Source organism: Actinomyces israelii DSM 43320, assembly GCF_000711965.1.
GTDB lineage: Bacteria > Actinomycetota > Actinomycetes > Actinomycetales > Actinomycetaceae > Actinomyces > Actinomyces israelii.
This window is the reverse complement of the sequence record NZ_JONS01000028.1, coordinates 1-49,147: the sequence shown is the minus strand read 5'-3', so window position 1 is coordinate 49,147 and position 49,147 is coordinate 1. Positions and strand designations below refer to the sequence as shown.

At 73.3% G+C, this 49,147-nt stretch carries 33 protein-coding genes and 1 pseudogene; 18 read left to right on the top strand and 16 right to left on the bottom strand.

Translation table 11 applies throughout. The features are described from left to right. Nucleotides 1-662: 662 nt before the first annotated feature. The 4 genes from O145_RS16565 to O145_RS10430 all read right to left on the bottom strand — a co-directional run bounded on the left by O145_RS16565 (nucleotide 663) and on the right by O145_RS10430 (nucleotide 6,742). A complete protein-coding gene (locus O145_RS16565; protein ID WP_156966714.1) occupies nucleotides 663-3,359 on the bottom strand; it encodes a hypothetical protein in 2,697 nt (898 codons plus the stop codon). A gap of 523 nt (nucleotides 3,360-3,882) precedes the next feature. Further along, nucleotides 3,883-4,839: an HhH-GPD family protein gene (locus O145_RS10440; protein ID WP_229118497.1), complete on the bottom strand. Its 957-nt coding sequence runs from the start codon at nucleotides 4,837-4,839 to the stop codon at nucleotides 3,883-3,885. Between the two features lie 23 nt (nucleotides 4,840-4,862). Further along, nucleotides 4,863-5,477, bottom strand: coding sequence for an amino-acid N-acetyltransferase (locus O145_RS10435; protein WP_043562760.1), 615 nt, complete (start codon nucleotides 5,475-5,477; stop codon nucleotides 4,863-4,865). Between the two features lie 77 nt (nucleotides 5,478-5,554). Then, on the bottom strand, nucleotides 5,555-6,742 hold the full coding sequence (locus tag O145_RS10430; RefSeq protein ID WP_084682538.1) for a sugar-binding transcriptional regulator: 1,188 nt from the start codon (nucleotides 6,740-6,742) through the stop codon (nucleotides 5,555-5,557). 120 nt (nucleotides 6,743-6,862) lie between these two features. On the opposite strand from O145_RS10430, the gene O145_RS10425 reads away from it, so the two are divergent. The 5 genes from O145_RS10425 to O145_RS10405 all read left to right on the top strand — a co-directional run bounded on the left by O145_RS10425 (nucleotide 6,863) and on the right by O145_RS10405 (nucleotide 13,384). Continuing rightward, on the top strand, nucleotides 6,863-8,602 hold the full coding sequence (locus O145_RS10425) for a glycerol-3-phosphate dehydrogenase/oxidase (RefSeq protein WP_043562750.1): 1,740 nt from the start codon (nucleotides 6,863-6,865) through the stop codon (nucleotides 8,600-8,602). A 58-nt stretch (nucleotides 8,603-8,660) separates the two neighbouring features. Beyond that, the gene (locus tag O145_RS10420; RefSeq protein ID WP_043562749.1) at nucleotides 8,661-9,401 is read left to right on the top strand and encodes an MIP/aquaporin family protein; all 741 of its coding nucleotides are present in this window, start codon (nucleotides 8,661-8,663) and stop codon (nucleotides 9,399-9,401) included. 72 nt (nucleotides 9,402-9,473) lie between these two features. Then, a complete protein-coding gene (gene glpK, locus O145_RS10415) occupies nucleotides 9,474-11,039 on the top strand; it encodes a glycerol kinase GlpK (protein ID WP_043562747.1) in 1,566 nt (521 codons plus the stop codon). Nucleotides 11,040-11,141: 102 nt separating this feature from the next. Then, entirely contained in the window at nucleotides 11,142-12,005 is an 864-nt protein-coding gene (locus O145_RS10410) for a YveK family protein (protein WP_043562745.1), read from the top strand. Continuing rightward, nucleotides 12,002-13,384, top strand: coding sequence for a hypothetical protein (locus O145_RS10405; RefSeq protein ID WP_043562743.1), 1,383 nt, complete (start codon nucleotides 12,002-12,004; stop codon nucleotides 13,382-13,384). The genes O145_RS10410 and O145_RS10405 overlap by 4 nt, the downstream gene beginning before the upstream one ends. A gap of 75 nt (nucleotides 13,385-13,459) precedes the next feature. Here the strand turns inward: O145_RS10405 and O145_RS10400 are convergent, their stop codons facing one another. Together O145_RS10400 and O145_RS10395 are read right to left on the bottom strand one after the other, a co-directional pair. After that, complete coding sequence (locus O145_RS10400) at nucleotides 13,460-14,425, bottom strand: glycosyltransferase family 2 protein (protein ID WP_043562741.1); 966 nt, start codon at nucleotides 14,423-14,425, stop codon at nucleotides 13,460-13,462. Continuing rightward, on the bottom strand, nucleotides 14,422-15,354 hold the full coding sequence (locus tag O145_RS10395) for a glycosyltransferase family 2 protein (protein ID WP_411265958.1): 933 nt from the start codon (nucleotides 15,352-15,354) through the stop codon (nucleotides 14,422-14,424). The genes O145_RS10400 and O145_RS10395 overlap by 4 nt, the downstream gene beginning before the upstream one ends. A gap of 197 nt (nucleotides 15,355-15,551) precedes the next feature. On the opposite strand from O145_RS10395, the gene O145_RS10390 reads away from it, so the two are divergent. After that, on the top strand, nucleotides 15,552-16,556 hold the full coding sequence (locus O145_RS10390; RefSeq protein WP_043562737.1) for a glycosyltransferase family 2 protein: 1,005 nt from the start codon (nucleotides 15,552-15,554) through the stop codon (nucleotides 16,554-16,556). A gap of 80 nt (nucleotides 16,557-16,636) precedes the next feature. Here the strand turns inward: O145_RS10390 and O145_RS10385 are convergent, their stop codons facing one another. Both O145_RS10385 and O145_RS10380 read right to left on the bottom strand, forming a co-directional pair. Further along, nucleotides 16,637-19,123: an ICP22 family protein gene (locus O145_RS10385; RefSeq protein WP_229118496.1), complete on the bottom strand. Its 2,487-nt coding sequence runs from the start codon at nucleotides 19,121-19,123 to the stop codon at nucleotides 16,637-16,639. 213 nt (nucleotides 19,124-19,336) lie between these two features. Continuing rightward, a complete protein-coding gene (locus O145_RS10380; RefSeq protein WP_052374983.1) occupies nucleotides 19,337-19,978 on the bottom strand; it encodes a hypothetical protein in 642 nt (213 codons plus the stop codon). Between the two features lie 107 nt (nucleotides 19,979-20,085). Between O145_RS10380 and O145_RS10375 the strand changes: the two genes are divergently transcribed. Beyond that, nucleotides 20,086-21,252 (top strand): DUF1972 domain-containing protein, encoded by a 1,167-nt coding sequence (locus O145_RS10375; protein WP_043562733.1) that lies wholly within the window; start codon nucleotides 20,086-20,088, stop codon nucleotides 21,250-21,252. Further along, a complete protein-coding gene (locus O145_RS10370) occupies nucleotides 21,249-22,406 on the top strand; it encodes a glycosyltransferase family 4 protein (RefSeq protein WP_043562731.1) in 1,158 nt (385 codons plus the stop codon). The genes O145_RS10375 and O145_RS10370 overlap by 4 nt, the downstream gene beginning before the upstream one ends. A gap of 51 nt (nucleotides 22,407-22,457) precedes the next feature. Here O145_RS10370 and O145_RS10365 read toward each other — a convergent pair whose 3' ends face one another. Together O145_RS10365 and O145_RS10360 are read right to left on the bottom strand one after the other, a co-directional pair. Beyond that, nucleotides 22,458-23,204 (bottom strand): CDP-alcohol phosphatidyltransferase family protein, encoded by a 747-nt coding sequence (locus O145_RS10365; protein WP_043562729.1) that lies wholly within the window; start codon nucleotides 23,202-23,204, stop codon nucleotides 22,458-22,460. Further along, nucleotides 23,204-24,664 (bottom strand): oligosaccharide flippase family protein, encoded by a 1,461-nt coding sequence (locus O145_RS10360; protein ID WP_043562728.1) that lies wholly within the window; start codon nucleotides 24,662-24,664, stop codon nucleotides 23,204-23,206. The genes O145_RS10365 and O145_RS10360 overlap by 1 nt, the downstream gene beginning before the upstream one ends. Before the next feature lie 210 nt (nucleotides 24,665-24,874). Here O145_RS10360 and O145_RS10355 point away from each other — a divergent pair, with 210 nt between their 5' ends. The 7 genes from O145_RS10355 (at nucleotide 24,875) to O145_RS19595 (ending at nucleotide 39,324) form a co-directional block, all read left to right on the top strand. Continuing rightward, nucleotides 24,875-26,341 (top strand): exopolysaccharide biosynthesis polyprenyl glycosylphosphotransferase, encoded by a 1,467-nt coding sequence (locus O145_RS10355; protein WP_043562726.1) that lies wholly within the window; start codon nucleotides 24,875-24,877, stop codon nucleotides 26,339-26,341. After that, the gene (locus O145_RS10350; RefSeq protein WP_043562724.1) at nucleotides 26,341-26,784 is read left to right on the top strand and encodes an FAD synthase family protein; all 444 of its coding nucleotides are present in this window, start codon (nucleotides 26,341-26,343) and stop codon (nucleotides 26,782-26,784) included. Before O145_RS10355 ends, O145_RS10350 begins: the two co-directional genes overlap by 1 nt. Nucleotides 26,785-26,844: 60 nt before the next feature. Continuing rightward, a complete protein-coding gene (locus O145_RS10345; RefSeq protein ID WP_084682540.1) occupies nucleotides 26,845-32,739 on the top strand; it encodes an Ig-like domain-containing protein in 5,895 nt (1,964 codons plus the stop codon). 61 nt (nucleotides 32,740-32,800) lie between these two features. Beyond that, nucleotides 32,801-33,766 carry an AAA family ATPase gene (locus O145_RS10340; protein WP_043562718.1) on the top strand — a complete coding sequence of 322 codons (966 nt, stop codon included), beginning with the start codon at nucleotides 32,801-32,803 and terminating at the stop codon, nucleotides 33,764-33,766. 64 nt (nucleotides 33,767-33,830) lie between these two features. Beyond that, complete coding sequence (locus O145_RS10335; protein ID WP_043562715.1) at nucleotides 33,831-35,138, top strand: DUF58 domain-containing protein; 1,308 nt, start codon at nucleotides 33,831-33,833, stop codon at nucleotides 35,136-35,138. After that, nucleotides 35,135-37,462 carry a transglutaminase-like domain-containing protein gene (locus O145_RS10330; RefSeq protein ID WP_043562713.1) on the top strand — a complete coding sequence of 776 codons (2,328 nt, stop codon included), beginning with the start codon at nucleotides 35,135-35,137 and terminating at the stop codon, nucleotides 37,460-37,462. Before O145_RS10335 ends, O145_RS10330 begins: the two co-directional genes overlap by 4 nt. A gap of 5 nt (nucleotides 37,463-37,467) precedes the next feature. After that, nucleotides 37,468-39,324 carry an RDD family protein gene (locus tag O145_RS19595; protein ID WP_267489929.1) on the top strand — a complete coding sequence of 619 codons (1,857 nt, stop codon included), beginning with the start codon at nucleotides 37,468-37,470 and terminating at the stop codon, nucleotides 39,322-39,324. A gap of 34 nt (nucleotides 39,325-39,358) precedes the next feature. Here the strand turns inward: O145_RS19595 and O145_RS10320 are convergent, their stop codons facing one another. The 3 genes from O145_RS10320 to O145_RS10310 all read right to left on the bottom strand — a co-directional run bounded on the left by O145_RS10320 (nucleotide 39,359) and on the right by O145_RS10310 (nucleotide 43,359). Next, nucleotides 39,359-40,801, bottom strand: a complete 1,443-nt coding sequence (locus O145_RS10320; RefSeq protein ID WP_043562709.1) for a serine/threonine-protein kinase — start codon at nucleotides 40,799-40,801, stop codon at nucleotides 39,359-39,361. After that, nucleotides 40,798-42,429, bottom strand: coding sequence for an FHA domain-containing protein (locus tag O145_RS10315; RefSeq protein WP_229118494.1), 1,632 nt, complete (start codon nucleotides 42,427-42,429; stop codon nucleotides 40,798-40,800). The genes O145_RS10320 and O145_RS10315 overlap by 4 nt, the downstream gene beginning before the upstream one ends. A gap of 210 nt (nucleotides 42,430-42,639) precedes the next feature. Continuing rightward, nucleotides 42,640-43,359: an FHA domain-containing protein gene (locus tag O145_RS10310; protein ID WP_043562704.1), complete on the bottom strand. Its 720-nt coding sequence runs from the start codon at nucleotides 43,357-43,359 to the stop codon at nucleotides 42,640-42,642. Between the two features lie 76 nt (nucleotides 43,360-43,435). Between O145_RS10310 and O145_RS10305 the strand changes: the two genes are divergently transcribed. Continuing rightward, the gene (locus O145_RS10305; protein ID WP_043562702.1) at nucleotides 43,436-44,071 is read left to right on the top strand and encodes a hypothetical protein; all 636 of its coding nucleotides are present in this window, start codon (nucleotides 43,436-43,438) and stop codon (nucleotides 44,069-44,071) included. A gap of 12 nt (nucleotides 44,072-44,083) precedes the next feature. On the opposite strand, the gene O145_RS10300 is transcribed toward O145_RS10305, so the two are convergent. Genes O145_RS10300 through O145_RS18650 form a run of 3 tightly spaced genes read right to left on the bottom strand, consistent with a single transcriptional unit; the run spans nucleotide 44,084 to nucleotide 46,281 of the window. Then, nucleotides 44,084-44,353: a metal-sensitive transcriptional regulator gene (locus O145_RS10300; RefSeq protein ID WP_043562699.1), complete on the bottom strand. Its 270-nt coding sequence runs from the start codon at nucleotides 44,351-44,353 to the stop codon at nucleotides 44,084-44,086. 2 nt (nucleotides 44,354-44,355) lie between these two features. Further along, nucleotides 44,356-46,101: an FAD-dependent oxidoreductase gene (locus O145_RS10295; protein WP_084682536.1), complete on the bottom strand. Its 1,746-nt coding sequence runs from the start codon at nucleotides 46,099-46,101 to the stop codon at nucleotides 44,356-44,358. 3 nt (nucleotides 46,102-46,104) lie between these two features. Continuing rightward, entirely contained in the window at nucleotides 46,105-46,281 is a 177-nt protein-coding gene (locus O145_RS18650) for a hypothetical protein (RefSeq protein ID WP_169740344.1), read from the bottom strand. Nucleotides 46,282-46,510: 229 nt separating this feature from the next. On the opposite strand from O145_RS18650, the gene O145_RS10290 reads away from it, so the two are divergent. Together O145_RS10290 and O145_RS10285 are read left to right on the top strand one after the other, a co-directional pair. Continuing rightward, nucleotides 46,511-48,202, top strand: coding sequence for an L-lactate permease (locus O145_RS10290; protein WP_043562698.1), 1,692 nt, complete (start codon nucleotides 46,511-46,513; stop codon nucleotides 48,200-48,202). Between the two features lie 163 nt (nucleotides 48,203-48,365). Then, nucleotides 48,366-49,147 (top strand): annotated as a pseudogene (locus O145_RS10285) (HNH endonuclease); the annotation flags it as partial.

Below are 49,147 nucleotides of genomic sequence, written 5' to 3'. Positions count from 1 at the left end.
CGGGCCGCGCCGGTGCGCACCGAGGCGAACGAGGCCGCGGCGCCGACCAGGGCCGCCTCACCCAGGGCGCCGCCGTCGCCGGCCTCCACAACCACCCCGGCGACCTCCTGCCCGCACCCATCGGCCAGGCGCGCGGCACGAGCCAGCTCATCGAAGACCACATCCAGATCCACAGGCACACACCCCCGCACCCAGTCGGCCGCACCCAGTCGGCCACGGGGCCTATCGCAGAGACAACAGAAAGAACACAATGTAGCCCAGCCCACACCGCCCCGAAACACCACAGAACCGAACACACCCACCCGCCAGACCCCACCCCACCCACAACGAACCGGCACGAACATGACGGCCGGTAGCCCGTGAGCCGGTGGGACGGGCCGCCCCGCGGGGCGCAGCCCTCCGGTGGCATGACCCCCCACCCGCCCCGCGCGGCACCCGGGCCACGGTCTCCTGGCCCGCGCCGACCATGGCGCGCCTGATCTCACCGCCATCTGGCACGTGCGCCTGCGAGCGCGTCCAAGGCGCCGTCGAGGTGGTCTGGGCGCGGGTGGGACGGCGGCGGAACCACGCAGGCCCGGGGCAGCACTGTCGGCACTGGCGGCCACAACCATGGGGACGCGCTCAAGGCCCGCCAGCAGGAGGCAGGGGACCCCTTCCCCGGCTCAGACGGGGGCGCGCATGAGGGTGCGGACGCGCTCAAGGCCCGCCTCGGCGGCGAGCTCGCGGCGCAGCTCGGGGCGGGTGGAGTACAGCTCCATCACCTGCCGGAGCTGGGTGCAGCCAGCGGTGAGGGAGTCCATGGGCAGGCGCACCAGGCCCGCACCGGGGTCGCAGAGAAGACCGACGAGCATCTGGCCCCTGGAAGCGCCAACCACACGGGGGTGACCATCCCACGGGAGCACCACCTCGCGGCCAGTGCCCGGCGCGAAGCGAGCGCCCCGCGGGTCCAGGAGGATCTCCGGCCCCCCGTGGGGTCGCCGGGTGCCCGACCAGACCATACAGGCGACGACGACGCACACGACCGCTGCGGCCATGGACGGAACGCGCAACCGCTCCTCGTGAGGGATGGCGGCCGCAGCGACCGAGAAGCTGAAAAGCCCGGTCAAGAGAAGCGCCGCCGCACCCATGCGCGTGGCGAGCGGAGAGGCCCACAGCGATGGCAGTGCGACGCCGCTGTCGCTGAGGACCCACTGCTCATCCGCGTGCTCCAAAGGGGACCGGAAGACATACAGCGCGGCGGCCCGCAGCAGCATGAGGATGAAGGTGACGGCGAGCAGGAAGATCATTGTCGTCCTCAACTCGGCGGCGAGAACGGCAATGAGAGCCGCCAGAATCCCGAGCGCCCCGACAAGGGTGCGACGCGGCGCGGCCATCCTTCGGCGATCCGCCCTCGCGCAATCAAGAGCGCCGGGCGGGATCGGAGGCTCCATGACAACGGCGGGCGAGACTTCCGCGCTCCCGCCATCATCGCCCGGCGCACATGCCTTGTTCGACGCGGCGGGTCTGTGGGCGCACGCGCTCGGAAGTGGTAGCGACTCCTCTTCCTCGATCTGCCAGACGGGAACGCTCATGAGGGTGCGGACGCGCTCAAGGCCCGCCTCGGCGGCGAGCTCGTCGCGCAGCTCGGGGTGGGTGGAGTAGAACTCGACCACACGCTGGAGCTGGACGTAGGTCAGGGGGACGGTGCCCATGCGCACGGAGACCGGCGCAGTGCTGGAATCGGGGGTGATGACGAGCGCGGAGCCGAATCTAACGGCGCCGACGACGCGGGGGCCGTCCGTCCACAGGAAGGAGGCCTCGTGGCGGGTACCCGGAGCGACGCGGAGACCTGTAGGGTCGAGGATGATCTCGGCCCCGAGTCGCGGTCGCGGGGTTCTCCGCCATGTCACGACGGCGACAACGATGCAGGCCGTCGCGGCGCAGAGAGAAGGAATGGGGAGATCCTCGGGAACGTCTCTGTCGAAAAGAACCGACCAGGCAGAGAAGAGCCCGAGGGCGGCAAGGAGCAGGGCACCCAGGTGCTTGGCTGCCGGGAAGATCCAGAATCGCGGCAGCGCAATCCCCTCAGAGCACCTGCCCCATCGCCGGGATGCTAGCGCTATGGAAATCCGCATCCCCAGAAGAAGTAGCGCATGGAGCAGGAGAATGAGAATAACTCCGGACCCCAGGAATGCGAGTACAGAGATGTTGTCCCCGGCCGCGTAGTGCACAAGGACCACGAAGACGATGACGGCGTAGAACAGGGAGCGCAGCGGGGCGCCGTTCCGTCTGCCATCCGCCTTCTCGCAGTCGATGGCACCGGACGGCGGCTGAGGCCTGGTTGGGGCGAGCACGCGGTTCTTGCGAGCGGGCCGGCTCCTCGGCACGGGTGAGGAAGTCGGAGCGGCGCCGCCGGTGTCGGCAACCGCATCGCTCACTGCGGCCGCAGCGTCATCGACATCGTTGGTGTCGTCGATCGGCGTGAACGCCTCGTACAGCGCGGCGGGCTCCTGGCTCGGCACGGCCGGTGCGGGAGGAAGGTCCTCCTCGACCCGCCAGACGGGCGTGTACATGAGGGTGCGGACGCGCTCAAGGCCCGCCTCAGCGGCCAGCTCGTCACGCAGCTCGGGGTGGGTGGAGTAGAACTCGACCACGCGCTGGAGCTGGACGTAGCCCAGCGGAATGGGAAATATGGGGAAATACGCTGGAGGTCCTGCGTCCAGGGTGATGACCGCACAGACCTGCGTACCATGACGTGCACGTCCCGCAACAACAGGCTCCAGCTCCCAGGGAATGAACGCACGATAGCGGCCATCGGGCCACAGCCACATTCCCAGAGGTTCAAGAATGACCTCGGGCTTCTGAGGCGGATTCACAGGCATGGTCGCCCAGGTGATAGCAGCGCCGCAGAGCACGGCTAAAACAAGTGGCAGCACCCTGGATGTGCCAGAATGAGTAACACCTGAAGGTACTGGCATCCGTAGCACGACCACGGCACCAGCAACTACCATCGCGGGAGGCATCTGCTCCCACAGAAGAAATCCCCAGCACGGCCCGAACTCAACGGAATCGGTGCCCAGACGCCAGCGGCCGGGCGACTCACGGACCTGGCCGCGCAGCACGAACCTTCCCGCACCGTACAGAATAAGGGCGCATCCGCAAAAAAGAAGTATGACGGTGTACGGCCTGACCGAGCGGAACACGGCGTTGAGAGTAAAAAGGACATCCAGAGTCCCGAGCGTCGAACCCGCCCACGCCTCGATTCCCCGATCGCGGTCGGCGCGGTCGCAGGAATACACTTTCTCTGTCGGCGCCTGGCGCCAGCTGCCGCCCGCACCGCCCCCGGCACGCGAACGCCCGATGTCAGCGGAAGGGGACATGGCCACAGGCTATGCGGGCAGCAGCCACCTGTCCACGGCGAAGGCTTGGAAACAGACGCGTGGCCGAGCAGGCGCGGATCCGCGTCAGCCGTGCCAGCTATCAGAAGTACTTCTCGCGCGCCGGCGTCGGCAAGCTACCCACGAAGCCGTCACCACCGCGGAGGGATACGTCCACCAGTACCAGCCGCACAGGCAGGTTACCTCGCGAGGGGTTCTCTTCCCGGACAGTCCGGCAGTCGGCCCCACAGGGCAGCGCCACTCGGCCGACGCCCGCCGGACTCCTCGGACTGATCTCGACGCGGAACCGAACCGGTTTCGAGCCGGAATACGACCCTTGACGAAGAGGGACCGCGGGGGCAGTGCGGGGCCGGGCATCCGGGTATCTGGTCGTTCGGGCCTCCGCCCAGGGCGCTCCGGCGAACGTGAACGCACCCTTCCAGCGTGAGCGTACTTTCCGCTGGCATTGGGCGCCCAGCCCGCCCGCAGCCCCGATGGGTCCTCAGTCCCTTCCGCGCGACCGGCCTCAGGGCAGGCGGAAGGTCGCCCCGTCGTCGTCGGTGGCGATGAGACCGTCGGCCAGCAGGGAGGCCAGCGCTCGGGCCGGCTGCCCGCCATCCGCCGCCCGGCCCGCGCGGGCCCCGGCCCCGGCCCCACTCGCGGCCCGCAGCAGCGCCCCGGCCCCCAGGGCCGTGCCCGCGTCGGCCTCGCGCAGCCGGGCCATGATCAGGCCCCGCGCCTGGCGGTCCGTCCCGTGCCAGGCCTGCCTGCGGCGCCGGCCGGCGTGCTCGTCCGCCGGCCTGCCCGCCGCCAGCCACGCGCACCTCTCGCGCCACGGGCAGCGCCCGCAGCTCGGCTCGCGGGCGGTGCACACCAGCGCCCCCAGCTCCATGACCGCCACCGACCAGGCGGCCGCCTCGGCGTCGTCCTCGGGCAGAAGCGCCTCGGCCCGCTCACGCTCGGAGCGCACCGGCGCGGGAGGCGGCAGGGCCCGGCCGCCGGCCGCGCGGGCGAGTACGCGCCGCACATTGGTGTCCAGCGTCAGCGCCCGGCGCCCGTAGGCGAAGGCCATGACTGCCCCGGCCGTGTAGTCGCCGATCCCCGGCAGCGCCCGCAGCGCCTCAAGGTCGCAGGGCAGGCGGCCGCCGTGGCGATCGACGACGGCGCGGGCGCACTCCATGAGTCGCAGCGCCCGCCGGGGGTAGCCCAGGCGGCCCCACACCCGCAGGACGTCCCCGGTCTCGGCCGTCGCCAGGGCGGCCGGGTCCGGCCAGCGGCTCATCCACTGCCGCCACGCGGGCACGACCCGGGCCACCGGCGTCTGCTGGCTCATGACCTCCGAGACCAGCACGCCGTAGGGGGTGGTCCCCGGCTCGCGCCACGGCAGGCGCCGGGCGTGCTCGCGGTACCAGTCGACGACCGCCCGTGCGGGCAGTGCCGCCGTCGCCCCGGCCGGGCCGCCGGCAGCGCCTGCAGCACTCACAGCCCTCCCAGCCCTCCCAGCCCTCACAACTCGATGATCATGCGCGTGTTGCCCAGCGTGTTGGGCTTGACCCGCGCCAGGTCGAGGAACTCGGCGACCCCGTCGTCGTGGCTGCGCACCATCTCGGCGAAGGTGTCCATGCCCACCGGGGTGCCCCAGATGGGGTGGAAGCCGTGCGCCGTGAAGAAATCGACCTCGAAGGTCAGGCAGAAGACGCGCCGCAGCCCCAGACCGCGGGCGCGATCGAGCAGCTCGTTCAGGATGGCGCCGCCGACCCCTCGGTGCATGCGGTCCTTGCGCACGGCGAGCGTGCGCACCTCGGCGATGTCGTCCCACATGACGTGCAGGGCCCCGCAGCCGATAATGCCGCCGCTCCTCTCCGGGGAGCCGTCGAGCGACCCCGTGCCCTCGGCGACGGTGAACTCCTGGATGTCCTCGAAGTAGGTGATGAGGTCCTTGGGGATGAGGATGCGGCGATCGGAGTAGGGCCGGACGAGCTCGGCGATGGCGCGGGCGTCCGCGGGGCGGGCGGGGCGCAGGACCATGCGCCAGGGCAGCGCGGACGCCGCGGGCCCGGCCGGCGCGGTGCGCCCGGCCGCCCCGGAGCGCCCGAGCGGGCCGAGGGGCTCGGAGCGCATGGGATACACGCTCCCGGGGGCGGGGTGCTCCGCCGCACGACCGCGCACGGCGCCGTTGAGGGGGCTCGGGCTCGCGCTCATGAGGTCTCCTTCCGCTGATGCAGTGCCAGCACCGCACGGGCAGTGGCATCGTCGACGACGAGGTCGGTGGCCACGCGTGCGCGCAGGGCCGCGACGCAGGCGCGGGCCTTGCCGGTGCCGGCCACGACGCACAGTCTGCGCGGGATGCGCGCCAGTCGGACAGGGGTGGGACCGGTGGCACGGGCATTGAGTTCGATGTCACCCCAGGTGCCGTCGCCCCGCAGCAGGACGGTGCACACGTCCCCGACGACGCCCTCGCGCCGGGCGACGGCCAGGTCGGCGCGGGTGAGGTGGCCGCCCGCGTAGACCTGGCTGGGCAGGGCGCCGGAGCCGGACTCCAGGGTGCCCACGCCGAAGACGGCCAGGCGCGCGGCGGCGACCACGGCCAGGATGCGCTTGATCGAGCGCTCCGACCACATGGCGCGACGGGTCGCGGCCTGGTCGAAGAAGGCGGGCACCGGGAACCCGATCGTGCGCGCCCCCAGGGCGGCGCCCATCCGCGACAGCATCTGGCCGGCCGACGGCCCCTCCTGCATGGGGTCCGAGGCCCCGTTGAGCTGGACGATGGTCAGCCCGGGGATCCGCCTGGCCGGCAGCGCCGCCGCCACCTCGCTCATGGTTCTGCCCCAGGCGGAGCCGACGACGAGCCCGGCGCCGTCCCCGCTCCCGCCCGGGCCGCCGTCGTCCTGCCCGCCGGCGGCCCGCGCGGGCCCTGCGTCGCCGCCATGGGCGCCGGGGGCCTGCGCGAGCTCGCCGACGATATCGACGAAGCGGGAGGCGGCGACGGCGGCGACCTGCTGAAGGCGGTGGATCTCGGTGGTGCCCTCGCGCACGGGGACGATGCGCGCGCGCACGCCGAGCTCGGCCTCGAAGCGCGCCTCCAGGCCGCCGGCCCCGCCGGGCCGGACCAGCTCGATGCGCACGACGCCCTCCCGGCGCGCCCGGGCGAGCAGGCGCGAGACCGTCGAGCGAGAGCAGTGCAGGTGGCGGGCGATGACCTCCATGGTCTCGGCCTGGACGTAGTACATGGAGGCGGCCTCGAAGACCCGCTGCTCCTCGGTGCCGGCGCGCGCTCGCTGAGACTCGCGGGGCTCGGCAGTCCCGGAAGCCCCGGAAGCTCCGGAAGCCCCGTCGGCCCCGGCGCCGCCCGACGTCGGGGCCTGGTCCGGCCGCGCTGCGCCCATCGTCCTCATCCCCCTCTGCCCGGATGTGCACATTCGTGCACATGGCTTGCCCATCGTCTCATAGGGCGGCGATCCTGGATGCAGGACGCTACAGAGACGAAAGAGACGAAGGAGCCCCTCATGAACGCCCGGACCGCCCCGGAGGCCAATGACCTGACGCGCCTGACGCGTGAGCAGCGCACCGCCGCCCTGGAGGAGATGAGCGGCCCCGAGGGACTCGACGTCCTCGTCGTCGGCGGCGGCATCACCGGCGCCGGCATCGCCCTGGACGCGGCCTCCCGCGGCCTGCGCACCGGCGTGGTGGAGATGGGCGACTGGGCCTCGGGCACCTCCACCTGGTCCTCCAAGCTCGTCCACGGCGGTCTGCGCTACCTCTACCAGCTCGACTTCGCCCTGGTCCGCGAGGCCCTTTCGGAGCGCGGCCGCCTGCTCCAGACCACCGCCCCGCACCTGGTCAAGGCCCAGCCCTTCCTGTGGCCGCTCAAGCACCACTACGAGCGCTCCTACTCCGCGGTGGGCGTCGGCATGTACGACGCCCTGGCGCTGGCCGGCGCCCGCGGACACCGCACCGTCCCCATCCAGAAGCACCTGGGGCGCAAGGGCACGCGGGCGCTGGCCCCGGCGCTGGACCCCTCCGGGCTCGTCGGCGCCATCCGCTTCTACGACGCCCGCGTGGACGACGCCCGCCTCGTCATCGACCTCATCCGCACCGCCGTCGGCCTGGGGGCGCTGGCCGCCAGCCGCACGAAGGTGACCGGATTCCTCAAGAGCGCCCACGGCGCCGTCACCGGCGCGGCCGTCACCGACCTGGCCACCGGCGCCACCCACGAGATCCGCGCCAGGCGCACCATCAACGCCACCGGCGTGTGGACCGAGGCCACCCAGAACCTGGCCACCAGCACAGGGGGCCTGAAGGTGCTCACCTCCAAGGGCATCCACATCGTGGTCCCCAAGGAGGCCATCGACGCCGAGACCGGCATCTTCCTGCGCACCGAGAAGTCCGTCCTGTTCATCATCCCGTGGCCGCGCTACTGGGTCATCGGCACCACCGACACCCCGTGGACCGAGGACGTCTCCAAGCCGGTGGCCACGGCCGCGGACGTCGACTACCTCCTGGAGCACGCCAACGAGGTGCTCTCCTGGCCCCTGCGCCGCAGCGACATTATCGGCGTCTACGCGGGGCTGCGCCCCCTGCTCCAGCCCCAGCTCAAGCCCGGGGCGGAGGCGGCCAGCACGAAGGTCTCCCGCGAGCACACGGTCACGCGCGTGGCGCCGGGGCTGACGGCGATCGCAGGCGGCAAGCTGACCACCTACCGCGTCATGGCCGCCGACGCCGTCGACCACGCCCTGGGCGAGGCCCTCGCCCACGCCCACCCCTGCGTCACGGCCGACCTGCCCCTGGTGGGCGCCGCCGGCTACCGCGCCCTGGCCGCGCAGGCCGGCGCCATCGCCCGCGAGCGCGGCTGGACCCTGGACCGGGTCACCCACCTGCTGGACCGCTACGGGGACGAGCTCCCCGCGCTGCTGGCCTCCATCGACGACGACCCCTCCCTGGCCCGGCCGCTGGGCGAGGCGCCCGCCTTCCTGCGCGCGGAGGTCGCCTGGGCCGTCACCCACGAGGGCGCAGCCCACCTCGACGACGTCCTGCTGCGGCGCGTGCGCCTGGACATCGAGCGCCGCGACCGGGGGCTGGGGGCCGCCGACGAGGTCCTGGAGGTGATGGCGCCGCTGCTGGAATGGTCCGACGACGACGTCACGGCCGAGCGGGAGGCCTACGCCGAGCGGGTCGCCCAGATCGCGGCGGCCGAGGCCGAGACCACCGACGCCGCGGCCGTCGCCCACCTGACCCGCGCCGTCTGACCCGCCCCCTCCGAATCATCCTCTCCACCGCACAACGACGTGCAGAAAGGGCGCAACGATGACCCTCACCATGGGGCAGGTCTTCCTGTCCGAGTTCTTCGGCACATTCATCCTCATCCTCCTCGGCGCCGGCGTGTGCGCCGCCGTGACCCTGCCGAAGTCCAAGGCTCAGGCCTCGGGCTGGGTCGTGATCACCTTCGGATGGGGGCTGGCGGTGTTCATGGGCGTCTACGCCGCCTACGCCACCGGCGGCCACCTCAACCCGGCCGTCACCATCGGCCTGGCGGCGGCGGGCAGGGACCTGGCCCCCGGCGTCCCCGCCACCGCGGCCACCGTCGTCGTCTACGTCCTCGCCCAGACGCTGGGCGCCGTCCTCGGCGCCGTGGGGGCCTGGCTGGCCTACAAGAAGCACTTCGACGAGGACGCCCCGGCGGCCGCCAAGCTGGGCTGCTTCGCCACCGCCCCGGGGATCCGCTCCTACGGCTGGAACGTCGTCACCGAGCTCCTGGGCACCTTCGCCCTGGTCGCCTGGGTCCTCTACAACGGCAAGTCCCCCTCCCAGCTGGGCCCGCTCGCCGTCGCCTTCGTGATCGTGTCCATCGGCATGTCGCTGGGAGGCCCCACCGGGTACGCCATCAACCCGGCGCGCGACCTGGGGCCGCGGATCGCCCACGCCCTCCTGCCGATCAAGGGCAAGGGCGGCTCCGACTGGGCCTACTCGTGGGTCCCGGTACTCGGCCCCGTGCTCGGCGCCCTCGCCGCGGGCCTGCTCATCCCCCGCATGGCGGGCCTCTACTGACCCCGGCTCCCGACGGCGGGCGCCCCGAGGGGCCGCCCGCGCACTCACCGCAACGACGCGAAAGGACACCCCATGACCGGTAAGAAGACCGACGAGACATACGTCCTGGCCATCGACCAGGGCACGACCTCGTCACGCGCCATCCTGTTCGACCACGCCGGCAGGATCGTCGCCGTCGACCAGAAGGAGCACGCCCAGATCCTCCCGCGCGCCGGGTGGGTCGAGCACGATGCGACGGAGATCTGGCGCAATGTGCGCTCGGTCGTGGCCGGGGTCCTGTCGGCCGCCGAGGTCAACCGCCACGAGATCGCCGCCGTCGGCATCACCAACCAGCGCGAGAGCGCCGTCGTGTGGGACCGGGCCACCGGCGAGCCCGTCCACAACGTCATCGTCTGGCAGGACACCCGCACCCAGAGGATCTGCGACCGCCTGGCGGCCGCGGCCCCGGCGCCGGACGGCTCCCCCGACTACGACCGCTACAAGGACCGGGTGGGCCTGGGGCTGGCCACCTACTTCGCCGGCCCCAAGATCGCCTGGATCCTGGAGAACGTCGAGGGCGCCCGCGAGCGCGCCGAGGCCGGGGAGCTGCTGGCCGGCACCATGGACACCTGGGTGCTGTGGAACCTCACCGGCGGGACGGACGGCGGCGTGCACGCCACCGACGTCACCAACGCCTCTCGCACCATGCTCATGAACATCGACACCCTGGACTGGAACCCCGAGATCTGCGCGGACATGGGGATCCCCGCCTCCATGCTCCCCGAGATCCGCCCCTCCTCGAGCGTGTTCGGGCTCGGCCGCAAGAACGGCCTGCTCATCGACACCCCCATCGCCGGGATCCTGGGCGACCAGCAGGCGGCGACCTTCGGCCAGGCCTGCTTCGAGGTGGGCCAGGCCAAGAACACCTACGGCACCGGCTGCTTCATGCTCATGAACACCGGCACCACCCCGGTGCGCAGCCGCAACGGCCTGCTGACCACCGTGTGCTACCAGGTCGAGGGCCAGGCCCCCGTCTACGCCCTGGAGGGCTCGATCGCGGTGGCCGGGTCGCTCGTGCAGTGGCTGCGCGACAACCTCGGCATTATCGCCGAGTCCCGGGACATCGAGGCGCTGGCCCGCTCGGTGGACGACAACGGCGGCGCCTACTTCGTGCCCGCCTTCTCCGGGCTCTTCGCCCCGCACTGGCGGCCCGACGCGCGCGGCGCCCTGGTAGGGCTGACCCGCTACGTCAACAAGGGGCACATCGCCCGGGCCGTGGAGGAGGCCACCGCCTTCCAGACCCGGGAGGTGCTGGAGGCCATGAACCGGGACGCCGAGGCCTCCGGCACGACTCTTCAGGAGCTCAAGGTCGACGGCGGCATGACCCGCGACGAGCTGCTCATGCAGTTCCAGGCGGACCAGATCGGCGTGCCGGTGGTGCGGCCGCAGGTGACCGAGACCACGGCGCTCGGCGCCGCCTACGCCGCCGGCATCGCGGTGGGCTTCTGGGCGGGCACGCACGACGTCGTCGCCAACTGGGCGGAGGGCCGCCGCTGGGAGCCCACGATGGAGGAGGCCGAGCGCGAGCGCCTCTTCCGCAACTGGGTCAAGGCTGTGACGCGCACCCTTGACTGGGTGGACGACGATGTCGTCGAGTAGCCTTTTATCATCCCCCTGCGACTGATCGCCATCGGGCAGCCCGGCCTGCGCTCCCGTGATGGTTCTCGGGGCGCAGGCCGCCAAGGGCTAAGGAGAACACATATGGAGCCGGATCAGATCGTGAGCGCGCTGCGCCGCCACGCGCCGCTGGCACTGGCGCACGTCGTGCTGGGCGCCGTGATCGGGCTGGGCATCGCGTTCCTCAGCCCGCCGGTCTACTCCTCCCACACGAAGGCGCTCGTGGCGGCCGACGGCGGCGACGGCACCCAGGCGGTCTCCTCCGCCTCGTCGGTGATCACCTCCATCATGCCCACGCTCGTGGAGATCGGCACGTCCCAGTCCGTCGTGGACCAGGTCGCCGCCTCCACCGGCATCGACCGGAGCAAGGTCGCCGGCGCGGTGACGCTGTCGAACCCGACGAACAGCCTCATTATCGATGTCACCGCGCGGGCCGCCTCGCCGGAGGAGGCCCAGGCCATCGCGCAGGGCGAGATCACCGTCCTGCGCGGCGAGATCGGCAATATGTCCATCCAGAAGGAGAACTCCACCACCCTGACACTGACCGACATCGACCCCGCCTCGCTCCCGACATCGCCGTCGGGCCCCTCCCGCCTCCGCTACTCCCTGATCGGCGCGGTCATCGGGGCGGTTCTCGGAGCCGGGACGGCCCTGCTCATGAGCAAGCTGAACCCGGCGCCGGCGACCGGCAGGTCGAGGGCCGCGGCCGGCGGCGACGGCGCGGACGTCGCCGGGCCGGGCGCCTACCCGGGTGGCGGAGCCAGCGGCTACCCGGATGACGAGACCGGCGTCTACGCGAGCGGGGCCGACAGCTATGCGGACGGCTACATGGGAGGCGGGCCGGCCGCCGCCAGAGTCGGCCGCCGCACACGCGCCATGCCGCCGTCGGTCCCGTTGAGCTACGGCCCAACCGGTTCGGGGACCTCGTCGTCGGCACCACTGACGTGACGGACGGCGTCCCCTTCCCTGCCGCGCCCCTCAGGGGCGCGGCAGCAGCCGCCTCGGCGATCAGCGCGGCGCCCGCCGCGGGGGCCGCCGAGGCAGCCGGGGAGCGCAGGGGCCGCCTGCGGCCGGCACCGGCCGCGGGCGCCGAAGGAGGGCGGGCCGCGGACCGCTGGGCCTGGGAGCCGCCGCTGGCCGCGGTGCTCCTCGTGCTGGTGGGCTGGCGCACCCAGATCGCCGGCGGGCTGCGCATCAGCGACTGCGCGGCCCTGGCGGCCCTGCCCGTGACCTGGTCCGCCGTGCACCGCTCGCGGCGCTTCTCCCTCCTGCTCACGATCGCCCTGCTCGCAGCGGCAGCCGGATGCGTGCTGTCCCTCTCGGTGGGCGACCGCTTCAATGTCTCCTCCTCCATCCAGCGCGACCAGCTGCTCTTCGCCATCGGCCTGCCCGCCGCCGCGGCGGCTTTCGTGTGGGGCCGCGAGCGGCTCGGGATCGAGGGCGCCGTCATCGCCTTCGGCACCGGCGTGATCCTGAGCAGCCTCCACCTCCTGCGCTCCTCGCCCAACCCGTGGAAGACCGGCCTGGGGGCCGCGGTGAGCGTGGTCGTGCTGGCGCTCGCGCACCGGTTCGGACGCGGCGGGCAGCTCCTGGCCGCCGCGGTGCTGGGCGGCATCTTCCTGTTCCGCGACTCCCGCGGCTCAACCGGCATGCTCATGCTCATCGTCGCCCTCCTGACCTGGCAGATCATCTCGGACAGGCTGCGCACCAAGACATTGACGCCCGCCAGCCTGCGCCTGCGCCAGATCCTGCTGCTGACGGGGCTGACCGCGGCGGCTGTGCTCGCCGTCGTGGCGGCCTCTCTGGCGGGATACCTGGGGGAAGACGTCCAGGAGCGCACCGCCGCCCAGTCGCGCGGCTCCACCAACCTGCTCTTCGCCGCGCGCCCCGAGCTGGGCGCCTCGTGGGCGCTGCTGACCCACAGGCCGTGGGGCTACGGGGCCGGGGTCCTGCCCCGCTACGAGGACGTCCGCACCGCCATGCAGGGAATGGCCTCCCTGCACTACAACCCCGACAACGGCTACGTCCACAAGTACATGTTCGGCCACGGCTTCGAGCTGCACTCCGGCCTGGTGGACGCCTGGATCGCCCTGTCGGTGCCCGGCGCCGCCCTCATCGCGCTCGTCGCCTGGCTGGGGCTGCTCGCCCTGTGGGACAACCTGGGGACCGCGCGGCTCCAGGCGTGGCTGCTGTTCACCGTGCTCCTGGTGCTCATGAACGCGGCGATCGGCCCCCTGCCCGTCCTGCCGCCCTACCTGGTGCTCGCCGCGGGGACGGCCCTGTGCCTTGAGCCGAGTGCGCCCCCGCCGCGTCGAGATCGGTCCTAGCCCGCGCCGGGACCGGTCGAGTTCCGGCCCGAGACCGGTTCGGCCGGCAGGCCCCGCGCAGTACGTGCCCCGGGCCTACTCCGGCCTGCCGTACTCCCGGTGCACCCCGCGCCCCACGGACGCGGCCGCCATCCCCCGCCCGCGGGCCACCAGACGCGCCCCGCGAGCCCGGTGCGCCACGGACCCGCCGACCAGACCGACGCCGATGCGCGCCGACCCGACCAGCATCCTCACCAGGCCGGCGCCCAAGGCCCTGGCACGCCCCGCAATGTGCGGCCCGGGACCCGCCAGGGCGAGCTCGACGCGCACCGCGGTCGCCGCGTGGGTGCGCTGACGCCGCAGGATCCACCCCCGGTCCAGGCGGGCGGCCGGTACGTGATCGCGCACGCGGGCGTCGTCGCACCACCGGATCAGCCCCCCGGCCGCCACGAGCCGACGGGTGAACAGCGTGTCCTCCCCGCCGGTGGCGCCGAAGGCCTCGTCGAAGCGCAGGCCGCGGTTCCGCACGAAGTCGAGGTCGAGCAGCAGGTTGTTGGTCGCGGCGACGGGCCGCACAGTGCCCGTCGGCCAGGTGCGCCGCTCGAAGAAGGCGCCCGCGCGCACCCAGGCGTCGGGGGCGCTCTCGTAGGCGGGCACGACGAGTCCGGCGACGGCGGCGGGCCCGGTATCCGCGAAGGTGGCCAGCAGCGCCGCGAGCCAGCCGGGCTCAGGCTCCTCGTCGTCGTCGATGAAGACCAGCAGCCTGCGGCCCGCGGCCTCGTCCAGGGCACGGTTGCGCACCGCGGCGACCCCGGGGCGCTCCTCGACGACGTAGCGCAGGCCCGCGCCGCCGGGCGCCGGCAGCGCGGTCACGGCCGCGCGCGCCGAGGACGCGGAGTCGTTGTCGATGACGAGCACCTCGACGGCCCCGGGCGGCGCGCCCACGGCAGCGGCCTGGGCCAGCGCGCCGCGCACGGCGCGCACCACGGCGCCGGGCCTGCGGTAGGTCGGGATGGCGATCGTCAGGCCCCCGGCCGGGAGGCCGCCCGCAGCGGCGCTCATGACGCCTCCCGCTTGCGGCCGTACTCCAGCACCCGCCCTCCGAAGGCGCCCACGACCATGCCCAGGCCCCCCCGGCACGACACCTCGCGGACGGCGCGGGCGGCCGTGTCCCCGCGTCCGCGGGCGACCGCGGCGCGCGCGCCGTCGAGTCCCGCCCGGGCCAGGCCCCTGGCGGCGTATCCGAGGCGCATGGGCAGGCGGGGGCCCGGGGCGGTGTCGATCCGCACGCGCGCCCACGAGGAGCCCGAGCGGAAGGAGCGCCGCAGCACCCAGGCGCGGGTGGCGCGCTCGGGCGGCACCCGCTTGTCGACGACGGCGCCGGTCGCGAAGCGGATGGTCTCCCCGGCCAGGGTCAGGCTGCGGGTGAACAGGGAGTCCTCGCCCCCGCTCAGCCCGTAGCGGGGGTCGAAGCGCAGACCCAGCCCGCGCACGACGACCAGGTCCAGCAGCAGGTTGCCGGTGTCCGCGCTGGGCACGCGGGCGCCGTCGTCGGCCCGCCAGGAGTCGAAGGCGCCGCTGGCCGCGACCCACGCGTCCGGCGCCTCCTCGTAGACCGGCGGGGTGGGGCCGGTCACCGCCGCGCAGCCGTGCTCGCGCCAGGAGGCCACCAGGGCCCGCAGCCAGCCCTCGCGCGGCAGCTCGTCGTCGTCGATGAAGACCAGCAGGTCCTGGTCGCCGCACTCGCGCAGCGCCCGGTTGCGGCCGGCGACAATGCCGGGCACCGGCTCGTGAACGCACACGAGGCCCGGCCCCGCCCCGGCTGCGGCCCTCGCGGCCTCTGCGACGACGGCGGTCGCACCGGCCCGCGGGTCGTTGTCGACGACGAGGACGCGCGCGCCGACCTCCTGGCCGATCTGCTCGGCCTGAGCCAGCAGCAGCGGCAGGAGCTCGGCGAGGTAGGCGTTGCGCCGATACGTGAGAACTGCCACAGTCAGGCTCGGGCGCTCCGGCGCCTGACGCACCGGATGCGTGCCAGGCGCTCGATTGCGCGCGGCGTCGTCGCCTGTTGACTCTTCTCGAGCGTTCACCATGCTCTCCTCTCCGCTGCGTGAGCGGCCTCGACGGTACTATTCCAGGGCGCCGCGGCCCCGGCCACCTCAGGGGCCGCACCTGCAGGAAGGCCGCCATGGGCACCGATCACACGAGCACCACACCGACAGCGGGAGAGGAGACCTCCCGTCTGCTCGCCCGCACCGCCGTCATCGTCGTCGGCTACAACTCGTCCGAGCTCCTGAGGACCAACCTGGCCCGAGTCTGCCAGGACGTTCCCGAGGCCCGGTACGTGGTGGTGGACAACTTCTCGACCGCTGAGGCGCGCGAGTCGACGCTCGCCCTGGCGCGCGAGCACGGCTGGAGCGTCGAGACGCCCGAGACCAACACCGGGTTCGGCGGCGGCATCAACCTCGGGGCCGCGCGCGCCCGCGCCGACGGCGCCGAGATCCTCCTCCTGCTCAACCCCGACGCCGTCATCTCCAGGGAGAATCTCATCCGGCTCGTCAGCCGGGCGCAGGCCGAGCCGCTGACGCTGGTGGCCCCCGTGCTGACCAACTCCGAGGGGAGCGTCGTGGCGGACCGCACGGTGGTGTGCCTGGCCGACGGCTCCATGCGCTCGCCGCGCTCGACCAGGCCCATCCCGCCCGGCGGGACCCGGCCGTGGCTCAGCGGCGCCTGCCTGGCGCTGTCCGCGCGCCTGTTCGAGGCCGCCGGCGGCTTCGACGAGCGCTACTTCCTGTACTGGGAGGACGTGGACTTCTGCGCCCGCGTGCTCGACGTCGGCGGCGCCCTCATGCTCGTCCGGGACACGACGGCGGTCCACGACGAGGGCGGCACGCAGACCGACCCGACGGCCTCCGACCGGGGCCGCGCCAAGTCCGACCTCTACTACTACTACAACACCCGCAACCGCCTGCTCTACGCCGCTCTTCGGCTCGGCCGCGCCGAGCAGCGCCGCTGGGCGGCCACATCGGCGGCGGCGGCCCGGGAGATCGTGCTGCGCGGAGGGCGGCGCCAGCTGCTCAGCTCGCGCTCCTCGGTGCGTGCCGCGTGGGCCGGGACGCGCGACGGACTGCGGCTCCTGCGTCAGGTCCGCAAGGGCGAGCCGCCTGCCGAGGGCGTGCCGCTGACCCGCTGAGGACCCGTACGACGCCGGAGCGCGCCGGGAGCCCGAGGGGTTCCGGCGCGCTCCGACTCGCGTCATCGTGATGCGTCGCCTCAGTGCAGGCGGGTGACCTTCAGGGAGTCAACGCCGAGGTTGATCTGCCCCGAGCCGGCCGATGCCGACACGTAGGTCGACACTCCGACCGAACCGGGCGCGGCCAGGGCGGCGTCGTCGTCGGTCTTGTCCACCTGCCACTCGGCGGGCTCGGAGTCGCCGATCCAGGCGCGGGCGCGCACAGCGGTGGACTCGGCGCCGTCGAGGTCCAGACGCAGGTGGAGGGGCTGCCCGGCCGTGTACTTGCCGACCGCGGCCGTGCCGATCACCGTGCTGGTGTCGCCCACCTTCTTGCCCACGGTCATCGTCACGGTGCCGTCGGCGGCCACGCGGAACTCCGCCTGGTAGCGGCCCGCGTCCGTCTGGCGGCCGACGTAGGTGATGTAGGCGCCGTTACCGGCCGCCAGGCCGTCCAGGGACATGTCGACCTGCGCCTCCGTGGAGGTCGAGTTGACCACCGCGGAGTGGATCGCGGAGGAGGAGCGCGCGCCCTTCATGGCGACCAGGCCCTTGGAGTCCGCGGTGGAGAAGTTGCCCCGGCCCCAGTCGGCCGTCCAGTCGCCGCCCTTGTCGGCTGTGCCCCAGCCGCTGTCGGTGGTCCGGTCGAAGGAGTCCTCGAGGAAGGCCTCGCCCACGCCGACGTCGCCGCCGCCCGGGTCGGGCGCGGGCTCATCGCCGGGCTGCCCGGCGGCCGTGACACTCACCCAGTCCGAAACGGTTGAGGCGCCCCACGGGTCCTCCACGGCGACGCGGTAGCGGTGCTCGGTGCCGGGCTTGACGGTGTCGGTGGCGGTGAGCTGGGGCAGGTCCCAGAAGCTCGCGGTGACCTTCTGGGTGGACACCGGCTTGGAGTTGGCGTTATCGCGGTAGACCTTGTAGGTCAGGGTGGTGTCGTCGCGGTCCCAGTTGGCCTGGAAGGACAGCGACACGACTCCGGACTCGGTCGAGCTCGCAGTCACCGGGTAGGCGCCGCCCTTGTTCTCCGGCCCCATCTTGTTGGGGGCGATCCCGCGGCGGGCGAAGCGCACCAGGCCCTGCTGCGCGGTGCCGTTGACGGCCGTGAACTCCCCGCCGTAGACGATGTAGTCCTTGTTGCCCTCAACGGTCCAGGTCGCCTGGTTCAGGCCGGTGAAGGTGCCCACGGTGAATTCCGGGTAGAAGTTGAGGTTCGTGGGGGCCGGCTGCCCCGCGTGGTCGGCGTACCCCCAGGCCGTGTTCGGCAGAACCGTGCCGGTGGCCTTGTTGGTGAAGGCGACGGCGTGGTGGTAGCTCCTGGCGTCGGGGAACCCGCTGATGTTGGAGCAGTCATGGGTGTGGCTGGAGGCGTAGACGACGTCGCCCATGGGCTGGACGTCATAGGTGTCGCCGTGGCAGTCCGCCAGGTAGGCCAGCTCGCCGCTGTTCCAGTCGGCGCGGAACAAGCCCTCGATATTGCCCTCCCTGCGCGACTGGGAGTAGCCCGAGCCGTACAGGCCCTGACTGTCGGCGCGCAGACTCATAATGGCCCCGTACGTGCCGGCGTTCCGCACGACCGAGGTGAGCGAGTTGGCGCGCACGGTGCCGTCGTTCTCCAGGATCGCCATGCCGTAGCCGGGGCTGGTGGAGCCGTTCACGGAGGTGAAGCTGCCCCCGATCGCCACGCCGTTGCCGTCAGGCGCGGCCGCGATCGCCAGGACGCTGCGGTCCGCGACCCCGGGAGCGAAGTCCTTGAGCGTGCGCGACCCCAGGTCGAAGGCGGCGGCGCGGTAGCGGCTGGAGGAGTTGACCTGGCTGAAGCCGCCGCCGAAGTAAAGGGTCTTGCCGTCGGAGGAGACCTCCACGGCCCTGACCGCGGCATTGGTCGCCACGCCCAGCTGCTGGCGGGAGCCGTCAGCGGCCGAGACCGCGCCCACGCGGTAGGTGTTGACGCCGTCGAGCTGGGTGAAGGCGCCCCCGAGGTACAGGGTGGAGCCGTCCGCGGAAGGCGTGATGGAGTACACAGGAGCGTTGGTCGTCGGGGCCCAGCCCAGCAGCTCGCCGGTGGTGATGTCGTAGGCCATGAGGTTGGTCCGGGACTGCTCGTTCTCACCGGCGGCCGAGCCCGCGGGACGCGCGGTGGAGAAGCTCCCGGCGACGTAGACGGTGTTGCCGACCACCGCCTGGTCCCACACCACGCCGTTGCCGATCTGGGCGGTGGGCAGGGCGTCGGCGGAGACGGTCTGCGAATCGGCCGCCGCCTGCTCATCGCCGGGTGCGGCCGGGTCCGCGGGGTCCTGGTCGTTCTTGTCGACGGGCTGGGCCGGATCCGCCGGGTCCTGCCCGTCGCCCGGCTGGGCCGGGTCCTGCTTGTCCCCGTCGACGGGCTGGGCCGGATCCGCGGGGTCCTGCTTGTCGACGGGCTGGGCCGGGTCGACGGCGCCCTGCTGATCGGCCGGCGGACTCATCGAGTCGTCGGCACGGGCACCTGCCGCCGGCAGCACGCCGGCGGCCAGGAGAAGGGAACTCAAGATGAACGCTGGTAACGAGATACGCAAGTGACGACGCACGAGGCGGGCTCCGTCCGTACTATCGACGCCCCCCGGGGTCAGGAAGGCGTCTCGGTGATGTGGGAAGTGCCGCCCCCGCCAGGCAGAAAGGAGCGACACGGGAATGAGGAAACGTTACCCCATTGGGACGCGAGTGGGGAACCCGCGGGAAGCGGCGCGCCGCGCCCACGGGCGTCAGGACGTCGGAGCCTCCCCCTGGAAGACGGCCGCGCGCGACTGGGAGCCCGAGTCGACAACGATGCTGATGGAGCCGCGCTCCTCAACGGGAACGACGAATCCGTACTCGATGGTCGCGGCCTGCCCGGGCGCCAGGGAGGCCGGGACCGCGTCGGACGCGCTCTCGGACGCGAGGGCGGGCACGCTCTCAGAACCATATGTGACATTGACCACAAGTCCGCTCAGGGATATCTCCGAGTCCGTGGAGTTCCCCACGGTGACCGAGACGACAATGCCCGCGCCACCGACCTCACCGGGAGCGGCCGCGATGTCGGCCGCCCTGATCCCGGCGATCTGCACGTTCAGGCCGTCATCGAGCGCCGCGGCCTGGCTCAGGTCCTGGGGCGGGAGCTCGTCGGAGCTCAGGTCGCCGGAGTCCACCGCGGCCGCGGACTCCGCCGTCGTCGGCACGGGCGTCGTGTCGACGGTCGGCACGGTGGTCGGCTCGGGAGTGCCCACGACGGGGTCGTCCGTGGCGGTCTCGGCGGAGGCGCTGGCCCCGGTCGAGGAGGGGTCGGAGTGGGAGCAGCCGGCGAGCGCGGCGGCCGGGACGACGATGGGGACGAGGAGAAGGGCGGCGATGCGTAAGGGTCTGATCATCCGCGTAGAATAAGCACTTTCCGCATTGCGCGCACCGTAGCGCCGGTGCGCGATAGCCTTTCCGCATCATCCCGTACCACCCCGCCCCCACCCCATGAAAGGTCACCGTGACCGTTTTCACTCCCCAGAGCCTGAGAATCGCCATGATCGGGACGCGCGGCGTGCCCGCGCGCTACGGCGGCTTCGAGACCGCGATCGAGGAGGTCGGCCGGCGCCTGGCCGGCCGGGGCCATCGCGTGCTGGTCTACTCCCGCAACCCCGACGCCGACGCGCCCCTGCCGCCCCTCTACAGGGGCATGCGCGTGGTCGAGCTGCCCGCCATGCGGCGCCGTAGCCTGGAGACCCTCTCCCACACCGGGGTCTCGATCGCGCACCTGCTGCGGCGGGTCCACCCCGATGTCGCCTTCGTCTTCAACGCCGCCAACTCGCTCTTCCTGCCGGCGCTGCGCGCCGCCCGGATCCCCGTGGCCACCCACGTGGACGGCCTGGAGTGGAAGCGCGGCAAGTGGGGCCCGGCCGGACAGCGCTACTACCGCGCCGCGGAGGCCGCCGCCGTGCGCCTCTCCGACGCCCTGATCGCCGACGCCCAGGGCATCGCCGACTACTACGCCCAGGAGTTCTCCGCGCCCACCGAGCTCATCTCCTACGGGGCCCCGCAGGTGCCCACCCGCACCGACCGGCTGGCCGAGCTGAGCCTGGAGGCGGGCGGGTACCACCTGGTGGTGGCGCGTTTCGAGATCGAGAACCACGTCGACGTCGTCGTCGACGGCTACACCCGCTCCTCGGCCCGCCGTCCGCTCGTCGTCGTCGGCTCCGCCCCCTACTCCGACGAGTACACCCGCCGGATCGAGTCGCTGGCCGATGCGCGCGTGCGGCTCCTGGGCGGCGTGTGGGACCAGGCGCTGCTCGACCAGCTCTACACCGGCGCGCTCATCTACCACCACGGCCACTCCGTGGGCGGCACCAACCCGTCCCTGCTGCGGGCCATCGGCGCCGGGACCGCCGTCGACGCCTTCGACGTCTCCTTCAACCGGGAGGTCCTGGGCGAGGCGGGCCGCTACTGGTCCGACGCCGACGACGTCGCCGGGCTGGTCGACTCCGCCGAGGCCGACCCCGCCGCCCAGCTTGAGCGCGGCGCCCGGTCCCTGGAGCGCGCCCGGCTCTACGACTGGGACGAGGTGGCGGACCGCTACGAGGCGCTGGCCCGGCGCCTGGCCGTCCAGGGCCCCTCCCACCACCGTCCCAGCGGCAGGCGCGCGGGGGTGAGCGGATGAGCACCATCCTGGTCGCCCACCCCTCGCCCGACCTCTACGGCTCCGACCGCCAGCTGCTGGAGACGATCCGGGCCCTGACCGACGCGGGCCACCGGGTCAACGTCGCCCTGCCCGACGACGGGCCGCTCCTGCCCGAGCTCACGGCCCTCGGCGCGCGGGTGGCGGTCGTGCCCTTCACCGTGCTGCGCAAGTCCCTGCTGAGCCCGCGGGGGCTGGCCGGGCTGGCGGCGCACTCCGCCTCCGAGGTCGCCCGGCTGCGGGCCCTGATCAGGGCCGACCGTGCCGACCTGCTCCTGGTCAACACCGTGACCCTGCCATGGTGGGCCCCGGCCGGCCGCGCCGCCGGGGTGCCGGTCCTGGCGCACGTCCACGAGGCCGAGGACAGCCAGAACCTGCTGGTGCGCGCCGGGCTCAACGCCCCGCTGCTGGCCGCCTCCCGGGTGGTGGTCAACTCGCAGGCGGCGCGCGACACGCTCGTGCGCGCCCAGCCGCTGCTGGCGCGGCGCACCCGGGTGGTCCACAACGGCGTCCCCGCGCCGGAGGCGCCCCCGCCCCCGTTGCGCGAGCGCCTCCCGCAGGCGACCTTCCGCATCGCCATGGTCGCCAGGCTCTCCCCGCGCAAGGGCGTCGATGTCGCCCTGGACGCCCTGGGGCACCTGCGCGACGACGGGCTCAACGCCTCCCTGCGGGTGTGCGGGTCGGTGTTCCCCGGCTACGAGTGGTACGAGGAGGAGCTGCGCGAGCGGGCGGCGCGCCCTGACCTGGCGGGCCATGTCGAGCTGCTCGGCTACGTGCATCCGACGTGGCCGGTGCTCTACGGGGCCGACGCCGTCGTCGTGCCCTCGCGGGTCGAGCCCTTCGGCAACACGGCGGTCGAGGCCATGCACGCCGCGCGGCCCCTGGTGGCGTCCCGGGTGCAGGGGCTGGCCGAGGTCGTCGCCGACGGCGTCACCGGGCTGCTGGTCGCGCCCGGCTCGCCGCGCGCGCTCGCCGACGCCCTGCTCAGCCTGGCGGCCGACCCCGAGCGCGCCCGCGTCCTGGCGCGGAACGCGAGGCAGGAGGCCGCTGAGCGCTTCGGCGTCGAGCGCTACCGGGCGACCATGGCCCGGATCGTGGAGGACCTGCTGGCCCAGGGCGCGGACGCGCCGGCCTGAGGGCGCGGAGCCGGACCGATCTCGGCGAAAGCGGGCGAAGGGGCGGGCGGGTCAGGTGCCGCGGCGCAGCTCGAGGTACCACCTGGGCAGGGCCAGGGCGACGTAGAGCGCGTAGCCGACCAGCATGAGGCCGTACACCCACACGAAGACCACGGGCGCGAAGCGCAGCATGAGCACGAAGCACATGAGCCCGTAGTCGGTCGGCGCCGAGAGCACCGCCTTGGCGAACCCCGGCCTGCCCTCGTTCTTCGCCAGCGGCGTGCCCCCGTGGTAGCGCAGCTGGTAGGTGAGGATGTAGCTGAAGAAGTGGATGTTCTGCACCGCCCCGAAGGCCAGCGGCACGAGCAGCACGGCCGGCCCTGCGAGGCCGTCCAGGCTGAAGCGGAACAGGCTGATCGCGATCGCCGCGTGGATCGTGGACAGCTTGATGACGTCGGCCACATGGTCGAGCCACTCCCCCGCCCTGGAGCCGCCGTGCCGCAGGCGCGCGAGCTGGCCGTCGGCGGAGTCGAGGGCGTAGCCCAGCATGAGCAGCAGGGAGGTGAGCACCGTGGCCGCCGCCGAGGGCCTCCAGACGGCAATCAGCACGATGCCGAGGTAGGTGCAGCAGGCCGACAGCGCCGTCACCTGGTCGGGCGTCAGGCCCACGCGGTGGGCGACGGCGGCGAGCACGCGCCCCGCCGGGCGGTTGATGACGCGCGAGTAGAGCGGGGCGCCCGCGTTGGACTTCTGCGCCGCCGACAGGGCGCGGATGGACTCCGAGACGCGGGGGCGGGCGGTGGGCGTGGTCGAGGGCATCATCTCTCCGGTCGAGTCGGGACGGACGGGTCGGGGTCTTCGGCGGGCGAGGCGTCGGAGGGCGCCAGGCGACTCTCGGAGGCCGCCGCCCCGGGATCGTACCCGTCGGACGCTGCCCCGGCGTCGTCGCGGGCGTCCCGGGCGCGTCGGCGGCGCAGGTCGCCCGACACCCACAGGGCGTAGGGCACGAGCTGGCACACGATCAACGCGATGACCGAGCCGGCGATCGGGCCGGCCGCCCCCAGGGGCGTGATGAGCACCCAGGACAGCGCCAGGTTCATGGGCACCAGGATGATGACCGGAACCATCTGGGCGCGCAGCCCTCGCGGGTCGGTCATGTACATGCCCAGCGGCTGCTTGGCGGCCTCGACGACGACGTTGGCGACATTGGCCACCAGCAGCGGCAGCGGCAGCACGATCTTCCCGCTGGACAGGACGTGGGCGGCCCACGGCGCCACCAGGGCCATGGCCAGGCCCAGCCCTCCCCCCAACGCGGCGAAGGTGGCCGCCGCGCCGAAGGGGGACTCCACCCGCCCGTCGGCGCGCGCCTTGGCGAAGTGCGGCCACATGGCCACGCCCGTGACCGCGACCGTCTGCGTGAGCAGGTTGAACAGCTGCGCGGCGAGGTTGTACTGGGCCAGCGGCTGGTCGCCCCCCAGGTGGGACAGAAGCAGGCGGTCGGTCTGGAAGGCGATGGGGATGATGAGGGACTGGACCAGGGAGGGGCCGGCGGTGTCCACGATCCTCACCCCGCGCACCCGGCGCAGCCGGGGCACGTCCCGCAGCGCGTCGGCCAGCAGGGGCCGGGTGGCCCGCCAGGCCACGACGACGCAGATGCCCGACACGAGCGTGTTGGCCACGTACGACATGACCGAGACCGCATTGCCCGCATCGAAGCGGGTGACGATGGCGACCAGCAGCATGCAGGTCAGGGCCGGGGAGACGACGCCCTGGCTCAGGACCTGGGTGGTCGAGCGCCCCATCCCCACGACGACCCGCTGCCCCAGGCTCAGCGGCAGGGCCGCGGCGTACACCACCAGGCACAGCGTGACGGTGCTCCCGCCCCCCTCCATCAGCTTGGCCCCCAGGAGGGTCGGCCACAGGCCCAACAGACCGAGCACGACGCCGGTGGTGGCGATGACCAGCGCGGAGCACAGGAGCACGCGCAGCGCCGTCGTCAGGGTCCGCCGCACGACCGCATCGTGAGGAAGATCGCTCGATCCGGCCACTGCGTTGAGAATCACTGCCCCGATGCCCAGGTCGGTGAAGGGCATGAGGTTGGGGAAGGTGGCCAGGAGCCCGTACTGGGCGTAGGCGTCGGTGCCGAAGTGGCTGATGATGAGCCGGGTGTTGATCAGTCCGAAGACCCCGGCCACGCCCATGACGACGACCTTTGCCAGGGCCGTGCGGCGTATCGGCGCCCAGACGCTCCCCGAGGGTGCCGAACGGGTCGAAGTCATGGGAAGATCTCCTCACCAAAAGCTGGTCAAAAGTGGATAATGGAGGGTGTGCGCGGGGTGACTCCCCTCACGCACGTTCCCCCAGGGGTCGCGGTCACGGTAACATCATCAGACAACTCTTCAGCCGATCACCCCTGACGGCCCCTACGAGACATACAACATTCAAAGATATCTACCCCATCCCGGATCTAGCGCCCTCACGGAGAAGCCTTGCAGCCCACTATCCCGCTCCAGTCCCCACAGCGTTCCGCCTCGAGGCGCTCGCTGCGGGCGGGCACACGCGGGTACCTTCCCCCGCTGGACTCGCCCGGCTTCACATCCTGGCCGGTCATGCGTCGCGACCTGCTCACCTGGCTCCTGCTGGGAGACATCGCCGCCATCATCACGCCCGCCCTGGCGCGCGCCCTGGTCAACCCGGTCGGCGCGCTCATGACGGCCGCCACCGGCGTCGTCATGATGGTGCTGGCCTGGTCCCTCGGGGCGATGCGGGTCGACGTCGTCGACCAGGCCCGCTCCGGCTGGGGCCGTCTGGTGACCGCGACCGCGGTGGTCGCGCCGGTCGCCGTCCTCGCCGCCCAGGCCCTGATGCCCGCCTCCTCGATCATCACCGTCCTGGTCCTGCTCGTCGCCCAGGCGATGCTGGCCATTGTCAACCGGAGCATTGAGAGCGCCTGGCTGCGCCGCTGCCGCATGGACGGCCACGGCCTGCGGCGCACGCTCATCGTCATGGGCACGGGCGCCGAGGTGATCCTGCGTCAGCTGCACCGCCACCCGGGCGACGGCTTCCTGGTCGTCGGCTACCTGTCGGCCACCACCAGCCGCTCGCCGTCGGCCGCCCCCCTGGGCGACGCCGACTCGATCCGGCACACGGTCCACTCCGAGCACATCGACGTCGTCATGACGCTGGGCGGTGTGACCCCGGACTCGCTGGTGTCCATCATGCGGGCCCTGGAGGCGACCTCCGCCCGCCTCGTGGTCGCCCCCGGCCTCCAGGACGTCGTCCCCGGGCGCATGCGCGGCCTGCCGGTCACCCACGGCTGGAGCGGGCTCATCGACGTGCGCCTGCGCCGGGTGCGGCTGGTGACCAAGGACATCGCCGACCGCGCGGCCGCGTGCCTGCTCCTCGTCATCGCCGGCCCGATCCTCCTGGCCGCCGCCGCGGCGGTCCGCCTGGACTCCCCCGGCCCCGCCTTCTACACCCAGGTCCGCGTGGGCGAGCGCGGCCGCCACTTCACCATGTTCAAGCTCCGCTCGATGTACATCGACGCGGACGCGCGCCGTGCGGCCGTCGTCGCCGCGGGCGGGGACGCCGGCAACAAGGTGCTCTTCAAGGATCGTCAGGACCCGCGTATCACGCGAGTCGGCCGTGTGCTGCGCCGCACCTCCCTGGACGAGCTCCCCCAGCTCCTCAACGTGGTGCGCGGGGACATGAGCCTGGTCGGCCCCCGGCCGGCGCTGCCCCAGGAGGTCGCCGAGTACGACGCCGAGGCCCGCCGTCGCCTCCTGGTCAAGCCCGGTCTGACCGGCCTGTGGCAGGTCTCGGGCCGCTCGGACCTGTCGTGGGACTCCACTGTCGCCCTGGACCGGCACTACGTGGAGAACCGCGGTGCGCAGCTGGACGTGGAGATCCTCGCCAGCACTCTGAAAGCCGTCGTCGGGGGACGGGGAGCCTACTGATGCTCACCGGCTACGTACCCGGTGGCTTCGATATGCTCCACATCGGGCATCTCAACATCCTCAACTCCGCAGCCGCCCGGTGCGACCGCCTCATTGTGGGCGTCGCCACCGACGACTCCCTGGAGCGCATGAAGGGCCGCCCGCCCATCGTGCCCCACACCGAGCGCATGGCGCTGGTGGGCGCCCTGCGGATGGTCGACGCCGTCGTGCCGGACCTGGACCAGGACAAGCGCCTGGCCTGGCGGCGCTGCCCCTTCGACGTCCTGTTCAAGGGCACCGACTGGAGGGGAACCGAGAAGGGCCGTGCCCTTGAGGCGCAGATCGAGGAGGTGGGCGCCCGGGTGGTCTACCTGCCCTACACCCCCACCACGTCCTCGACCATGCTGCGCCGCGTGCTCGCTCAGGAGGTTGCTGCGCGCACCCCCGTGCCGGACAGGCGGTGAGCGCCCGTGCGCCTCGCCCTCCCGCAACGCCTCCGCACCCGCCGCCTGACGCGCCGTCAGATGTCCGCCGTGCTCGCCGCGCTGGCCCTCGCCGCGCTGGCGGCCGCGGCCTGGCTGCACAAGGGCGCCTCGCAGGCCGACGTCGAGCTCAACGACGGCGGGGTGTGGGTCACCAGCACCACCCAGCACCTCGTGGCGCGGCTGAACTACCCCTCCCGCCAGGTTGACGGCGCCATCCGCACCGCCTCGGACAGCTTCGACGTCACCCAGAGCGCCGACAGCGTCCTGGTCCCCGACACGGCCGCCTCCACCGTCTCCACGGTGGACCCCACCACCGTCTCGCTGTCCACGGGGGCGCCGCTGACCAGCGGGGTCACCATCTCCCAGGGCGCGAACCGGGTCATCTCCGTCAACTCCGCCGAGGGCACCGTGCGCGCGACCACGGTCACCGCCGTCGGCTCCCTGTCCGCGGCCCCGGCGCTGATCGAGGGCGAGCCCGAGGTCGTGGCGGTCGCCGGCACCGACGGCTCGGTCCACGCGGTGTCCCCCAAGACCGGCACGGTCACGACCGTCCCGGTGCTCTCCTCCGGGTGGGACAGGCCCAGGACCGAGGCGGCCTCGCTCACGGCCGGCACGGACGTGGCGGTGACCGCTGTCGGCACGCGGACCGTCGTGCTGGAGCGCGGCACGGGCGTGCTCCACCTGCCCGGCGGCAAGACCCTCGACCTGGGCGAGGCGGGCCTGACCCTCCAGCAGCCGGGGCCCGACTCCGACACCGTCCTGGTGGCCTCCCGCACCGCGCTGCTGAGCGTGAGCATGGACGGCTCGGGGTCCACGACCCTGCCCGCCTCCGACGAGGGCGAGCCGCCCGTGGGCGTGGCCGCCGCGCCGGTGCGCCTGGGCGAGTGCGCGTACGCCGCCTGGTCCGGGTCGGGCCAGTTCGTGCGCCAGTGCTCGGGGCAGGCCGAGACCCGCCACGACGAGAAGCTCGCCTCCTCCACCACGCCCGTCTTCCGCGTCAACCGGGACGCCATCGTCCTCAACGACCTCGTCGAGGGCACCGTGTGGCTCCCCGACGAGGAGCTCGTCCTGGTCGAGAACTGGACCGACATCACCTCCCAGACCGACGAGGACGCCACCAACAAGGACGACTCGGCCCAGACCAGCGAGTCCCAGTCCCTGCCCGAGCGCACCGAGGAGAACCACCCGCCCGAGGCCGTGGACGACTCCTTCGGCGTGCGCCCGGGCCGCTCCACCATCCTGCCGGTGCTGGCCAACGACACCGACCAGGACGGCGACGTGCTCACCGCGGTCCCCGGCGAGGGGGCCGCGGGCGGCACGGTCTCCCAGGCGCAGGACGGCCTCGCGCTGCGGCTGAACACGGCCGAGGACGCCTCCGGCACCATCACCATCCCCTACACGGCCGACGACGGGCGGGGCCTGTCCGACTCGGCCGTGGCCACCGTCGAGGTGCACCCCTGGGACGTCAACGGCGCCCCCGAGCAGACCACCACCCCGAAGATCGTGGTCTCGGGCACCGCCTCGGCCTCCGCCAGCGTGCTGGGCACCTGGCGGGACCCCGACGGCGACACCCTCTACCTGGTCTCCGCCCAGGGCGAGGGCCTGGACGTGCGCACCACGAACGAGGGCACGGTCACCGTGCGCGACCTGACGGGCACCCCGGGCACCCGCCCGCTGACCGTCGTCGTCTCCGACGGCCGCGAGACGACCTCGGGCACGGTGGACGTGGACGTGCAGTCCGCCGACTCGGCGGTGCCGATCGCCAACGCGGACCACGTCCACGTCGTCGCCGGCTCCCAGGCGGTCTTCTCCCCCCTGGACAACGACTCCTCCCCCACCGGGGACCCGCTGAGCCTGGCCGGCCTGGAGGAGCCCCCCACCGGCACCACCGCCGAGATCAACCGCCAGGCGGGCACCGTCACCTTCAAGGCGGAGGCGGCGGGGACCTACTACCTCACCTACGACGTCTCGGCCGGGGCGGCGGTGGCCAAGGGCGTGGTGCGCGTCGATGTGGCGCCCGCCTCCGACTCCGCGGTGCCGCCCGTGCCCGAGAACGACACGGCGCTGCTGCGCGAGGGCGGCGCGGTCACGATCGCCCCACTGAGCAACGACTTCGACCCCTCCGGGGGGATCCTCGTGCTCCAGTCGGCCTCGGCGCCCCCGGACTCGGGGGTGACGGTCACGGTGGTCAACCACTCGCTGCTGCAGATCACCGCGGCGGGCGCCGTGCCCGAGCAGGTGGACCTGGAGTACACGGTGTCCAACGGCGCCTCGACGGCGACCGGGCACGTGACGGTCGTGCCCATCACCTCCAGCGAGGCGCAGGTCCCGGTCACCGCCTCGGACACCGCGGTGGTGCGGGTGGGCGACGTCGTCACCGTCCTGGTGCTCGACAACGACACCTCGCCGTCGGGGCTGGCACTGACGCTGACCGACCGGCTCGGCACTGTGGGGGACTCGCTGGGCACCGCCTGGGTCTCCGAGGACTCGGTGCGCATGAAGGCCGGCGACCTCCCGGGACGCACCACCCTGACCTACACGGCCACCGACACGCTGGGCCAGACCGCCACCGGCCAGCTCGACATCGAGGTGCGCGACCGCGACGACGCCTCCAACACCGCCCCCAGCCCGCAGAACCTGGAGGCGAGCACGGTGGCGGGCGAGCCCGTCGACATCACCGTGCCGCTGGACAATATCGACGCCGACGGCGACTCGGTCAGCCTGGTGGGCCTCAACCAGCCGCCCACCGGCGGCACCGTCCAGGTCGACAGCTCCCGGCTGACCTACACGCCCACCGACGGCACGACGGGCACGGACACCTTCACCTACACCGTCCAGGACCGCTTCGGCGCCCAGGCGAGCGCCACAGTACGCGTCGGCGTGGCGCCGACCTCGGCGACCAACACGGCGCCGGTGGCCACCGACGACACGGTGGTGGCCAAGCCCGGGCGCACGGTGGCTGTGGACGTGCTCACCAACGACCTGGACGCCGACGGCGACAACCTCGTCCTGGAGGGCACGCCCACCCCCGACGACGACGCCCTGGGCGTATCCGTGCGCTCCAACCGGGTAGTGCTCAACCTGCCCGCCACCGAGGGCGTGCGCACGGTGCACTACACCGTCTCCGACTCCCGCGGCGGCACCGACGTGGGCACCCTGACGGTGCAGGTGGACGCCGACGCGCCCGCGGCCAACCCGGTGGGCGTGGACGACTACGTCACCGTGGACAAGGTCGACGCCGACGGCACGGTGGTCGTGCCGGTCCTGGACAACGACTCCGACGCCGACGGCTCCCCCTGGGACCTGACCCTGACCACCGACGACCCGACCGCCCAGGTGACCGACAGCCAGGCCATCCAGGTGACCGTCGGCGAGGAGCGGCGCTTCGTGCTCTACACGATCACCGACGTCGACGGTCTGACGGGCAGGGCCGTGGTGGTCGTGCCCGCCCGCTCCGAGCTGCGGCCGCGCCTGAACTCCACGACGGTGCCGGTGCGCATCCCCGCGGGCCGCACCACGGAGGTCAGCCTGTCCACCTACATCATGTCCCGCGCCGGCACCTCGCTGACGATCACGGACTCCTCGACCCTGCGCACCGGCAACGGCCTGGACTCGGCCACGGCCGGCGGGGGCGGCACCGTGACCCTCACGCCGACGGCGGGCTTCCTCGGGCAGACCTCGGTGACCATGACGGTGGCCGACGGCACCGGGGAGGACGCCCTGAGCTCGACCCTGACGCTGCCGGTGCTCGTGGAGTCCACGACGAACACGGCCCCCGTGCTCACCCCCACGCAGATCGTGGTGGCCCCCGGCGAGGGCGCCACCAACGCGGACCTGGCCGCCATGACCAAGGACCCCGACGGCGACAGCCTCTCCTTCACCGCCGGCTCGGCGCCCAGCGGCTTCGAGGTGAGCCTGTCCGGCTCGACGCTGTCGGTCAGCGCGGCCGAGGGCGCCGCCGTCGGCACCACCGGGGACGTGACCGTCACCGTGAACGACGGGGCGAATCCGGGGGTGAGCGCCGAGCTGCCGCTGAAGGTGGTCGACTCCACCAAGCCTCTCATGACGGCGGCGCCGGCGACGCTGGCCTCGGACGGCTCGCCGGTGACCGTGGACGTGGCCTCCCTGGTGACCAACCCCTTCCCCGGCAAGCCGATCACGCTGGCGGACGCGCCGGCGGTCACCTCCGGGCAGGGCAGCGTGTCGGCGTCGGGCACGACGCTGACCATCAGCCCCGCCTCCGGCTTCACCGGGCGCCTGGTGGTGGGCTACCGGGCGCTGGACGCCACCGGCGCCGCGTCGCGCGGCGTCAGCGGGACGGTGACCGTGACGGTCTCGGGCGTCCCGGCCCCTCCGGTCGGGGTGAGCGCGGAGCCCCGCGGCTCCTCCGCCATGACGGTGACCTGGACGCCCGGGTCGGACCACGGCTCGACCATCACCTCCTACACGCTCACCGAGGTCGGCGGCGCCGGCACCTGGCAGTGCACGGGCTCGCCCTGCGAGGCCTCCGGCCTGCAGACGGGCGGCACCTACTCCTTCCGGGTGGTGGCCACCAACGCCGCCGGCTCCTCGGAGCCCTCGGCCGCCTCGACGCCCAAGGTCCTGTCGGTCACTCCTCCGCGGCCCTCGGGCGTCACCCTCACCGGGGGCCAGGGCGAGGTCACCGCCTCCTGGTCGCCCGTCAACGCCGAGGGCTGGGGCGTCACCTACGAGGTGCAGCTCGACGACGGCCAGCGGCAGGCGACCAGCGGCACCTCGGTCACCTTCTACGTGGGCTCCGGCAGCTATGTGGCCAAGGTCCGCGCCGTCGTGGCCGGCAGCGGCACCTCGGAGTGGACGACGTCGAACGCCGCCGGCCCGTGGAGCGCTCCGGGCAAGCCCTCGGTGCAGCAGGCGGCCGGCGGGGTCAGCGTCTCCTGGAGCTCGGCCGGCGCGGGCGCGCGCGTCTCCTACACCGTCAACGTCCGGGGCGACGCCTCGACCTCGATCGACGCGGGCACCGGCACCAGCGCCTTCGTCCCGCTGTCGCCGGGCAACTACACCATCAGCATCACCGCCTCCCACGGCGACAGCTCCGCGGAGTCGCCGTCCACGGACTTCAAGGTCACGGGCTCCCCGAACCCGCCGTCCTCACCGGTCATCGCGGCCAGCGGGGCCTCTGGCGCCCTCGACGTCGTCACCCCCGCCTACGCGAGCGCGGGCAACGGCTGGTCCGCCGGCGAGCTCCGCGTGGAGTACTCCATCGACGGCGGCGCCAGCTGGACCGGGGGCACGCACTTCACCGGCCTGTGGAACGGCCGGGGCTACACCATCACCGCCCGCGTCGTCGCCTCCGACGGCTCGGTCTCCTCATCGACGACGGGCAACACGGCCAGGCCCTACGGGCCGCCCGGGGCCCCGACGGTGTCCTGCGCGCCGTCCGGGGCCTCCGTTCGCTGCACCTTCACGCCCGGGGACACCGGCGGGCAGGCCGTCACCTATGAGCAGGCGACGTCCTCCGACGGCGCCGGGGCCGGGCCCGTCTCGGAGGGCTATGTCAAGGTGCTCGACCCCGGCGCCGGTAGGACGGCGACCTGGTGCGTGCGCGCCTCCAACGGCGCCGGCACCACCGCCTGGTCATGCGACTCGGCGACCGCGGGCGGGGCGTCGAGGTCCTTCTACATCACCACGGACACGCCGGAGGCTCAGTGCACCCAGCAGGACCTGGACGAGACCGGCTTCCGCCGCAACTTCTGCTGGAAGATCGTCGTGGACGTGTCGGGATTCAAGCCGAACAGCTCCGTGTCGTGCAGCTACGACTACCAGGACCGCACTGACGGTCAGATCAGGCCCTACACGGGCAGCGTCACCGTGGACTCCTCGGGCGGGGGGCGCAAGGTCTTCCCGCACCGCAGCCCGACCTCCGACCTCCAGGTCACCTGCACCCAGCAGTAGACTTCGCACGCTCGTTCTCACCACTTCCACGCATTCCACTTTCTAGGAGGCTCGTCAGCCCATGGCCCTTTCGCAGGAAAACGCCAGATGGTTCGCCGACACCTTCACGCGCATCGTCGACAATGTCGGCCAGGCCCTCCTGGGCAAGGAGGACGTGGTGCGCCTGGCGCTGACGACTATGCTCGCCGAGGGGCACCTCCTGCTGGAGGACGCCCCCGGGACTGGCAAGACCGCCCTGGCCCGCGCGCTGGCCGCCACCGTCCAGGGCACCCACTCGCGCATCCAGTTCACCCCCGACCTGCTGCCCAGCGACATCACGGGCGTGACCATCTTCGACCAGAAGACCCACGAGTGGGAGTTCCACGCGGGCCCCGTCTTCGCCTCCGTCCTCCTGGCCGACGAGATCAACCGCGCCTCGCCCAAGACCCAGTCCGCCCTGCTGGAGGTCATGGAGGAGTCCACGGTCACCGTCGACGGCGAGCGCCACGAGACCGGCCGCCCCTTCATGGTCATCGCCACTCAGAACCCCATCGAGCAGGCCGGCACCTACCGCCTGCCCGAGGCCCAGCTGGACCGTTTCCTGGTCAAGACCACCATCGGCTACCCCGACCGCAGGGCCCTGACCCAGATCCTCGCCGGCTCCGCCAAGCCGGACCGCTCCAAGTCGCTCAAGACCGTCATCACCGCTCCGGCGGTCGCCCAGATGGCCGACCTGGCGGCGGGCAACCACGTCGAGGACTCGGTCCTGGACTACATCGGCGCGCTCGTGGAGGCCACCCGGAGATCTCCCGACACGCGCCTGGGCGTGTCCACCCGCGGCGCCATCGCCATGACGCGCGCCGCCCGCGTGTGGGCCGCCTCCCGCGGGCGCGCCTACGTCCTGCCCGACGACGTCAAGGAGCTCGCCGAGGTCATCTGGGCCCACCGACTGGTCATGGACCCCGACGCCGAGTTCTCCGGCGCCACCGCCCGCGGCGTCATCACCCGCGCCCTGGAGGAGACGCCCGCGCCCACGACCCGCCTCTAGCCCCGCCCCATCGTCCCGACACAGCACCCGACAAACACCCGACAGCAAGTGACGGCGCAGCACTATGCCCACATCTCAGCCCACCCCACCGCCACGGTCCGGACGCGACGGCGCCCGCCCGCGCAGCGCTGCGCCCGCAAGACCCGCAAGGTCCCTGGGGGCCTCGGCGCCCGCATGGCACGAGTCGCTCCCGCTGCGCCGCATTATCAACGGCGCGTCCGCCCCCGGCTGGACGCTGAGCGTGGTGACCCCCACCGGCTGGGCGTGCCTGCTGCTCCTGGTCGCCACCGGTCTGGCCGCTGTCCGCCTGGGCTGGCAGGAGGCGTGGAGCGCGGCCGCGGTCCTCGCCGTCGTCGTGGGCACCTCCTGGCTGTGGCTCCTGCCGCGCGGCGCGCACCGCGTCTCCCACGAGCTGCTGGAGCCGCGCGTGACGGTCGGCGACGAGGCGATCATCCACCTGACGGTCCTCAACCCGACCGGCCGCCCGCTGCTGCCCGCGCGCATGGAGATGCCCGTGGGCCCGGGCACCGCCGTCTTCGCCGTGCCCACCCTGCGCTCCGCCGCCGTCCACGAGCGCGGCTTCGTGCTGCCGACCGCGCGGCGCGGCGTCGTCACCGTCGGGCCCGTGGTCTCGGTCTCGGCCGACCCGATCGGGCTGCTGCGCCGCGAGCGCACCCGCACCCGGGCCCAGCTCGTCCACATCCACCCGCGCACCGTTCACGTGGGCTCCTCCCTGCACGGCCTCATGCGCGACGTCGAGGGGGCCGTCACCCAGGAGCTGTCCAGCTCCGACGTCTCCTTCCACGCCCTGCGCGACTACGTGCCCGGCGACGACCGCCGCAACATCCACTGGCGCACCACCGCCCACACCGGGCGCCTCATGGTCCGCCAGTTCGAGGAGACGCACCGCTCCAGCCTCCTGATCCTCCTGGACTGCCTCATTGACGACTACGAGGTGGAGGAGGACTTCGAGACGGCCGTGTCGGTGGCCTGCTCCCTGTGCCTGAACGCCATCCGCGACGGCCGCGAGGTCACGCTGGCGACCCAGGACGACGAGCTGCCCACTACCACCGGCCTGCAGCTGCTCGACGCCTCCTGCCTGGTGACCTCGACGGCCGAGGCGGGCTGCGACGACCTGGCCCGCCAGGCCGCCGCTCGCCACCCCGAGGCCTCCGTGATCATCCTGGTCACCGGGCAGCGCTGCGAGAAGCAGACCCTGGCGCGCGTGCGCACCCTCACGCCCCTGGACGCGGTCGTCCTGGCGCTGCGCTGCGGCTCGCAGTCCATGGAGCGCCACGCCGCGGGCGGGCTGACCGCCTACGACCTGGACCGGGTCCAGTCCCTCCCCCGCATTATGAGGAGGGCCTCATGAGCGCCCCGCGCCCGGTCCCCGCGGGCGGGCGCGGCCGGGCCCGGGCCGGCCTGAGGGGCCTGCCGCCGTCGCGGTGGATCGACCTGGTGCTCGTCGTCGTCCTGGCCCTGGTCGCCGCCGTCCTGTTCGTGCCGCCCTTCGGCTCGCCCGTCGGGGCGCGGGCCGCGGCCGGCGGGATCGGGACCGGGGTGGTGGTGGCCCTGGTGTGCGCGGCCGCCCGGCTGGGGCCCGCCCCCACGCTGGCCCTGACCGCGCTGGCCCACGTGGGCCTGGCCCCGTGGGTCCTGCCGGACGTCGGCAGCGGGTGGAAGGCGGCGCGCGCGGTCCTGGCGGCCACGGTCACCGTGTGGCGCGACGCCCTGACCCTGCCGGTGCCGTTGACCGCCTTCCCCACCATGACGGTGCTGCCGTGGCTGGTGGGGCTGATCACCGGGGTCCTGGCCACGCGGGCGGTCCTGTCGGGGCGCGTGATCATCGCCGGCACGGCCGTCCTGGCCGAGGCGGGGGTGGCCATCGCCTGGGGCGTGCGCACCTCCCTGGCCCCGAGCGCCCTGGGCGCGGGCCTCATGGCGGGCGTGCTCCTGCTGTGGGCCATGACGGCGCAGCGCGGCCGGCGCGAGCGCGTCGCGGAGGTCCTGGAGACCAGTGACGCGGGCGTGGGCAGGGGCTCGCGGCTCGGACTGGCGCGGGTCCTGGCGCTGCTGACGGTCACCTCCACGGTGGTGGCGCTGGCCATCCCCGCGGCCCCGCACAGCCGCACGGTGCTGCGCGACCTGTTCGAGCCGCCCCTGGACCTGACCGAGTACGCCACGCCGCTGTCCCTGGTGCGGACCCTGGAGACGGACATGGCCTCCACGCCCCTGATGACCGCCTCGGGCGCGGACGAGTCCACCCGCATCCGCCTGGCCGCGCTGGACTCCTACGACGGGCTGTCGGCCCGCATCAGCGCCTCCGCGACCGGCGCGGCCCGCTTCCAGCGCATCGGCCGCAACACCCCGCTGACCGCCGGCGGCCTGACGCGCTCGGAGGACTCCCGCGAGGTGACCGTGAGCATCGCCGACTACAACTTCCCGTGGGTGCCGACCGTCGCCGACACCCTCAGCCTGGAGGTCTCGGGCTCCCGCGCGGACCAGGTCTCCCAGAGCCTGTACTACGACGTGTTCTCCACCACCGGCATCACCACCGCGTCCCTGAGCAGCGGCGACGTCCTGACCGAGCAGGTCCAGGCCCCTCCGACGGCCACGGACGCGCAGCTGACCGAGGCCGGCATTGACAGCGTCGCCCTGGGGCCGGTCGAGGACGTGCCCCCGTCCGTGCAGACCCTGGCCGCGACGCTGGTCGGGACGACATCCGAGCCGCTGGCCCAGATCCGCATGCTGCAGCAGGCGCTGCGGGCCGGCTACTACTCCGACGGCACCAAGAGCCCCTCCCCGCCCGGGCACGGCGCCGCCCGCATCGCCTCCATGGTGGACGCCGGCTCGCTGGTCGGCGACGACGAGCAGTACTCGGTCCTCATGATGCTCATGTGCCGCTCGCTGGGGATCCCGGCGCGGGTGGTCATGGGCTTCCGACCCACCATGGACGGCAATGCCGCCAATGTCACCGGCCAGGACATCAGCGCCTGGGTGGAGGTCCCCTTCCGCTCCGTGGGATGGGTCACTATCGATGTGGTCCCCGACCGCGACCAGGTTCCCCAGCAGCAGACGACCGAGAAGGTCTCCAACCCCGAGCCGCAGGTGCTTCAGCCCCCTCTGCCCCTTCAGGACCCGGCCCACCTGCCGCCGTCCTACGAGGACGAGGAGCGCGACAGCTCCAATGACGACGATGACCGCGGCCTGGGCCGGATCGTGGCCATGGTCGCCGGCGGGCTGGGGGTCGTGCTGCTGCCGATTGCGACGATCCTGGCGGCCAAGGCCCTGCGGCGACGACGGCGGCGACGGCGCAGCGGGGTCGAGGGGGTGCTCGGCGCATGGGACGAGGTCGTGGACCGCGCACGTGACTTCGGGCGCAGAACACCGCCGCGGGCCACTCGCCGCGAGGCCGCCTCGTCGCTCGCACCGGCCTTTCCGACCGCCGAGCTGACACGTTTCGCAGCCGCTGTCGATGGTCAGGTCTTCGGCAAGGGCGTGCCGACGTCGTACGCTGTGAGCACAATCTGGGCGTCGGCCGACGCCATGGTGCCCGCCATGGGCTCGGACCGCTCCCGGATGCGGCGCCTCGCTGCACGCCTGTCGCCGTGGTCTCTGGGGCGTCCGCACAGGCTTCGCCCTCGCACATCTCGACGATCCACCACCAGCTCAGCACCTAGGAGGAAGCGCTCGTGACCTCGATGCCGCCGTACAGCCAGGCCGCCGCTCCACCCGCCGCGGTGCGCAACCGCGTCATCGCCGGGGCGATCGACCTCATCGGCGGCGTCGCACTGGTGGCGGGGCTGGGGCTCCTCCTGGGCCTGGTGATCCCCAAGGCCGCCATTGCGTGGCTCGGGGCTGCCGCGGCCGTTGCGGTGCCCCGCGAGCTGCTCCTGGCCCTGACCGGCTGGAGCCCGGGCGGCCGGCTCATGGGCGTGCGCCTGGTCGATGCGGCCACCGGCGAGGCGCCGAAGACGCGCCTGTTCATCCACGCCGACCTGCTGTGCGTGACCGTGGGCCTGGGAGCACTCATGTTCATGCGCTCGGCGGCCGCCGACCCGCACGGGCAGGGCTGGCACGATCGCATGGCTGGAATCCTGGCCGTGTCCACCCGCCCCACCGCGGCCCCCGTGCGGCAGGCGCCCAGCCGGCACGCTCCCCCCGTGCGGCAGGAGCCACGGCAGGACGTCAAGCAGCAGGTCCCCAAGCGGCAGGCCCCGAGACGCCAGTCCATCAGGCACCAGACGCAGGCGGCCGCCCCCGCCCAGCACTCGGCGGCGAGGGGCTCGGCGCGCGGGCGCGGCCGCGTCTTCCCCGACAACGCGTTCTTCCTCAACCCCGACGGCTCCTCGACGGACATCGGCTCCACGGTCGACACGACGAGCGCCGTGGCCCTGCCCCCGATCTCCGACCGTGCCATTATCGACTCCGTTCCCTGGGCTGCCGTGCCGACCCAGCTCGACACGCCGACCGGGGACCACTCGCCGCTCATGTCCGCGCCCCCGGAGGACCTCGCTCCCGCCGGCCCGGGCGCAACGGACTCCTTCTCCGCCTCCTCGGCCCCGGACGATCCCCCTCCCGTGACATCGGCCCCGACGGCGGGACCCGAATCCGCAGGCCCGGTGGGGGACCCCTTCTCCCCGCCTCCGCCAATGGTGCGCCCGCACTCCATGCCGTCGGCCGCGACAGGAACCGCTTTCGCCGCCTCGGCCCCGTCGGGCCCAGCCGCCTCGGCCCCGTCGGGCCCAGCCGCCTCGGCCCCGACCCCGGCTCCGGGACCGCTGCCGCCGTCCCCGGAGCAGACTCCTCCCCCCGCCAGCCCACCGGTTCCGGTCGGCCCCTTCCCTGTGGCTCCGCCCACGGCGGGACCCCGTCCCGCCGCCCTGTTCACCGCCGGCGCCCCTTCCGCCCCCCCGTACACACCGGCGTCCTCCACTCCTCACGGCGTGTCGTCATCGTCACCGTACGAAGTTATGGTCCCCTCATCAGTGACAGCACCCGCGTCAGCGCCCCGTTCGCCGTCACCGGAGGAGCCCATTATCGTGCCGCCGTCGTCAGAGCCCCTGTCCCCCTCCCCCTCGACGCCGCCCGCTCGGTCCCGCATGGCGGACCGATCCGCCGCCTCGGCCGAGCCCCTGATCAGCGCGGACTCGGTCCCCGGGGCGCAGCCGGTGGTCTCGGCGTCCTCGCCTCCCACGGCCCGGGGCAGGCACCGGCAGGTCGAGGACCCGCGCGCGAGCAGGCTGGTCCCCCTGACCGGCGGGGCCCCCGTAGAGCTGTCGAGCACCACCGTCGTGGGCCGGGACCCGGACAACATCTCCGACTACCCCGGCGCCGCCTGCGTGTCCCTGAAGGACGCCAACCGCTCCATCTCCAAGACTCACGCGGCGCTCGCGCTGGCGCCAGGTGGCCTGTGGCTCACCGACCTGCACTCGACCAACGGCACCCGCGTCGAGGAGGACGGCCGCGTCACCGTGGCCAAGCCCGGAGAGTCGATCCCCGTGCCCACCGGCGCCACCATCGTGCTAGGCAGCGCCGCCTACCGCGTGGAGGACTGAAGTCCCGACGGCCCCCGGTAGCCCGTAGTCCCGGTCAGGGCGTGGGTACGCAGGCGCGGACCGCCTCGGACGTCCTGCCGTCCTGCCGTCTGCTGAAGACCGCGATGCAGGTGGTCCCCTCCTGGGCGGGCAGCGACGCGCTCGTGCTCTCGGTCCGCTGACGGGACTCGTTCTCCTTGCCCGCGACGTCGCTGCGATACAGGTAGTCGCCGGTCCACCCGTCCTCGGGCGCCTCCCAGGTGAAATCGACCTGCCCGTTGGCGCCGAGAGAGCCCTGCAGGTTGCGCGGCTCCGGCACGGTGGCGCCCAGGGGGTCCGAGCGCCCCGGGGCCAGCGTCGCGAAGGTCGGGGACGGCCGGCTGTCCTGCGCGACCCGTGAGGCGTAGATGGCGCCCGCGACCACGGCGATCAGGACCACCATGGCCGCACCGGCCACGAGGCGGGCCGATGCCCCGGGGCGGCGCGCCTCCTCCGGCTCGGCGGCGGGAGGCTCGGGGCCCGCGGGGACGACGACGGGCTCCTCGACGCGGGAGAACACGCCCAGGCGGGTCGCCTCGGGGTCGTCGACGTCGAGCGGCGCCCGGTCGGGGCCCTCGTCCTCGCCGTCGTCGTAGAGGTCGACGGCGGTCGTGGGCAGCCCGAGCTCGCCCTGGATCTGCTGGAGGGCCCGGGCGAAGGAGAGCATGGTGGGGTAGCGGCGGGCGGGGTCCTTCTCCAGGGCGACCGTGAGGACCCGCACGAGCGAGAGCGGGACGTCGGGGCGCCCCAGGGGCGGGACCGCGTCCTTGACGATGCGCCGGGCCAGCTCGTAGACCCCCTCGGACGACCCCGGGGTCTCGAAGGGGCTGTGGCCTGTGAGCATCGCGTAGACGGTGGCGGCCAGGGAGTAGACGTCGGTGGCGGGCTCGGCGTTGCGCGACCCGACGAGCTGCTCCGGCGGGGCCCAGGGCACGCTCATGCCGCGCAGCTCGTTGGGGGTGTCCCGCGGCCCGCTCATGGCCGAGATCCCGAAGTCGGCCAGGACCGGACGGCGGTAGACGGTGAACAGGATGTTCGCGGGCTTGATGTCGCGGTGGATGATGCCCGCGCGGTGCGCGGTCTCGACGGCCCCGGCGATGCGGATGGCAGTGTCCAGGGTCTCGGGGATGGTCATGACCTTCTGCCGCAGCCGCATGCCCAGCTGCGGGGGAGGGCAGTACTCCATGACGATGAAGGGGCGCCCGTCGGAGGACACGCCCGCGCCGAAGACGGACAGGATCGCCGGGTGGGAGGAGACCTTGGCCATGAGGTTGGCCTCGGACTCGAAGCGGGAGGCCGAGCTGCCGGCGACGTCGGTGTCCATGACCTTGACCGCGACCTCGCGCCGGGGCATGTGCTGCTCGTAGAGGTAGACGCGCGAGTAGCCGCCCGCCCCCAGCTCGCGCCGGTAGGTGTACCCGGTGATCTCGGGGTGGGCGGCGTGGGGGGAACCCGTCACGGAAGGTCCTCGAGCACGAGCGACTGACCGTCGCCGAGGTCGAGGACATCGCCGTTGCGCAGGACCATGGGCTCGGTGTAGGGCAGCTTCTGCGGGGCGGCGCCCTCGCGCTTGAGCACGGTGCCGTTGCCCGCCGACAGGTTGCGCGCCAGGACCGACCACTCGTCGAGCTCGATGAGGACGTGGTTGCGGGAGACGTGCTGCCCCGGGCTGGGCACGGTCACCAGTGTCGGCGACTGGCCCTCCAGCTGGGGCACGTCGAAGGTCGAGGGCTGACGGCCGACCAGGATCGGGCGGTCGAGGGTGACGGCCTGCCCGGAGGGCAGGCGCAGGCGCCCGAGCGGCGGGCAGGTGATCAGGCGCGCCGGCTGGGACAGCTCCGCACCGCAGGCGCGGCAGCGCACGTAGTTGGTCGGGTTGGCGTGTCCCTCCGGGCAGAGCACCGACAGGGCCTGACGGCCCGCCGCCGGGAGGTCGGGCTGCCGGATGGCCACAGCCAGGGACACGGGCGTGTCGGTCGAGGGCTCCGAGGCGTAGGGGGAGGCGCCAGGCCTGCCGGAGACCAGCGGGCCCAGCTCGTCGACCAGGTCGTCGGGCAGGGACGCCAGCGTCCAGCCGTCATGGTCCCCGGCCTGCGCGGCCTCGAGATCGAGGTCCTCGGCGCCCTCGGCGCCGTGGGCGGCCGCGCCGGGGACGGAGAGCGGGCCGCCGTCAGCGGCATCGTCCGGCTCGTCCGCGGACACGGCCTCGCCCTCAGCGTCGGCCAGCTCGACCGCCTGCGAGCCGTCCACCGGAACGTCGTCGACGTCGATGTCGTAGGACCGGGCGGCGGGCGGCTCCTCCGCCTCGGTGAGCTCGACGACCTCCGAGCCGTCCACCGCGACGTCACCCTCGTCCTCCTCGGCGTACGGAAGCGTCTCCGGCGAAGCGGGGGAGGAGACCGGCGACAGGGGTGAAGGAGGCTCGGGGGCGTCCGCCGGCGAGGCGGGCGACGGCGCCGCCGGCGAGGCGGGGGTAAGGGATGGGGCAGCCGGCCCGGCGTCGTCGTCGGCGCTGCCGGCGGCCGGGGCCGGCGAGAGGCCCGCCGGCGAGAGGGGCGAGAGGACCGCTGAGGGGGCCGCCGGCGAGGCGGGCGAGAGGGCTCGCGAGGTGGGCGCGTCGGCGCCGCCTGCTCGACCAGCGCCGGCGGCCGGATCCGATGCGGCGTCGGGGCGGGTGAAAAGCGGCGTGGGGCCCGGGCTCGGCTCGGTGGCGGAGCCGGAGGGCTCCTCGGGGTCGGGGGCGCCCGGCATGTCCCCCAGGAACACGGCCGAGGCGGTCAGGATGGCGTCCACGACCGGGCGCAGCACGGGCCCCGTCGGCTCCGGCGCCCGCAGGATGACCTCCGGGGAGCCGGGCAGGAAGATCTCCCGCCATGTCGCCACGCCGCCGGCGTCGACGGACTCGCCGTCGATCTCCAGGCCGACCCCGCCCCGTACCGCCATGCGCACGCCGTCGGAGGCGGCGACCACCAGCGCGAAGTCCGGGATGCTCGACAGGTGCCCGCCGGCGCCCATGACCAGATGGTCCAGGATCGCCGTCAGACTGCCCCGGGAGGAGCGCAGCTCCTTCCACAGGTCGGTGACCATCTCCTCGGGCAGCTCTGGGGGGAGCAGAAGGACGCCGTGCGGTGCGACGGCGGCCGTCCAAGTCCCCTCAGCCCAACGACTCCAGCGTACGATGCCGTGTTCGGACACTGTCTCCTCCTTTGTCCCACCCAGTGGGTGAGGTGGTGAGCGGCGACGCGGTAGCGGTTGCCGAGCGCGCCCGGCCGCGCCTCCGGACTTTGACCGGACACGTCACCGAACACGGCACTCAGCTTCGCCGAAGTATATAGCCCCTCCCCTGGGCACTGTCTCGGCGAGACCGGGAGACAGCTCGTGGCTGCCCTGAGAATCGACCAGATAGGTGCCATTGGTCGAGCCGAGATCGGTCACCGCAATCCCCTCCGGAGTGGGTTCGAGCAGGGCGTGGGTCTTGGAGACCGTCGCGTCGTCGGAGGGCACGGAGACCAGGCGCACGCCCTCGCGCCCGGGGCTGCGCTCCGGGGCCCGCCCCAGGAGCACCGGGGCGTCCACCAGCACGGATCGCCCATCGAGAACTAGGGTGTACATCATGTGCGAGCGCCTGGAGACCAGCATGGTCCCCGAGATCCGGTCATACCAGGTGCGCCGCAGACCGGTCGCGTCCGCGCGCACCACCATGACCACGGGCACCGCCCCCAGACTCGCCACAGCGGCCACCGCCATGAGGCCCGCGCGCCCCACGGCCGCCAGCCCAGGGCTGTTGCCGCCGCGCGAGACCCGGTGCAGGCGCATCCCCATGACGGCTCCGCCGGGGCCGACGCCGGTGAGCGCCTGGATCACCACGAGCACCACGAGCACGAGCCCCGCGCACGCCAGCCTCCATATCAGGTGGATCGGCAGGAACGCGCAGATCCCGGTCACGAGCAGGACGTCGATCCCACCGGCGACAAGACGCTGCACGGGCGAGGCGGGCACGGGAACTGTTGCTGGCACGACTACAGCATAAGATGAGTAGCGTCCTACGAGCGCCGACCGCCGCGGCACACGCGACGCACAAGGAGTCTTCAGGATGCAGATCGCCGTCACCCCGAACGCCTCGACCTGGATCGTGGTGCCCGAATTCCCTCCGCCGGGGTGGGAGCGCGCGGAGGCGCGTCGGCGCACGTCAGGCATGACCGGCGCGGATCCCCGCCGACGGGCCAACCTCGAGGAGCTCCTGGTCACCCTGAGGCGGATCGAGCGCCGCGCCCCGCTGGCGCGGCTCCTGCACGTGGGCGACGGCCTGCAGAGGGTCTTCGCCGTCGACCTGAGCCTGGTCATTGCCTACGACGACAGCTCCAAGGAGGGCCGCCACGCCACCCAGCTGGCCCTGCTCAACGAGAACCTGCCGGGCGGCGAGCCGCGCCGCCTGCGCCCCAACCCCGGCACAGCGGGCTACTGGGCGCTCGCCAGGGGCAATGCGATGGGCTCCACCGTGCGCCCCAGCGCCGTCGTCGTGCTGCGCAAGGCCGGCCTGCCCACGGTGCCCGTGGACGTCCTCATGCGCGTGTGGGGCACGACCCCGGCCCAGGTCCAGCCGCTGATCGGCGAGGTCATCGCCCTGGCCGACCGGGTCGCCCCCGCCGACCTCCAGCGCGACCCGATCCAGCCGGTCCAGCGCGCCCCGATCCGGCCCGGCCCCGTGCCGACCGCGCCGACGCCCTGAGCCAGACCCGGCTCAGCTCAGGGCCAGGAACATCTTCTCCAGGCGGGCGGCGTCCACGGTCTCACCGGTGGGGTCGGCCGCGAAGCAGGCGCGCATGCCCGTGGCGATAACGGCGTAGCCCGCCCGGTCGACGGCCCTGGAGACGGCGGCGATCTGGGTGACCGTCCGCTCGCAGTCCTGGCCGTCCTCGAGCATGCGGATGACGGCGTCGAGCTGGCCGCGCGCCCGCTTGAGGCGGGTGATGGCCGGGCGCAGCTCATCGGGGTCGAGGCGAACCGCCATGCTCACGCCTCCTCGGCCGCGGGCGCGGGGCCCGGCTCCGGGCCGACCGCGCCGGCGCCGTGCACCGCCGACCAGGTGCGGTAGCCGCCGTCGAGGTTGCGCACCTCGCGGCCGCGCTGGAGGAGCAGGCGGGCGGCGACGTGGCCGCGCAGGCCGACCTGGCAGGAGACGATGAGGGGGCCGTCGGGAAGCGTGTCGAGGTGTCCGCGCAGCCGGTCGACGGGGATGTTGAGGGCCCCGGGGATGTGCCCGCGCGCGTACTCGGCGGGGGTGCGCACATCGACCAGGCCCGCCCCGGCGGCGCGGGCGGCGTCGAGCTCGTGCCACTGGAGGGTGGGGGTCAGCCCGCTCAGGACGTTGTCGGCCACCAGGCCGAGCATGGCGACCGGGTCCTTGGCGGCGCCGAAGGGCGGGGCGTAGGCGGTCTCCAGGTCGGCGAGGTCGGGGGCCCGCAGTCCGCCGCGGATTGCGGTGGAGATCACGTCAATGCGCTTGTCGACGCCGGAGGGCCCCACGCCCTGGGCGCCGAGGATCCTCCCGGTGCCGGCCTCGGCCACGAGCTTGAGGCTCATGGCTCGGGCGCCCGGGTAGTAGGAGGCGTGGTCGTCGGGGTGGACGTGGACGCAGACGACGTCGAGGCCGGCGGCGCGGGCGCGAGTCTCGCTCCAGCCGGTCATGGCGGCCTGGAGGCCGAGGACGTCGACGATGGCGGTGCCTATGGCGGGCGCGGCGGCGGCCCGCCGTCCCATGATCGAGTCGGCGACGACGCGGCCGTGGCGGTTGGCGGTCTGGGCCAGGGCGATATGGGCGGGGGCCCCGTCAATGGCGCCGGTCTTGACGGCGGCGTCGCCGGCCGCCCAGATCGCGGGGTCGCTGGTGCGCTGGTCGGGACCCACGACAATGCCGCCGCGCTCGTCGACCTCCAGGCCGGCGGCGCGGGCCAGCGCGGTGTCGGGGCGGACTCCGACGGCGGCGACGACGAGGTCGGCGGCCACGGCGGCGCCGTCGGTGAGGACCGCCTCGCGCAGCCCCAGCTCGGCGATGGTCACGCCGGTGCGCACCTCGACGCCGGCCTCGCGCAGGCGGGCGGCCACGGGGGCGGCCATCTCGGGGTCGAGCGGGGGCAGCACGTGGTCGGCGAGCTCGACGAGGGTGACGGCCAGGCCGCGGCGGTGGAGGTTCTCGGCGGTCTCCACCCCGATGAAGCCGGCCCCCAGGACGACGGCGCTGCGGGCCGGGCCGCCGTCGCCACCGGCGGTGGCGACGGCGCGGACCAGGGCATCGGCGTCGGCGACGTCGCGCAGGGTCAGGGCCCGCTCCATGCCGGAGATCGGCGGGAGGACGGGCCGGGCGCCCGGCGCCAGGACCAGGGCGTCGTAGGGCAGGTCCTCCTCGGCGGCGCCGCCGTCGGGGCCGGTGGTGCGCACGCGGACGGTGCGGGCGGCGCGGTCGATGGCGGTGGCCTCGGCGCGCACGCGCACGTCGAGGGCGAAGCGAGCGGCCAGCGAGGCGGGGGTCTGCAGGAGGATGTCGTCGCGCTCGGCGATGACGCCGCCGACGTAGTAGGGCAGGCCGCAGTTGGCGAAGGAGACGTGCTCGCTGCGCTCGACGACGGTGATGGCGGCGCTCTCATCGAGGCGGCGCAGGCGGGTGGCGGCGCTCATGCCGGCGGCGACGCCCCCGACAATGACAATGCGGCGCGGCGGCGCCTCGGGCACGGAGCGGGCAGCGGGGGCGGCGGGGCTCACGGCTCAGCGCCTTCCGAGCAGGCGCGCCAGCAGGCCGCCGGCGGTCGCGGAGGCGGGGGAGTCGCGCTCGCAGGTGCACCACTGCCCCGCCGGCACGCCCGCCTTCACCCGTGCGACGTGCCGGCCGCAGCCGGCCCACGTCGTCTTTCCGCACGTCCTGCAGGTCACGGGTCGGCACATGGGTCTCTCCTCGCACGTCGAATATACCCCTAGGGGTATCTTGCGACGCCCAGCCTATACCCCGGGGGGCATAGGCGGTCAAGGCGGCGCGCCCGCCCCGCCGCGGGCCGTGCGCCGGACGGCGATGACATGGCATGATCGTCTTCGTCTCGTCGCGCTCCGCACGCCCGGGCACCGGTGCCCGGGCTCTCGCGACCGTCCGTCCTCCGCCACCGATCTCGGAGTCCTCATGCCTCTCGACGTCCTTCCGCTCCTCGGCGCCGCCCAGGCGTCCTTCACCCCGTCAACGACGGCGGTGGGCGGCAACGTGTTCCTCACGGCGGTCGTGGGTCTCGTGCCCCTGATCGCCTTCTTCGTCCTCATGGGCGCCTTCAAGGTCGCCACCCACTGGTGCTCGATCATTGCGCTCGCGCTGTCCGCGGTGCTGGCGGTCGTGTGCTTCCACATGCCGGCGGGCATGACGCTCCTGTCGGGCACGCAGGGCCTGGCCATGGGCTTCGTGCCGATCATCTACATCATTCTCGCCGCGGTGTGGCTCTACAACCTCACCGAGGTCTCCGGGCGCTCGAAGGACCTGCGGGCCGTGTTCAACGCCATTGGCAAGGGGGACATGCGCGCCCAGGCGCTCATCGTCGCCTTCTGCTTCTGCGGCCTGCTGGAGGGCCTGGCCGGCTTCGGGGCGCCGGTGGCGATCACCGCCGCCATGCTCGTGACCCTCGGCCTGGACAAGATCAAGGCCGCGCTCGTGACGATCGTCGGCAACGCCATATACGTGGGCTTCGGCGCCATGGCCATTCCGGTGACCACCGCCGCGAGCCTCGGCGGCGGCCAGGACCCCACGCTCATCGGGATCATTATGACCCACTTCACCTGGGTCATCTGCGTACTCATGCCCTTCCTCCTGCTGGGGATCCTCGACGGCGTCCGCGCGGTGCGCCAGCTGTGGCCCCTGGCCCTGGTCGCCGGGCTGGCCACCGGGGGCGGGCACTTCATCGCCCCGTACATCTCCTACGAGCTCACCAGCGTCCTGGCGGCCCTCCTGGGGTTCGCCGCCTCCTACCTCTTCCTCCTGGTGTGGACGCCGACCACCCCCGAGGAGTACCGCTCGGAGACCAGCGCCGACGACAAGCCCGACACCGAGCGCATCGCTCTCGCCCTGCTGCCCTACGTCCTGGTCGTCATCATGATCGGCATCACCAAGCTGTGGAAGATCGGGGTCGACCTGTCCAAGGTCCTGTCGGGCACGGACATCAAGATCCCCTGGCCCGGCGTCCACGGCCGGCTGCTCACCGAGTCCGGCGAGGCCTCGTCGTCGGCGATCTACACTCTGCAGACCCTGTCCAACCCGGGCACGTGGATCTTCCTGACGGCCCTGATCGTGACGATCGTCTACTCCCGGCGCTCCTCGGGCGGCCTGTTCCGAGTGAGCGCGGGGCGCATGCTCCGGGCGCTGCCGGAGACGATCTACACGCTGCGCATGTCGATCCTCACGATCGCCACTGTCATGGCGCTGGCCTACGTGATGAACTTCTCGGGCCAGACCAGCGCCGTGGGAGCCGCGCTGGCCACCACGGGAGCGGCCTTCGCCTTCCTGTCCCCGGCCCTGGGGTGGATCGGCACGGCCGTGGCGGGCTCGGCGACGAGCGCCGGCGCCCTGTTCGCCAACCTGCAGGCCACCGCCGCGCAGACCGCGAACCTGGACCCGCGCATCCTCCTGGCGGCCAACACCATCGGAGGCGGCCTGGGCAAGATCGTCTCGCCGCAGAACCTCGCCGTCGTCACCACGGCGGTCCAGGCGCCCGGGAAGGACGCGGAGATCCTCAAGAAGGCCGCGCCGTTCTCGATCGGGCTGCTCGTGCTGCTGGGGGCGCTGGTCTTCATCGCCGCGCAGGGCTGGCTCGGGGCCTACATGCCAGCCTAAGCAGGCGCCCCCCCTCCCGCCCACCCCTTTCGTCGAGATCGGTCCGGTTCCGCGTCAAGGTCGGGCTCTGCGCGTGTGGGGGTTGTCGGGGATCCGGTTTTGTGCTGGGATTCCGGGGTTGTGGGGGTTGTGGTGGAGGGGTGGCAGATGCTATCCTGTACACATGTTCGAAGACTGGGGCGCCGAGCCGTCCGTGCCGGGTGGTGCGGACGGTGCCGGTGACGGCGCCCCGCCCGAGGGCTTTGATGGGCTCGAGGCCGTGACGGCGGCGCTGTCGGGGATGGTGCCGGGGGCGGTTCTGGCGGGCGTGGTCGAGCGGGCGGTGGCGCCGCTGCTGGCCCCCGCCGCCCCGGCCGACGACGGCGCTGCTGGGCCGGCCGGTGGTCCTGCCGCCCCGGCCGACGACACCGCTGCCGGGGACGACGGTGCTGGTGGGGGTGCTGGGCTTCTTGGGGGGCTGGTGGGCCCTGGTGAGCGGGCTCTGGCTGAGGCCGCGGGGTCGGTGGTGGTCGACGGCCGGGGCGTGGGGGCCCTGGTGGGCCTGGGTGCGGAGGTGCTCGGCGAGCTGGTGGCGGCCTGCGGTCGTCTGGCCGCCTGGGCGCAGTGGGCCCAGGCGGTGGTGGCGGCCTGCATGGCCCGCTGCCCGGAGATGAGCGGCCTGCCCTACCGGCCCGACCGGCCCGGCCGGCCCGACAGCGACGACACCCAGGACGACATCCAGGACGACGGCCGGGACGGTTGGGACGAGGGTCGGGGTGATGGTCTGTCCCGCTGTCACGCTCCGGACGGGTCGGGTGCGGTGGTGTCTGGGGAGGTGGCCCCGGCGGGGCGGTGGAGCGCCGCCGGCGAGGTGGCGTGCCGGGCGGGGGTGTCGCGCCTGGTGGCGTCCCGGCTGGTGGACCGGGGCGCGGGCCTGCTCGACGGCGCCCTGGCGCCGGTGTGCGG

Bases quoted from the DNA above. Each gene is read 5' to 3' on its own strand.
- O145_RS16565 (WP_156966714.1), bottom strand. From the start codon at position 3,359: ATGTCCCCTTCCGCTGACATCGGGCGTTCGCGTGCCGGGGGCGGTGCG.
- O145_RS10435 (WP_043562760.1), bottom strand. From the start codon at position 5,477: ATGCGCTCCGAGCCCCTCGGCCCGCTCGGGCGCTCCGGGGCGGCCGGG.
- O145_RS10430 (WP_084682538.1), bottom strand. From the start codon at position 6,742: ATGGGCGCAGCGCGGCCGGACCAGGCCCCGACGTCGGGCGGCGCCGGG.
- O145_RS10425 (WP_043562750.1), top strand. From the start codon at position 6,863: ATGAACGCCCGGACCGCCCCGGAGGCCAATGACCTGACGCGCCTGACG.
- O145_RS10420 (WP_043562749.1), top strand. From the start codon at position 8,661: ATGACCCTCACCATGGGGCAGGTCTTCCTGTCCGAGTTCTTCGGCACA.
- glpK (WP_043562747.1), top strand. From the start codon at position 9,474: ATGACCGGTAAGAAGACCGACGAGACATACGTCCTGGCCATCGACCAG.
- O145_RS10410 (WP_043562745.1), top strand. From the start codon at position 11,142: ATGGAGCCGGATCAGATCGTGAGCGCGCTGCGCCGCCACGCGCCGCTG.
- O145_RS10400 (WP_043562741.1), bottom strand. From the start codon at position 14,425: ATGAGCGCCGCTGCGGGCGGCCTCCCGGCCGGGGGCCTGACGATCGCC.
- O145_RS10390 (WP_043562737.1), top strand. From the start codon at position 15,552: ATGGGCACCGATCACACGAGCACCACACCGACAGCGGGAGAGGAGACC.
- O145_RS10380 (WP_052374983.1), bottom strand. From the start codon at position 19,978: ATGATCAGACCCTTACGCATCGCCGCCCTTCTCCTCGTCCCCATCGTC.
- O145_RS10370 (WP_043562731.1), top strand. From the start codon at position 21,249: ATGAGCACCATCCTGGTCGCCCACCCCTCGCCCGACCTCTACGGCTCC.
- O145_RS10365 (WP_043562729.1), bottom strand. From the start codon at position 23,204: ATGCCCTCGACCACGCCCACCGCCCGCCCCCGCGTCTCGGAGTCCATC.
- O145_RS10360 (WP_043562728.1), bottom strand. From the start codon at position 24,664: ATGACTTCGACCCGTTCGGCACCCTCGGGGAGCGTCTGGGCGCCGATA.
- O145_RS10350 (WP_043562724.1), top strand. From the start codon at position 26,341: ATGCTCACCGGCTACGTACCCGGTGGCTTCGATATGCTCCACATCGGG.
- O145_RS10345 (WP_084682540.1), top strand. From the start codon at position 26,845: ATGTCCGCCGTGCTCGCCGCGCTGGCCCTCGCCGCGCTGGCGGCCGCG.
- O145_RS10340 (WP_043562718.1), top strand. From the start codon at position 32,801: ATGGCCCTTTCGCAGGAAAACGCCAGATGGTTCGCCGACACCTTCACG.
- O145_RS10335 (WP_043562715.1), top strand. From the start codon at position 33,831: ATGCCCACATCTCAGCCCACCCCACCGCCACGGTCCGGACGCGACGGC.
- O145_RS10330 (WP_043562713.1), top strand. From the start codon at position 35,135: ATGAGCGCCCCGCGCCCGGTCCCCGCGGGCGGGCGCGGCCGGGCCCGG.
- O145_RS19595 (WP_267489929.1), top strand. From the start codon at position 37,468: ATGCCGCCGTACAGCCAGGCCGCCGCTCCACCCGCCGCGGTGCGCAAC.
- O145_RS10315 (WP_229118494.1), bottom strand. From the start codon at position 42,429: ATGGTCACCGACCTGTGGAAGGAGCTGCGCTCCTCCCGGGGCAGTCTG.
- O145_RS10305 (WP_043562702.1), top strand. From the start codon at position 43,436: ATGCAGATCGCCGTCACCCCGAACGCCTCGACCTGGATCGTGGTGCCC.
- O145_RS10300 (WP_043562699.1), bottom strand. From the start codon at position 44,353: ATGGCGGTTCGCCTCGACCCCGATGAGCTGCGCCCGGCCATCACCCGC.
- O145_RS18650 (WP_169740344.1), bottom strand. From the start codon at position 46,281: ATGTGCCGACCCGTGACCTGCAGGACGTGCGGAAAGACGACGTGGGCC.
- O145_RS10290 (WP_043562698.1), top strand. From the start codon at position 46,511: ATGCCTCTCGACGTCCTTCCGCTCCTCGGCGCCGCCCAGGCGTCCTTC.